The 56,318-nt window shown below is 70.0% G+C and carries 50 protein-coding genes, 1 tRNA gene, 1 pseudogene and 1 riboswitch (2 of these 53 only partly in view); of the genes and pseudogenes, 19 read left to right on the forward strand and 33 right to left on the reverse strand.

What is annotated here, in order from left to right; translation table 11 throughout:
• The 3 genes from J7357_RS04040 to fhuE all read left to right on the forward strand — a co-directional run.
• Window positions 1-599, forward strand: partial view of a catalase family peroxidase gene (locus J7357_RS04040; RefSeq protein ID WP_209244969.1) — the 3' portion only. Its footprint begins 499 nt before the window's first position; 599 of the gene's 1,098 nt are visible here — the last part of the coding sequence; its start codon lies beyond the left edge, outside the window; its stop codon occupies window positions 597-599.
• Window positions 596-1,165, forward strand: a complete 570-nt coding sequence (locus tag J7357_RS04045; RefSeq protein ID WP_209244970.1) for a cytochrome b — start codon at window positions 596-598, stop codon at window positions 1,163-1,165. Before J7357_RS04040 ends, J7357_RS04045 begins: the two co-directional genes overlap by 4 nt.
• Window positions 1,166-1,529: 364 nt before the next feature.
• Entirely contained in the window at window positions 1,530-3,695 is a 2,166-nt protein-coding gene (gene fhuE, locus J7357_RS04050; protein WP_209244971.1) for a ferric-rhodotorulic acid/ferric-coprogen receptor FhuE, read from the forward strand.
• Window positions 3,696-3,756: 61 nt separating this feature from the next.
• Here fhuE and J7357_RS04055 read toward each other — a convergent pair whose 3' ends face one another.
• From J7357_RS04055 to J7357_RS04075, 5 genes are all read right to left on the reverse strand, one after another.
• Window positions 3,757-5,451, reverse strand: a complete 1,695-nt coding sequence (locus J7357_RS04055) for a diguanylate cyclase (protein WP_209244972.1) — start codon at window positions 5,449-5,451, stop codon at window positions 3,757-3,759.
• A 103-nt stretch (window positions 5,452-5,554) separates the two neighbouring features.
• Window positions 5,555-6,157: a response regulator transcription factor gene (locus J7357_RS04060; protein WP_209244973.1), complete on the reverse strand. Its 603-nt coding sequence runs from the start codon at window positions 6,155-6,157 to the stop codon at window positions 5,555-5,557.
• A gap of 52 nt (window positions 6,158-6,209) precedes the next feature.
• Window positions 6,210-7,412 carry a sensor histidine kinase gene (locus J7357_RS04065; RefSeq protein WP_209244974.1) on the reverse strand — a complete coding sequence of 401 codons (1,203 nt, stop codon included), beginning with the start codon at window positions 7,410-7,412 and terminating at the stop codon, window positions 6,210-6,212.
• 100 nt (window positions 7,413-7,512) lie between these two features.
• Window positions 7,513-8,298 (reverse strand): ABC transporter permease, encoded by a 786-nt coding sequence (locus J7357_RS04070; protein ID WP_209244975.1) that lies wholly within the window; start codon window positions 8,296-8,298, stop codon window positions 7,513-7,515.
• Complete coding sequence (locus tag J7357_RS04075; RefSeq protein WP_209244976.1) at window positions 8,295-9,197, reverse strand: ABC transporter ATP-binding protein; 903 nt, start codon at window positions 9,195-9,197, stop codon at window positions 8,295-8,297. Before J7357_RS04075 ends, J7357_RS04070 begins: the two co-directional genes overlap by 4 nt.
• 252 nt (window positions 9,198-9,449) lie before the next feature.
• Between J7357_RS04075 and J7357_RS04080 the strand changes: the two genes are divergently transcribed.
• Window positions 9,450-10,697: an efflux RND transporter periplasmic adaptor subunit gene (locus tag J7357_RS04080; protein WP_209244977.1), complete on the forward strand. Its 1,248-nt coding sequence runs from the start codon at window positions 9,450-9,452 to the stop codon at window positions 10,695-10,697.
• 702 nt (window positions 10,698-11,399) lie between these two features.
• On the opposite strand, the gene J7357_RS04085 is transcribed toward J7357_RS04080, so the two are convergent.
• Window positions 11,400-11,702, reverse strand: coding sequence for a hypothetical protein (locus J7357_RS04085; RefSeq protein ID WP_244667257.1), 303 nt, complete (start codon window positions 11,700-11,702; stop codon window positions 11,400-11,402).
• Here J7357_RS04085 and J7357_RS04090 point away from each other — a divergent pair.
• The 4 genes from J7357_RS04090 (at window position 11,701) to J7357_RS04105 (ending at window position 16,247) form a co-directional block, all read left to right on the forward strand.
• On the forward strand, window positions 11,701-12,390 hold the full coding sequence (locus J7357_RS04090) for an ABC transporter ATP-binding protein (RefSeq protein ID WP_017908954.1): 690 nt from the start codon (window positions 11,701-11,703) through the stop codon (window positions 12,388-12,390). The two genes, J7357_RS04085 and J7357_RS04090, sit on opposite strands and share 2 nt — an antisense overlap.
• 13 nt (window positions 12,391-12,403) lie before the next feature.
• Window positions 12,404-13,561 (forward strand): ABC transporter permease, encoded by a 1,158-nt coding sequence (locus tag J7357_RS04095; protein ID WP_209244978.1) that lies wholly within the window; start codon window positions 12,404-12,406, stop codon window positions 13,559-13,561.
• 64 nt (window positions 13,562-13,625) lie between these two features.
• Window positions 13,626-14,936, forward strand: a complete 1,311-nt coding sequence (locus J7357_RS04100; RefSeq protein ID WP_209244979.1) for an ABC transporter permease — start codon at window positions 13,626-13,628, stop codon at window positions 14,934-14,936.
• A gap of 150 nt (window positions 14,937-15,086) precedes the next feature.
• On the forward strand, window positions 15,087-16,247 hold the full coding sequence (locus J7357_RS04105; RefSeq protein WP_209244980.1) for an alpha/beta fold hydrolase: 1,161 nt from the start codon (window positions 15,087-15,089) through the stop codon (window positions 16,245-16,247).
• Between the two features lie 41 nt (window positions 16,248-16,288).
• Here the strand turns inward: J7357_RS04105 and rarD are convergent, their stop codons facing one another.
• Complete coding sequence (gene rarD / locus J7357_RS04110) at window positions 16,289-17,191, reverse strand: EamA family transporter RarD (protein ID WP_010340089.1); 903 nt, start codon at window positions 17,189-17,191, stop codon at window positions 16,289-16,291.
• The gene (gene yedA / locus J7357_RS04115) at window positions 17,188-18,084 is read right to left on the reverse strand and encodes a drug/metabolite exporter YedA (protein WP_209244981.1); all 897 of its coding nucleotides are present in this window, start codon (window positions 18,082-18,084) and stop codon (window positions 17,188-17,190) included. The genes rarD and yedA overlap by 4 nt, the downstream gene beginning before the upstream one ends.
• A 121-nt stretch (window positions 18,085-18,205) precedes the next feature.
• On the opposite strand from yedA, the gene J7357_RS04120 reads away from it, so the two are divergent.
• Complete coding sequence (locus J7357_RS04120) at window positions 18,206-18,616, forward strand: Rap1a/Tai family immunity protein (RefSeq protein WP_209244982.1); 411 nt, start codon at window positions 18,206-18,208, stop codon at window positions 18,614-18,616.
• A 430-nt stretch (window positions 18,617-19,046) separates the two neighbouring features.
• Complete coding sequence (locus J7357_RS04125) at window positions 19,047-19,667, forward strand: hypothetical protein (RefSeq protein WP_209244983.1); 621 nt, start codon at window positions 19,047-19,049, stop codon at window positions 19,665-19,667.
• A gap of 386 nt (window positions 19,668-20,053) precedes the next feature.
• Here the strand turns inward: J7357_RS04125 and J7357_RS04130 are convergent.
• The 3 genes and pseudogenes from J7357_RS04130 to J7357_RS04140 form a co-directional block, all read right to left on the reverse strand.
• Window positions 20,054-20,164 (reverse strand): annotated as a pseudogene (locus J7357_RS04130) (peptidase); the annotation flags it as partial.
• 107 nt (window positions 20,165-20,271) lie between these two features.
• Window positions 20,272-21,204, reverse strand: a complete 933-nt coding sequence (locus J7357_RS04135; protein WP_209244984.1) for an MBL fold metallo-hydrolase — start codon at window positions 21,202-21,204, stop codon at window positions 20,272-20,274.
• A 290-nt stretch (window positions 21,205-21,494) separates the two neighbouring features.
• Window positions 21,495-22,787, reverse strand: coding sequence for a tryptophan--tRNA ligase (locus J7357_RS04140; RefSeq protein WP_209244985.1), 1,293 nt, complete (start codon window positions 22,785-22,787; stop codon window positions 21,495-21,497).
• Between the two features lie 109 nt (window positions 22,788-22,896).
• Between J7357_RS04140 and J7357_RS04145 the strand changes: the two genes are divergently transcribed.
• Entirely contained in the window at window positions 22,897-23,817 is a 921-nt protein-coding gene (locus J7357_RS04145) for a hypothetical protein (RefSeq protein WP_209244986.1), read from the forward strand.
• 69 nt (window positions 23,818-23,886) lie between these two features.
• Here the strand turns inward: J7357_RS04145 and J7357_RS04150 are convergent, their stop codons facing one another.
• Window positions 23,887-24,102, reverse strand: coding sequence for a CsbD family protein (locus tag J7357_RS04150; RefSeq protein WP_010341025.1), 216 nt, complete (start codon window positions 24,100-24,102; stop codon window positions 23,887-23,889).
• A gap of 31 nt (window positions 24,103-24,133) precedes the next feature.
• Here J7357_RS04150 and J7357_RS04155 point away from each other — a divergent pair, with 31 nt between their 5' ends.
• Window positions 24,134-24,277 carry a hypothetical protein gene (locus tag J7357_RS04155; RefSeq protein ID WP_209244987.1) on the forward strand — a complete coding sequence of 48 codons (144 nt, stop codon included), beginning with the start codon at window positions 24,134-24,136 and terminating at the stop codon, window positions 24,275-24,277.
• An 8-nt stretch (window positions 24,278-24,285) separates the two neighbouring features.
• Here J7357_RS04155 and J7357_RS04160 read toward each other — a convergent pair whose 3' ends face one another.
• The 3 genes from J7357_RS04160 to rocF all read right to left on the reverse strand — a co-directional run bounded on the left by J7357_RS04160 (window position 24,286) and on the right by rocF (window position 25,692).
• Window positions 24,286-24,420 (reverse strand): entericidin A/B family lipoprotein, encoded by a 135-nt coding sequence (locus tag J7357_RS04160; protein ID WP_010341024.1) that lies wholly within the window; start codon window positions 24,418-24,420, stop codon window positions 24,286-24,288.
• A gap of 53 nt (window positions 24,421-24,473) precedes the next feature.
• Entirely contained in the window at window positions 24,474-24,626 is a 153-nt protein-coding gene (locus J7357_RS04165; protein ID WP_010341023.1) for an entericidin A/B family lipoprotein, read from the reverse strand.
• A 142-nt stretch (window positions 24,627-24,768) separates the two neighbouring features.
• A complete protein-coding gene (gene rocF / locus J7357_RS04170) occupies window positions 24,769-25,692 on the reverse strand; it encodes an arginase (RefSeq protein WP_209244988.1) in 924 nt (307 codons plus the stop codon).
• 48 nt (window positions 25,693-25,740) lie between these two features.
• On the opposite strand from rocF, the gene J7357_RS04175 reads away from it, so the two are divergent.
• Window positions 25,741-26,205 carry a hypothetical protein gene (locus J7357_RS04175; protein ID WP_244667258.1) on the forward strand — a complete coding sequence of 155 codons (465 nt, stop codon included), beginning with the start codon at window positions 25,741-25,743 and terminating at the stop codon, window positions 26,203-26,205.
• Between the two features lie 128 nt (window positions 26,206-26,333).
• Here J7357_RS04175 and J7357_RS04180 read toward each other — a convergent pair.
• The 4 genes from J7357_RS04180 to birA form a co-directional block, all read right to left on the reverse strand.
• A tRNA-Thr gene (locus J7357_RS04180) sits at window positions 26,334-26,409 on the reverse strand.
• Between the two features lie 102 nt (window positions 26,410-26,511).
• Entirely contained in the window at window positions 26,512-27,369 is an 858-nt protein-coding gene (locus J7357_RS04185) for an SPOR domain-containing protein (RefSeq protein WP_209244989.1), read from the reverse strand.
• Window positions 27,370-27,491: 122 nt separating this feature from the next.
• Window positions 27,492-28,229 (reverse strand): type III pantothenate kinase, encoded by a 738-nt coding sequence (locus tag J7357_RS04190; protein WP_209244990.1) that lies wholly within the window; start codon window positions 28,227-28,229, stop codon window positions 27,492-27,494.
• Window positions 28,226-29,191 (reverse strand): bifunctional biotin--[acetyl-CoA-carboxylase] ligase/biotin operon repressor BirA, encoded by a 966-nt coding sequence (gene birA / locus J7357_RS04195; RefSeq protein WP_209245026.1) that lies wholly within the window; start codon window positions 29,189-29,191, stop codon window positions 28,226-28,228. Before birA ends, J7357_RS04190 begins: the two co-directional genes overlap by 4 nt.
• Before the next feature lie 155 nt (window positions 29,192-29,346).
• On the opposite strand from birA, the gene J7357_RS04200 reads away from it, so the two are divergent.
• Entirely contained in the window at window positions 29,347-29,628 is a 282-nt protein-coding gene (locus tag J7357_RS04200; RefSeq protein WP_209244991.1) for a hypothetical protein, read from the forward strand.
• Window positions 29,595-30,383, forward strand: coding sequence for a M90 family metallopeptidase (locus J7357_RS04205; RefSeq protein WP_209244992.1), 789 nt, complete (start codon window positions 29,595-29,597; stop codon window positions 30,381-30,383). The genes J7357_RS04200 and J7357_RS04205 overlap by 34 nt, the downstream gene beginning before the upstream one ends.
• A 180-nt stretch (window positions 30,384-30,563) precedes the next feature.
• Here J7357_RS04205 and J7357_RS04210 read toward each other — a convergent pair whose 3' ends face one another.
• The 6 genes from J7357_RS04210 to dusA form a co-directional block, all read right to left on the reverse strand.
• On the reverse strand, window positions 30,564-31,754 hold the full coding sequence (locus J7357_RS04210) for a DUF1501 domain-containing protein (protein WP_209244993.1): 1,191 nt from the start codon (window positions 31,752-31,754) through the stop codon (window positions 30,564-30,566).
• 29 nt (window positions 31,755-31,783) lie between these two features.
• Entirely contained in the window at window positions 31,784-33,367 is a 1,584-nt protein-coding gene (locus J7357_RS04215) for a DUF1800 domain-containing protein (protein ID WP_244667259.1), read from the reverse strand.
• Between the two features lie 215 nt (window positions 33,368-33,582).
• Window positions 33,583-34,998 carry a sensor histidine kinase gene (locus J7357_RS04220; RefSeq protein WP_209244994.1) on the reverse strand — a complete coding sequence of 472 codons (1,416 nt, stop codon included), beginning with the start codon at window positions 34,996-34,998 and terminating at the stop codon, window positions 33,583-33,585.
• Window positions 34,999-35,035: 37 nt separating this feature from the next.
• Window positions 35,036-35,719: a response regulator transcription factor gene (locus tag J7357_RS04225; protein WP_003469280.1), complete on the reverse strand. Its 684-nt coding sequence runs from the start codon at window positions 35,717-35,719 to the stop codon at window positions 35,036-35,038.
• Between the two features lie 72 nt (window positions 35,720-35,791).
• The gene (locus tag J7357_RS04230; protein ID WP_039726258.1) at window positions 35,792-36,175 is read right to left on the reverse strand and encodes a hypothetical protein; all 384 of its coding nucleotides are present in this window, start codon (window positions 36,173-36,175) and stop codon (window positions 35,792-35,794) included.
• A gap of 412 nt (window positions 36,176-36,587) precedes the next feature.
• Entirely contained in the window at window positions 36,588-37,607 is a 1,020-nt protein-coding gene (gene dusA, locus J7357_RS04235; protein WP_209244995.1) for a tRNA dihydrouridine(20/20a) synthase DusA, read from the reverse strand.
• A 144-nt stretch (window positions 37,608-37,751) separates the two neighbouring features.
• Window positions 37,752-38,005: riboswitch (cobalamin riboswitch) on the forward strand.
• Window positions 38,006-38,215: 210 nt separating this feature from the next.
• Here dusA and metE point away from each other — a divergent pair.
• Together metE and J7357_RS04245 are read left to right on the forward strand one after the other, a co-directional pair.
• Window positions 38,216-40,507: a 5-methyltetrahydropteroyltriglutamate--homocysteine S-methyltransferase gene (metE, locus tag J7357_RS04240; RefSeq protein WP_209244996.1), complete on the forward strand. Its 2,292-nt coding sequence runs from the start codon at window positions 38,216-38,218 to the stop codon at window positions 40,505-40,507.
• Window positions 40,508-40,746: 239 nt separating this feature from the next.
• Window positions 40,747-42,744 carry a choice-of-anchor X domain-containing protein gene (locus J7357_RS04245; RefSeq protein ID WP_209244997.1) on the forward strand — a complete coding sequence of 666 codons (1,998 nt, stop codon included), beginning with the start codon at window positions 40,747-40,749 and terminating at the stop codon, window positions 42,742-42,744.
• Window positions 42,745-42,958: 214 nt separating this feature from the next.
• On the opposite strand, the gene J7357_RS04250 is transcribed toward J7357_RS04245, so the two are convergent.
• From J7357_RS04250 to J7357_RS04260, 3 genes are read right to left on the reverse strand one after another with little or no spacing between them, the layout of a single operon-like run.
• Complete coding sequence (locus J7357_RS04250) at window positions 42,959-44,398, reverse strand: efflux transporter outer membrane subunit (protein ID WP_209245028.1); 1,440 nt, start codon at window positions 44,396-44,398, stop codon at window positions 42,959-42,961.
• An 11-nt stretch (window positions 44,399-44,409) separates the two neighbouring features.
• Window positions 44,410-47,556 (reverse strand): efflux RND transporter permease subunit, encoded by a 3,147-nt coding sequence (locus tag J7357_RS04255; RefSeq protein ID WP_209244998.1) that lies wholly within the window; start codon window positions 47,554-47,556, stop codon window positions 44,410-44,412.
• Window positions 47,557-47,565: 9 nt separating this feature from the next.
• Window positions 47,566-48,774 (reverse strand): efflux RND transporter periplasmic adaptor subunit, encoded by a 1,209-nt coding sequence (locus J7357_RS04260; RefSeq protein ID WP_209244999.1) that lies wholly within the window; start codon window positions 48,772-48,774, stop codon window positions 47,566-47,568.
• 161 nt (window positions 48,775-48,935) lie between these two features.
• Between J7357_RS04260 and baeS the strand changes: the two genes are divergently transcribed.
• Entirely contained in the window at window positions 48,936-50,315 is a 1,380-nt protein-coding gene (gene baeS, locus J7357_RS04265) for a sensor histidine kinase efflux regulator BaeS (protein WP_209245000.1), read from the forward strand.
• Window positions 50,312-50,995, forward strand: a complete 684-nt coding sequence (locus tag J7357_RS04270; protein ID WP_209245001.1) for a response regulator — start codon at window positions 50,312-50,314, stop codon at window positions 50,993-50,995. The genes baeS and J7357_RS04270 overlap by 4 nt, the downstream gene beginning before the upstream one ends.
• Before the next feature lie 185 nt (window positions 50,996-51,180).
• Here the strand turns inward: J7357_RS04270 and purU are convergent, their stop codons facing one another.
• The 5 genes from purU to J7357_RS04295 all read right to left on the reverse strand — a co-directional run.
• Window positions 51,181-52,032: a formyltetrahydrofolate deformylase gene (purU, locus tag J7357_RS04275; RefSeq protein WP_209245002.1), complete on the reverse strand. Its 852-nt coding sequence runs from the start codon at window positions 52,030-52,032 to the stop codon at window positions 51,181-51,183.
• A gap of 766 nt (window positions 52,033-52,798) precedes the next feature.
• Window positions 52,799-53,239 (reverse strand): XVIPCD domain-containing protein, encoded by a 441-nt coding sequence (locus tag J7357_RS04280; protein WP_010340996.1) that lies wholly within the window; start codon window positions 53,237-53,239, stop codon window positions 52,799-52,801.
• Between the two features lie 123 nt (window positions 53,240-53,362).
• Window positions 53,363-54,241, reverse strand: a complete 879-nt coding sequence (locus J7357_RS04285) for an NAD(P)-dependent oxidoreductase (RefSeq protein ID WP_209245003.1) — start codon at window positions 54,239-54,241, stop codon at window positions 53,363-53,365.
• A gap of 58 nt (window positions 54,242-54,299) precedes the next feature.
• On the reverse strand, window positions 54,300-55,397 hold the full coding sequence (locus J7357_RS04290) for an NADH:flavin oxidoreductase/NADH oxidase (protein ID WP_209245004.1): 1,098 nt from the start codon (window positions 55,395-55,397) through the stop codon (window positions 54,300-54,302).
• A gap of 87 nt (window positions 55,398-55,484) precedes the next feature.
• A protein-coding gene (locus J7357_RS04295; protein ID WP_209245005.1) for an NAD-dependent protein deacetylase crosses the window boundary here: on the reverse strand, window positions 55,485-56,318 show its 3' portion. Its footprint extends 48 nt past the window's final position; the window shows 834 of its 882 coding nt (coding positions 49-882); its start codon lies off the right edge, out of view — the gene reads right to left on this strand; the stop codon is at window positions 55,485-55,487.

The raw sequence follows: 56,318 nt of genomic DNA on the forward strand, positions 1-56,318 counted from the left end.
AGCCGGACCCGGCGAAGATGGCGGCGTTCCTGCAGCGCTACCCGGAGGCGAAGAAGTTCCAGGCGTGGGCCAAGACCGCCCCGTGGTCGGACAGCTGGGCCAACACCCAGTACAACGGCGTCAACGCGTTCCGCTTCATCGCCGCCGACGGCAGCACGCACGCGGTGCGCTGGTCGATGCGCCCGCAGGCCCCGTTCGCGCCGCTGTCGGCCGAGCAGCGCGCCAAGGCCGATGCCGACTTCCTCAGCGAGGACCTGCAGGCGCGGCTGGCGCGCGGCCCGTTGCGCTGGGACCTGGTGCTGACCGTGGCCGCGCCCGGCGACCCGGTCGACGACCCCTCGCAGCCGTGGCCGCAGGATCGCCAGCAGGTGGTCGCCGGCACCCTGGTGCTGGACCATGCCGAGCCGCAGGCCACCGGGCCGTGCCGCGACCTCAACTACGATCCGCTGATCCTGCCGCACGGCATCGCCGGCTCCGACGATCCGATCCTGGCCGCGCGCTCGGCGGTGTATGCGCAGTCCTTCAACCGCCGCGAGCGCGAGATCGCCCACGGCCAGGCGCCCGACGCCACCGGCCGCCCGCACGGAGGTGCGCAATGAACCGCGACGACCGCTCCACGCACTTCAACCTGCTCGCGCGCGTGCTGCACTGGCTGATGGCGGCGATGATCCTGACCATGCTGTTCGTCGGCGTGGGCATGGTCGCCTCGGTGTCGCAGCGGCCCTGGCTGCTGAACCTGCACCGCCCGCTCGGCATCGCCATCCTACTGCTGGTGCTGGTGCGCCTGGGCAACCGCCTGCTGCACCGGCCGCCGCCGCTGCCGGCCGACCTGCCGCGCTGGCAAAAGGCCGCCGCGCATGCCTCGCACTGGCTGCTGTACGCGCTGATGCTGGCGATGCCGCTGCTGGGCTGGTCGATGCTCTCGGCCGGCGCCTACCCGATCGTGCTGTGGCCGGGCGTGCAGTTGCCGCCGATCGCCCCGCACAGCCCGGCGCTTTACGCCTGGCTGCGCAGCGCGCACGGCTGGCTGGCCTACCTGCTGTTCGCCACGGTGCTGATGCATCTGTGCGCAGCGCTGTTCCATGCCTGGGTGCGCCGCGATGGCGTGTTCTCGAGCATGGCGCGCGGCACGGCGACGCCTGCAGCGCCGCGCGACAAGACGTAATCCACCCGCCGGCACGCACGCGCGGTGCAGCGTTCGCACGCACCGCGCCCCACGCACCTCGATCGGCGCGGTGACCTCCTGCAGCCGGACGCGCGCCAAGAGTTCGTGTCGCCCCCGACATGGCCCCAGCCCCGGCCCGCCGTTACACTTGTCGGCGGACGGGCGCGCTCGTCCGCCCCTGTTCTTCCCGCGCGCCGTTCGTTCCCCTGGGAATCCGGCGCCGCGGCCGCGCCAGCCAGTGCCGTTGTTCCGCAGCCCGCCACGCCGGCCTGCGAGTCCGCGCGCCAAGCCAGCTCACCCTCGATCGTCGTCCGGCGCCGCATCCGCGCCGGCGATGGCCCTGCCTGCTGCCTTGGAGTCCGCGATGTCCCGTGTTGCCCCCACCCGCCGTTTTCCGCGCCGTTCGGCCCTGGCCGCGGCCTGCCTGCTGGCCGCCGCGCCGGCGTTCGCCGCGACACCGAGCGCGTCCGCCGACGACGGCGCGGACGATGCCGAGCGCGACGTCACCACCCTCGACAAGATCAGCGTCAAGGGCGAGCGCGCCGAGGGCTACAGCGTGCGCAAGACCAGCGCCGGCACCCGCTTCGAGCTGGCGCCGCGGGAGATCCCGCAGTCGGTGAGCATCATCAGCCACCAGCGCATCGAGGATCAGGGCCTGGACGACATCATCGACGTGCTGGAGAACACCACCGGCGTGTCCAGCACGCGCTCGGACAGCGAGCGCTTCGAGTTCTACGCGCGTGGCTTCTACATCGACAACTACCAGTTCGACGGCATCCCCACCACGATGGTGCAGAACTGGAGCTACGGCGATTCGGCGCTGGACCTGGCCCTGTACGACCGCGTCGAAGTGGTGCGCGGCGCCACCGGCCTGCTCACCGGCGCCGGCAATCCCTCGGCCTCGGTCAACCTGATCCGCAAGCACGCCGACAGCGCCGAACTGACCGGCAGCGTCACCGTCAGCGCCGGCAGTTGGGGCCGCACCCGCTCCACGGTCGACGTCACCACCCCGCTCAATGCCAGCGGCACGGTGCGCGCCCGGGTGATCGGCAGCTACCTGGACACCGATTCGTACGTGCAGCGCTACAGCCAGCGCAAGTCGCTGGGCTATGCGGTGATCGATGCCGACCTGACCCCGGACACGCAGCTGAGCGTGGGCTACGACTACCAGAACAAGCAGTCCGACGGCGTCACCTGGGGCGGTTTCCCGCTGTGGTACGCCGACGGCAGCCGCACCGACTACCCGCGCTGGTTCAACCCGGCGGCGGACTGGACGTTCTGGGACACCACCAGCAAGCGCGCCTTCGCGACCCTGCAGCATGCCTTCGGCAACGGCTGGCAGCTCAGGCTCAACGCCACCCACGACCAGACCGACGTCACCGACAAGCTGTTCTACCCGTACTACACCATCTATGGCTTCGACCGGCAGACCGGCGCCGGCGTGGTGCCGTACTCGGGTTACTACATCACCGGGCGCAAGGTCGACGGCCTGGACGCCTACGCCGAAGGCCCGTTCCAACTGGGCGGGCGCGAACACGACCTGATGGCCGGCGTCAGTTACAACCGCCGCCGCTACGTGAACACCGGCGCCTTCGACTTCCCCGGGCCGCTGCCGAGCTATCTCGGCTGGACCGGCGCCTATCCGGAACCGGCGTGGTCGCCGCTCAGCGAGTTCAGCCGCGGCACCGTCACCCAGAAGGCCGGCTATGCGGCGGTACGGCTGTCGCTGGCCGATCCGCTGAAGCTGATCCTGGGCGCGCGCTACACCGACTGGAAGGTGGACGGCAGCGAGAGCGGGGTGGGCTACGTGCTGCACCAGGAGAAGACCACGCCCTATGCCGGCCTGGTGTACACGCTCGACGACGTCTGGTCGGTCTACGCCAGCTACACCGACATCTTCCAGCCGCAGACCGCGCGCACCGCCAGCGGCGCCTACCTGGACCCGGTGATCGGCAAGAGCTACGAGGTTGGGGTCAAGGGCGCCTGGTTCGACGACCGCCTCAACGCCGCGCTGTCGGTGTTCCGCATCGACCAGGACAACGTCGCCCAGGCCACCGCCGGATTCGTGCAGGGCACCACCGAAACCGCCTACGTCGCCGCGCAGGGCACGGTCAGCCGTGGCGTGGAGTTCGAATTGAACGGCGAACTGGCACCGGGCTGGAACGCCACCTTCGGCGCCTCCCGCTACGTCGCCAAGGACGCCGCCGGCGCGGACATCAACAGCCAGCTGCCGCAGACCACGCTCAAGCTCTACAGCAGCTACACCCCGCGCCGCCTGAGCGAGTTGACCGTCGGCGGCGGCGTCAACTGGCAGAACCGCATCTACTACGTCGATGCCACCTACGGCCGCTTCGAGCAAAGTGGCTACGCGCTGGTCAGCGCCTTCGCGCGCTACCGCCTGTCGCCGGCATTCTCGGTGCAGCTCAACCTCAACAACCTGCTGGACAAGCGCTACTACGCGCAGATCTACGGCTACGGCGCCTGGGGCGAACCGCGCAACGGCACGCTGAGCTTCAGCTGGTCGTTCTGAACCGGCAGTCCACGCCGCACGCATGCCGCGACGCGGCATGCGTGGGAGGGAGACAGGCGCCTCAGGCCTCGACGATGCGCAGCGGCACGTCGCCAGCGGCGGCGACGCGGTTACGGCCGCCGCGCTTGCCGCGGTACAGCGCCGCATCGGCGCAGCGCAGCAGTTCTTCGGTGCTGCGGCCGTGGTCCGGATAGGCGGCCACGCCGATCGACACGGTCACCGGCGGCAGCGCCTGGCCCTGGTGCTGCACCTGCAACGACGCCACCGCGGCGCGGATCTGCTCGGCGCGGCGCTGCGCCACGTCGGCGGCGGCGCCGGGCAGGATCACCGTGAACTCCTCGCCACCGTAGCGGCAGGCGATGTCCTCCGGCCGCACCAGCCCGGCCAGCAACTGGCCGAACGCCGCCAGCAAGGCATCGCCGCCGGCGTGGCCGAGGCGGTCGTTGAGCGCCTTGAAGTGGTCCAGGTCCAGCATCATCAGCGCCAGCGGCTGCTCGCGCCGCTCGCAGCGCGCCAGTTCGCGCACCAGCGATTCTTCCAGGTAGCGGCGGTTGTACAGCCCGGTCAACGGATCGCGGATCGACTGCGTGCGCAGGCGCTGGCGCAACTGCAGGTTGTGCAGCGCCATCGCCAGCTGTTCGGCCACCACCTCGACCAGGGGCAGGCGCTCGAGCAGGGTCGGATCGCGGCTGGACAGATGGATCAGCCCCAGCGGCTCGCCCTGCACCACCATCGGCACGCAGGTGCCATGCCGCGCCGCGCCGGCGGCGTGGGCGCAGGCCGGCGCCGCGCCGGGCCGCTGGATCTGGGTGGCGCGGCTGCGCAGACCTTCGCAGCTGCTCAGCGACAGCGCCGGCATGCACAGCGCCTCTTCGCCCCAATGCGCCACGCAGACGGCCTGCTCGCCTGCCGCATCGGTGCAGTACACGCTGCAGCCGGCATCGCCGAGCAGGCGTTCCAGCGCCTGCCGCGCGACCTCCACCGCCTCGTCCTGCTGCACGCAACTCTGCAGCCCGCGGCTGCAGCGGTTGAGCGTGCGCAGATCCTGTTCGGTGCGCTGCATCTGCTGCACGGTGCCCACCAGCAGCGCATTGGCATGGTGGCCACGCAACTCGGCCTGGCTGCGCCGGCCGATCTCGCGGCGCAGCAGCAGGTACAGGCACAGCGTCATCGCACAGACGGCGGGAATGCCGACCACCGCCAGCCGGCGCAGCAGGTCGGCGTTGGCGGCGGTGGAGCGGGCGCTGCTCGCCAGCGCCGCGCGCTCGCTGCGCACCATGCTGTCGGTGTTGCGCCGGATCGCCTGCGACAGCACGCGGCCCTGGCGTGCGCGCTCCGGGTCAGGCCTGAGCATGCCCGGGCCGCCGCCGCGCTCGAAACGGGCCACGGCCCGCGCGCTGTCGCGCATGCGCGTCTGCACCTGCGCCTGCACCAGGCGCAAGCGCTGCTGCTGGGCGGGGTCGTGCCGTACCAGCGCGGCCAGTTGCTCCAGCCGCGCCGGCAGCGTCTGCTGGCAGCCGCGGAAGTCGGCCAGATGCTCGCGGCTGCCCAGCAGCAGGAAGCCGCGCAGGGAGGCATCGCAGTCGGCGAGGTTGAGCTGCAGGCCGTTGATGCCGGCAATCACCTGGTGGCTGCGTTGCACCTCGGCGGCATCGTCGAGGAAGCGCTCGCTGCCCACCAGCACGCCGCCGCTGATGCCCAACAGCAGCAGCAGGGCCAGCGGCACGCCATAGCGGTTGATCGTGGTGGAGGGCATGGCGTCGACGAGTGGAAGGGAGGTAGGCCGCGCGCGCCACCAACTGCGCTGCGCAGTCAAGCGCAGGGAGCCATGCAAATTCCAGGCCACACGGCGCGGCGCGTCATAGCCAGCCCTTCTGCCGGGCCAGCCGCGCCGCCTCGATGCGGTTGCCGACCCCAAGCTTGCCGATCGCCTCGGACAGGTAATTGCGCACCGTGCCCGACGACAGCCCCAGTTGCGTGGCGATGTCGCCGGCCGAGGCGCCCTCGCCGGCCAGGCGCAGCACCTGGCGCTCGCGGTCGTTGAGCGGGTCGGCTTCGGACCACGCTTCCAGCGCAAGTTCCGGATCGATCGCGCGGCCGCCGCGGTGCACCTGGCGGATCGCCTCGATCAGCCGCTGCGGCGGTGCGTCCTTGAGCAGGTAGCCGCCGACCCCGGCATCCAGCGCGCGCCGCAGGAAGCCGGGACGGGCGAAGGTGGTGACGATGATGACGCGCACCGGCAGTTGCTGCCGCTGGATGCGCTGGGCCAGCTCCAGCCCGCTGAGGCCGGGCATCTCGATATCGGTGACCAACAGGTCGGGGGAATGCGCCTGCAGCGCGCGCCACGCGGCCTCGCCGTCGGCCGCGCTGGCGACCAAATCCAGGTCCGCCTCCAGGCCCAGCAGTGCGCCCAGCGCACCGCGCACCATCGCCTGGTCCTCCGCCAGCACTAAACGAATCACGGCACCCCCCGGTCCTTGTCGGCCCATTGTAGTGCCCGGGCCGGGCCGGCGCTCAGCCCAGCGCGGCGTCCTGGTCCGCCGGCGCGGGCACCCGCGGTGCCGCTGCGGGTTCCGGCACCACGGTCGCCTCGATCCGCGGCAACGGCGCGGCGGCGACCAGGCAGGTGCCCAGGCCGCGCTCGGAGGCGATGCGCAGGCTGCCGCCCACCGCCTCCAGCCGCTCGCGCATGCTGCTCAGCCCGGTGCCCGGCTGCAGCGCGCCGCCGCGGCCGTCGTCGCGCAGTTCCAGCAGGGCCTGGCCGCGCTCGCACCACAGCCGCAACTGCGCGTGGCTGGCGCGGGCATGGCGCTGGATGTTGGTGGCGGCCTCGCGCAGCACCAGCGCGAACACCGTCTCCAGCTGCGGGCACGGCGGCAAGGCCTCGACCTGGTAGCGGAAGCTCACCCCCGACGATTCCAGCAGCAGCTTGGCGGCGGCGATCTCCGCGGCCAGCTGCGCGGCGCGGATGCCACTGACCGCGCGCCGGACCTGGCCCAGCGCCTCGCGTGCGACCTGGCCCACTTCCTCCATCTCGCGCTGCGCTGCGGCGGCGTCGTGGGCGAGCAGGCGCGTGGCCAGGTCCGACTTCAGCGCCACCAGCGACAGGGTGTGGCCGAGCAGGTCGTGCAGGTCGCGGCCGATGCGCTCGCGCTCGGCCACCGCCGCCAGGCGCCGCACTTCCTCGTGGCTCAGGCGCAGTTGCGCCTCGCCGCGCGCACGGCGCTCGAAGCTGATGTTCATCAGCCCCACCGACAGACCCACCACCACCGCGCTGACCATGTACAGCGGCGACCAGCCGCGCAGCGTCCAGGCCAGCGCGAACAGGGCCAGCACCAGCAGCATCGCCGCCACCGCCCGCGCCGGCGACAGGCAGAACGCCAGGAAGGCGCAGGCATAGATGATGTAGCACTGCGCGCCCGGGTTGTACGGCAGCAACACGAACGCCAGCGCGGCCATGCCCGCCACGCACCACGGCAGGTAGCGCCGGTGGAGGTAATAGGCCACGTAGTACAGGGCCAGAAATACCAGGTAGCTGGCCAGCGTCGGCGGGAACCAGTTGCGGAAGTAGTACGGCTCGTACAGCGGAGTGACGAACAGCCAGATCGACCACACCAGCGACAGCCACACGAACCAGTGGGTGCTGGACTTGGCCGAGCTCCAGCCGATGCGGCGGGCGATCAGCGAGTCGGGCGAGGCGTGCAGCAAGGCGATCACGTCGGGCTCCCAGGGCGGCACGGCCGCCGCGGCGCATAGCTTAGCGAAGGCGCCGGCGCGCGGAACCGCGCGGCGACGTCGGGATCGGCACGGCGCGCCATCAGCCGCGGCGCAGGCGCCGCTGCGCCAGTGCGTAGAACGCCACCGTCACCGCCAGCAACGCGGCGACATGGCCGATGCTGCCGTGGCCGTCGGCCTGGCCGACCACGCGCAGCGCCAACTGGCCCAGGTGATAGGACGGCCACAGCGGCGCCAGCGTGGTCAGCCATGCCGGCAGCAACTGCAGCGGGATCCATAGCCCGGACAGGAACGCCATCGGCAGGTAGATCAGGTTGACCAGCGCCGGCGCACCGCTGCCGCCGGCATAGGCGCCCAGCGCCAGCCCGATCGCGCAGAACGGCAGCGTGCCCAGCACGTCGACCAGCAGCAACCCGATCCGCTGCGCCGGCGTCAGCATCACCCCACCGAGCACGGCGGCCAGCGCCTGCAGCAGCACCCCGATCGCCAGCGCGAACGCCATCGCCAGCGCAGTGCGCGCCAGCAGTAGCGCCAGCGGCGGCACCGGCATCGCCCGCTTCAGTGCCAGCAGGCCGCGTTCGCGGTCCAGCGCCAGGCCGACGCCGAAGCCGAACAGCGCCGGCGCCATCACCCCGAACACGCTGTAGCTGGCCATCAGGTACACCGCCGCGTCGTGGCGCCCATGATTGAGCAGCACCCCGAACAGCAGGTAGAACAGCGGTGGGAACAGCAGCGTGGGCAAGGCGAACGACGGCGTACGCAGCCAGCGCAGCACCTCGTAGCGGATCTCGCGCAGCAGCAGCGCGCCCTGGTCGCGCAACGACCAGGCGGCCGCCGGCGGCGCAACGGAAAGATCGATCGGGTTCATGCGGCCTCCGCACGGGTGATGGCGAGAAAGGCGTCGGCCAGGCCGGCGCGGCGGACTTCCAGCGCCGTCAGCGCCAGATCGCTGGCGAGCAGGCGCGCCACCACCGGCTCGGCCGGCTCGGCGACCACCTCCAGCACGCCGTCGCGGCTCTCGGCGTGGCGCACCTGCGGCCACTGCGCCACCTGCGCCGCCGGCAGCGCGCTGCGGCAGCGGATGGTGCATTGTTCGAAGCGCGCACGCAGCTCGGCGACGCTGCCCTCGGCGATCAGCGTGCCGCGCTGCAGCACCGCCACCCGATCGGCCAGCGCCTCGGCCTCTTCCAGATAGTGCGTGGTCAGCAGCACCGCGCAGCCGTCGGCGACCAGCTCGCGGATCGCCCGCCACAGGCCCTGCCGCGCCTCGATGTCCAGGCCGGTGCTGGGCTCGTCCAGGAACAGCACCCGCGGCCGCCCGCAGATCGCCATCGCGAACTGCACACGCCGCTGCTGGCCGCCGGACAACTGGCCGTAGCGGCGCGCCATCAACCCGTCCAGCCCGGCCAGCGCCACGCAGTCGGCGACGCTGCGCGGCTGCGGATAGTAGCCGCGCGCCTGCAGCAGCAGCTCGCCCACACGCAGCGTCTCCGGCAGACCGGCGGTCTGCAGCATCGCCCCGGCCTGGCGGCGTGCGGCCAGCGCCCGCGGATCCTGCCCGCACAGGCGCACGCTGCCGGCGTCGGGCGTCTGCAGCCCGAGCAGCAGGCTCACCGCGGTGCTCTTGCCGGCACCGTTGGCGCCCAGCAGCGCCAGCAACTGGCCACGGCGCAACTGCAGATCGACGCCGTCGAGCGCGACCAGCGCCCCGTAGCGCTTGTGGACGCCGCTGAGCTGCGCCAGCGGCAACGCATCATGGTCAGGCATGGACAACTCCAGTGGTGGCGGGGAGTGCCTAGGCTGCGCCGCGGCCGGGGCGCCGCCCAGTGCGGCGCGTCAACTGCATCGAATGACATCTGTCACTGGCAGCCCCGGCACGATTGCCGCATGCTGCGATCCACGCCGAGGGGCGGCGTTTCTTCCCGTTGCAGCGCACCGCAGAAAGTGACTTCCGGCCATGCCCACGGCGGCCGGTGGCTCGCACACTGCAGCGCGCCGACCGTTTCGTTCAAGGACACGATGAGTACTTCCTCCGACCTGCTCAAGGAACTCCGTATCGACCGCAAGGCGCCGCCGAGCGAGCCGCCGTCGCGGCGCGGGCTGTGGATCGCGTTGGTGCTGCTGGTGGTGCTGCTCGCCCTGGGCGCCGGCGGCTGGTGGCTGTTCGGCCGCAGCAAGCCGCTGGAGGTGCGTACCGCGGCGGTGGTGGCGATCGCCCCCGGCAGCAGCAGCGCCTCGGTGCTGGACGCCAGCGGCTACGTGGTGGCGCGGCGCATGGCCACGGTGTCGGCCAAGATCACCGGCAAGGTCCGCGAGGTGCGCATCGAGGAAGGCATGCGCGTGGAGGCAGGCCAGGTGATGGCGACGCTGGACCCGATCGACGCCAACGCGCAGCGGGTGCTGTCGGCCTCGCAACTGGACGCGGCACGCAGCCTGGTCGCCAACATGCAGGCACAGGTGCGCCAGGCCGATGCCGATGCGCAGCGGCTGCAGACCCTGGCCGGCCAGCAACTGGTCTCGCGCTCGCAGTACGAGCAGGCGGTGGCGCAGCGCGACGCCTTGCGCGCGCAGTTGCAGAACGCGCAGCGCAACGTGGCGGTGGCCGGCAACCAGCTGTCGATCTCCGATCTCAACGTCGACAACACCATCGTGCGTGCGCCGTTCTCCGGCGTGGTCACCGCCAAGGCGGCGCAGCCGGGCGAGATCGTCTCGCCGCTGTCGGCCGGCGGCGGCTTCACCCGTACCGGCATCGGCACCATCGTCGACATGGATTCGCTGGAGATCGAGGTCGAGGTGGGCGAGTCCTACATCGGCCGGGTCAAGCCGGGCATGCCGGTGGAGGCCACGCTCAACGCGTATCCGGACTGGAAGATCCCCGCCGAGGTGATCGCGATCATCCCCTCCGCCGACCGCGGCAAGGCGACGGTGAAGGTGCGGGTGGCGCTGAAGCAGAAGGACGCGCGGATCGTGCCGGAGATGGGCGTACGGGTCAGCTTCCTGGAGGCGCCGCAGCCGCAGGCGCAGCACACGCCGCAGGGCGTGCGGGTGCCGGGCGCGGCGATCGTCAAGCGCGCCGGCCAGGACGTGGCGTTCGCGGTCAAGGACGACAACACGGTCGAACAGCGCGCGCTGAAGACCGGCATCGCCCTGGGCGACGACCGCCAGGTGCTGTCCGGCCTGTCCGCGGGCGACACGGTGGTGCTGGATCCGCCGGAGGCCTTGCATGCGGGTATACAGGTGAAGACGGCGGAGGCCGGGGCGCAGTAGCGCACGACGGTGTGCTGCGTACTGCGCCAGCGCCTCGACGTCGCAGCTGTCTGATGTAGTCAGTTTCAGCGGCGCCTGCCGCAGCCGAACCTATCAAGCTCCAGTTTTTACAGTTGTTGCAGTGCTTGCTTCTGCTTTTCCGATCCCTCGGTGCAGTTGCATGGGGGAACAAGTGCCAAAGTGACGCTGTTGCTTCTGCTGTTGCTTCTGCCGTTGCTTCACCGCCGTTGCTGTTGTTTTTGCTTTTGACTTACCGGGTTCCCTTCCGCAGCGGCGGATGGACCGGGGAAAAACCCGAAGGGCGGCGCACATGGATGTGCGCCGTTCGCGGCAGGGGCAGGATGCCCCTTCCGCGAATCCCCGGTGCATCCGCGGACCCGGAGCGCGCAGCGCGGAGGGCGCAAGGCAGGGCGCGCTTTCTTTTGGTTACCTTTTCTTTGCGCGAGCAAAGAAAAGTAACTCGCCCGAAAGGGCGAAAGCCTTTGCTGTTGCTTCAATCTTGAGTGTCAAACGAGAAGATCTGTAGGAGCGGCGTTAGCCGCGACAAACGTAATTGGTCATGGCTGTCGCGGCTGAAGCCGCTCCTACAATCCAGCGGCCGCCGCAGTAGCAGCAAATGCAAGAGCAAAAGCTTTCGCCTTGCGGCGAGTTACTTTTCTTTGCTTGTGCAAAGAAAAGTAACCAAAAGAAAGCACACCCTGCCTACGCGCCCTCCGCGCTAACGCGCTCCGGGTCCGCGTCCATCACGGGGATCCGCGGAAGGGGCATCCTGCCCCTGCCGCGGACGGCGTACATCCATGTACGCCGCCCTTCGGGTGTTTCCCCGCGATGGCCGCCGCTTCGGAAGGGAACCCGGCAAGTCAAAAACAAGAACAACGGCAACAGCCGAAGCAACAGCAACAGCAATAGCAACCGCAACCGCAACCGCAACCGCAACCGTAATCCCATCGCCGCCACCGGCGACCGCATCGCCTCCACCTCGTCCACCGCCAGGAACACCACCATGTCCACCCTCGTCACCCTGCGCAACGTCACCAAGACCTACCAGCGCGGCCCCGAGAAAGTCCAGGTCCTGCACGGCATCGACCTGGATATCGCCCGCGGCGACTTCGTCGCCCTGATGGGCCCGTCCGGCTCCGGCAAGACCACACTGCTCAACCTGATCGGCGGGCTGGATTCGCCCAGCGGCGGCGAGATCGAGATCGAAGGCCAGCGCATCGACCGCATGAGCGGCGGCCAGCTCGCCACCTGGCGCAGCCACCACGTCGGCTTCGTGTTCCAGTTCTACAACCTGATGCCGATGCTCACCGCGCAGAAGAACGTCGAACTGCCGCTGCTGCTGACCTCGCTCAGCGCCGCCCAGCGCAAGCGCAATGCCGAGATCGCGCTGACCCTGGTCGGCCTGGCCGAACGCCGCAACCACAAGCCCAGCGAACTGTCCGGCGGCCAGCAACAGCGCGTGGCCATCGCACGCGCCATTGTCTCCGATCCCACCTTCCTGATCTGCGACGAACCCACCGGCGATCTCGACCGGCGCTCGGCCGAGGACGTGCTGGGCCTGCTGCAGGAACTCAACCGCAGCCACGGCAAGACCATCGTCATGGTCACCCACGATCCCAAGGCCGCCGAGTACGCCACCCATACCGTGCACCTGGACAAGGGCGAGCTGGCCGACGCGCCGGCCGCGCACTGAGCGAGGCGATGCCATGAAGTATTTCTCGTTGATCTGGGCGCAACTGTTCCGCAGCAAGACGCGGACGCTGCTGACCCTGTTCTCGGTGATCGTCGCCTTCCTGCTGTTCGGCCTGCTCGACTCGGTGCGCGTGGCGTTCACCGCCGGCGGCTCGGTGGAAGGGGTCAACCGCCTGGTGGTGGCCTCGCGGCTGTCGATCACCCAGTCGCTGCCGGTGCGCCTGGAGTCGCAGATCCGCAGCGTGCCGGGCGTGCGCGACGTGACCTATGCGATGTGGTTCGGTGGCATCTACAAGGATCCCAAGGACTTCTTCCCCAACTTCTCGGTCGCGCCGAACTTCTTCGACGTGTACAGCGAATACGTGGTGCCGCCGGAGCAGCTCAAGGCCTTCCGCGACACCCGCACCGGTGCGGCGGTGGGCGAGGCGCTGGCGAAGAAGAACGGCTGGAAGGTCGGCGACGTGATCCCGCTGCAGGCCACCATCTTCCCGCGCGGCGGCAGCAACGACTGGCCGCTGGAGCTGAAGGCGATCTTCAAGGCCAAGGACCGCGCCAACGTGCAGGCCGAGAACCAGCTGATGATGAACTGGAAGTACTTCGACGAGAGCAACGACTACATCAAGGGCAAGGTCAGCTGGTACACGGTGCGGCTGGACAACCCCGAGCACGCTTCGCGCGTGGCGCAGGCGATCGATGCGCTGTCGGCCAACTCCGACCACGAGACCAAGTCGCAGACCGAGTCGGCGTTCCAGCAGGCCTTCGTCAAGCAGTTCGCCGACATCGGCCTGATCGTCACCTCGATCATGGGCGCGGTGTTCTTCACCCTGGTGCTGCTGACCGGCAACACCATGGCGCAGGCGGTGCGTGAGCGCATCCCGGAACTGGCCACACTCAAGACCCTGGGCTTCCAGGACCGCACGGTGCTGACCCTGGTGATCGTGGAGTCGGTATTGCTGATCGTGCTCGGCGGCCTGCTCGGCATGGCGCTGGCGGCGGCGGCGATCCCGGTGCTGGCCAGCGCCAGCCGCGGCGCGCTGCCGGTGCACGCGGTGCCGGCGCAGACCTGGCTGATCGGCGCGGCGCTGATGCTGGTCATCGGCGTGGTGGTCGGCCTGCTGCCGGCGCTGCGCGCGCAGCGGCTGAAGATCGTCGACGCCCTGGCCGGGCGCTGAGCCCGCCCCCTCTCTCCAGCACAGCGATGCCACGGACGGCGACGCAGACCCGAGGAACAACGCAATGAAGATGCAATGGTTATGGAATGTCCTGGCGATCGCGGCGCTGGCGCTCGGCCTGGGAATCTGGATCGCCCTGCCCTGGTTCCTGGTGCTGGCGCTGGTGGCGGTGCTCGCCGTGCTGCTGCTGGTCACCCGCAGCGGCCGGCTGTCGCTCGCCGCCGCGCGCATCGGCATCGCCAGCCTGCCGCAGCGCTGGGGCGCCAGTTCGGTGATCGTGGTCGGCATCGCCGGCGTGGTCGGCGTGCTGGTGGCGATGCTGGCGATGGGCCAGGGCTTCCAGGCGACCCTGGACAGCACCGGCGACGACACCACCGCCATCGTCCTGCGCGGCGGCTCGCAGGCCGAGACCAACTCGGTCATCACCCGCGACCAGGTGCCGCTGATCGCCAGCCTGGCCGGCGTGGCGCGCGGCGCCGACAACCGCCCGCTGGTCTCGCCGGAACTGTCGCAGGTGGTGAACCTGCAGTCCAAGTCCGACGGCAGCGACGTCAACGCGCAGTTCCGCGGCGTCGGCGAGCAGGGCTGGGCGGTACACGACAAGGTCAAGCTCCTGCAGGGGCGTCGCTTCAAGCCGGGCCTGCGCGAGATCGTGGTCGGCAAGGGCGCGCAGTCGCAGTTCCGCGGCCTGCAGCTCGGCCAGACCCTGACCCTGGGCAACCAGGCCTGGACCGTGGTCGGCGTGTTCGCCAGCGGCGACGCGCACGACTCGGAACTGTGGACCGACACCCAGACCCTGGCCACCACCTACAACCGCAGCGCCTACCAGTCGATCAGCGTGCGCACCCAGGGCCAGGACGGCTTCCGCCAGTTCAAGGCGGCGATGGATGCCGACCCGCGGCTGAAGCTGGACGTGTTCACCACCCGCGAGTACTACCGCAAGCAGGGCGGCAACCTCAGCAAGGTGCTGGAGATCCTGGGCACCTTCATCGGCACCATCATGGCGATCGGTGCGGTGTTCGGCGCGCTCAATACCATGTACGCCGCAGTCGCCACCCGTGCCCGCGAGATCGCCACCATGCGTGCGCTGGGCTTCCGCGGGCTGCCGGTGGTGGTGGCGGTGATGCTGGAGACCATGCTGCTGGCGCTGCTCGGCGGGGTGCTGGGCGGGCTGATCGCCTGGGCGATCTTCAACGGCTACAGCGTCTCCACCCTGGGCAGCAACTTCAGCCAGGTGGTGTTCCAGTTCAAGGTGTCCCCGCCGCTGCTGTGGACCGGGTTGAAGTGGGCGCTGGGCATCGGCCTGGTCGGCGGCCTGTTCCCGGCGCTGCGCGCCGCGCGTCTGCCGATCACCACCGCCCTGCGCGCGCTGTAGCGCCAGGGCTGAACGTGCCAGGCCGGGACCCCTGTCCCGGCCTGGCCCAATGGCCGCTGACGCGTCATCGTTTCGTCATCGAAACGCGGTAGAACGGCGGCCGCCGAGGCGCTAGCCTGCGCGGCCATTTGGTTCCACGCCGCCACGTCCATGTCCTCGCGCCTGCGCCTGCTGCTCGTCCTCTGCGCCAGCCTGTGGCTGAGCGCCTGCTCCTCCACCTCGCTGAGCGACCGCCTGGTCGCGCCGGGCGGCGTGTCGCCGCTGATGGACGAGGAGCGCATCCAGAGCCTGCTGGCGACGCTGCCCAATCGCAGCGGCCACGTGGTGGTGCCCGGCGGCATCCCGATCTTCTGGCGCGCCATCGACCCGGGCGACTACCACATGCGCTACCGCTACGAGCATGCCGGCCGCGATGCCAGCGGCCACGAGCACGCCGACTTCGCCATGGACGTGGGCACCCCGGCGCCGGCTACGCACGTGGCCCCGCGCGGCACCGTGGTACTGCTGCACGGCTGGATGATGGACGGCGACTCGCTGCTGCCGTGGTCGCTGGACCTGGCCCAGGCCGGCTACCGCAGCATCAGCATCGACCTGCGCAACCACGGCCGCTCCGGCGGCGGCCCGGCCGGCTACGGCACCCGCGAGTCCGACGACGTGGTCGCGGTAATCCGCGCCCTGCGCGCCAGCGGCGAGGTGCAGGGCCCGGTGTACCTGTTCGGCGTGTCCTACGGCGCGGCCACCGCGCTGTTCGCCGCGCAGAAGCTCGGCGATCAGGTCGACGGCGTGGTTGCCATGGAATCCTTCGCCAACGCCGGCCGCGGCATCCGCGACATGATCCCGCACATGCTCGCCAGCCGCCCGCGCGGCTGGATGGCCAGCGCGGCGATGGACCTGGCGCGCTGGCGCTACGGCGGGCAGAACCTGGACGCGGTCATCGCCAACGCCAACCAGCGCCTGGCGCTGAACCTGGACCAGGTCGACGTCACCGCCGCCGCGCGCGCCGCACCAGCCTGCGTGCTGCTGCTGCACGGCAGCGCCGACCAGCACATCCCAGTGGCGCACGGCCGCCTGCTGGCGCTGGACGCCCCGCGCGCGCACTACCTGGAGATGCCCGGCGAGAACCACCTGAGCCTGCCGATGCGGCTGGACCTGCTGGCGCCGACCGTGGAGGACTGGTTCGCCGACCTGCAGTCGCCGAGCCACGGCGGCCGCTGCCCGCAGCCGCTGCCGCCGCGCGCGGATCCCGAGTTGCAGCTGACGGGTGCGCCGGGCGTGAAACGGGATTCGGGAGTCGGGATTGGGGATTCGTAACAGCGGGCTGCGCTGTTTCTGCTCTTGCCAATCCCCAATCCCTAATCCCGAATCCCCGCTCGCCGCCACAGACTCTCGCCGGCGAACAGCAACAACCCGATCCAGATGGCGGCAAAGCCGATCGCCTTGCCCGCGTCGAACGGCTCGCGGAAGAACCACACGCCCAGCAGCAGTTGCAGGCTTGGCGCGATGTATTGCAGCAGCCCGACCAGCGACAGCGGGATGCGCCGCACACCGTAGGCGAAGCCGATCAGCGGCACCGCGGTCACCACGCCGCCGAATGCCAGCAGCAGGTCGTTGCGCCAGCCCCAGCCGCCGACGAAGCCGCCGCCGTGGCCGGCCTCGCCCCACAGCACGAAGCCCAGCGCCGGCAGGAACAGGTACAGGCTTTCCACGCCCAGCCCTGCCACCGCATCCACCTGCACCAGCTTGCGCAACAGGCCATACAGGCCGAACGAGCCGGCCAGGCCCAGCGCGATCCACGGCAGCGTGCCGGCGTCGACCGTCAGCCAGGCCACGCCGAGCGCGGCGCAGGCCACCGCCAGCCATTGCAGCGGACGCAGCCGCTCGCGCAGCACCAGCACGCCGAGCAGCACGTTGACCAGCGGATTGATGAAGTAGCCCAGGCTGGTCTCGATCACGTGACCGGCATTGACCGCCCAGATGTACAGGCCCCAGTTGAAGGCGATCGCCACACTGCTCAGCGCCAGCGTGGCCAGCGCGCGCGGCTGCGCGGCGATGCGCCGCCACCACTGCAGGCGTGCGCTGTACACCAGCCAGGCCACCACCAGCAGCGTGCTCCAGACGATGCGGTGGGCGATGATGTGCGGCGACGGCACCGCCTGCAGCAGGTGCCAGTACACCGGCACCACGCCCCACAGCGCGAAGGTCGCCGCGGTGATCCACAGGCCGCGCCGGGCCTCCTGCTCGGCGGCCGCGGTCATCGCCGGGTCCTCGCCACGGTGATCACCACCACGCCGGCCAGGATCACCGCCATCGCGCCGAAATCGCTGGCGCTGAAGCGTTCGCTGCCGAGCCAACTGCCGAGCGCCACCGCGATCACCGGATTGACGTAGGCATAGCTGCCGGCCAGCGCCGGGCGCACGTTCTGCAGCAGCCACACGTAGGCGGTGAAGGCGACGATCGAGCCGAACACGCACAGGTAGGCCACCGCCAGCATGCCCTGCGCACTCGGCAGCGTGTGCAGGCGTTCGCCGCTGAGCAGGCCGACCGCCACCAGCATCACCCCGCCGCACAGCATCTGCCCGGCGGCGGCCATGAACGGCATCGGCAGGTCGCGCCCGCGCGACCACACCGAACCGAACGCCCAGCCGACCGGCGCGATCAACAGCAGCACCAGGCCCAGCGGGCTGGCATTGAGACTGCTGCCGGCATTGAGCCACACCACCCCGGCGAAGCCGACCACGATGCCCAGCCATTCGCCGCGGCTGGCGTGGTGGCCGCGCAGCGTGCCGAACAGCGCCATCCACAGCGGCACCGAGGCCACCGCCACTGCCGCCAGCCCCGAGGACACCTGACGCTCGGCCAGCACCACCAGGCCATTGCCGCAAACCAGCATCAGCGCACCGAGCATGGCCAGCGGCCGCCACTGCGCGCGCGTGGGCGCGGCCACGCCGCGCCAGCGCAGCACCGCGTACAGCACGCTGCCGGCGATCACGAAGCGGGTGCCGGAGACCACGCTCAGCGGCGGCGCGCCGCCCTCGAGGGCGAAACGGATCGCCAGATAGGTCGAGCCCCAGACGACGTAGACCAGGAACAGGGCGAGAACGACGAAGCCGCCGCGCGCGGGCGCGGCAGCGACAGGAGCGGACGGCATCGGAGAGCGCCAGAGACAGCGGGGGCGCTATTCTAGAGCACCTGGTCTGCGCGCAAGCCGCTTCACCCGCGCATGTCGCGCGCTGCGGCGTGCGGGCCACTCGTCGAGAAAGGAGTCGTGGATGACATCACACCGCACCTGGCTCGCGCTGCCCTTGCTGGCCGCGCTCAGCAGCAACAGCGCGGCACGCCCGCCTGCCGGACCCTGGGACTTGAACGGACATCAGTTGCTGGAAGCCCCGCTGGACGGCTCACTGGCCGCCGACCTGGGCCCACAGCAACCGCAGGAACTGCGGGTCATGGTGTCCTCGCGCACGGCGGCGGCGTACATGCTCGGCATCGCGGCCGGCAGCGAGGGCGCGCGATGGTGCCGACCGGCCGGCCAGTCCGGCCCACCGGATATCCAGGCCCTGGTCGCCGATCTCGGCGCGCTGCCCGACGCCCGCCTGGACGAACGCGCCAGCGACCTGGTCGTGCAGGCTCTGGCCAAACGGTACCCCTGCAAATCCGCGCCGCGCCGCGCCTCGCGCTGAGAGCGCCCGGCTGCCGCAGGTCGCGGCGGCGCAGCGAGGCAGCGATGCGCCGCGGCTGGCGCGGTGTCCGCGCCGGGTGCCGAACGCGCATCCAATTGGCATCGGCGCCACCAGGAGCGGCATTTGGCGCTCTACCAGCACAACCAAGCTGGTGTTGCAGGCCAGCATGGGCACGCCGAAGTGCGTCGGCGGCTGCTCCTGTGCGCGACCGTCCGTGCCGCGTCCCAGTCGATGAAACGGGATCGGCCTCGCGCAGCGAGTGTGCTGCTCACAGCAGTTCTGGCCCTGACATCTTCACCGATGCACGGACGTCCATGACAGCGCGGTCGGCACCTGCTGCCGCGCTCCACCGCGCCGCGAAATACCTAAGAGACGGTTCAGCCGCACGGGCGTATCTGTACGCGTACATACCCGCTCGCCAAGCACCGCCATGGCCATCGCTACCGCACTGTCGCCGCTCGGCACCGTCAATCCGTATGGCGCCTCGCCCTATGGCTTCTCTACAACGGGCACCTCGGGCGATTCGGCCCAGGCCGGCAACCCCATCGTATCCAGCAACGATCCGGCGGCGGTGCAACAGGCCGTGGAGTTGTCCGGCGACGCCTCGGTGATCCTCAGCCTCGGCGGACTTGCCGGGAGTACCGCAGCGGACACGGGCCTGACCTACAACGCCGCCGGGCTGTTCAACAGCATCGTCAGCGCCGGCCCCACCGATGCGGCCTCGACCACCGGCACCTCCGGTTCCAGCACCGATCCTTCGACGTCGACCACTGGTACTGGTAGCAGCACCGGCACGTCGACCTCGACGGCCACCTCGCCGTATCCCACCCTCGACCAGGCCACGCAGACCTACGACCAGGGCCTGCTCGGCACCATCACCGCGCCGCCGTCGACCCCCGGCCTGTACAACGCCTCTGGCGTCTTCAGCAGCCAGGGCCTGACGCCGCAGCTGTCGTCGCTGCTGCAGTCCAATCCCGACCTCAGCGGCACGGTGACCGGCGATCTGCTCAATCAGGGCATCGTCGGCGGATTGATCGATACCACCGCCTGAGCGGCGTTGCGTGGTCGCCGCGCGGTGCCCGCATATGCGGGCCGTAGAAGCGGTTTAAGTGCATTTCTACCAGCGCTTTATCGCAGCCTCGCAAGGCACCCCGTCGTCCCGTTTTTCCCGTGTAGGAGCGGCTTCAGCCGCGACGGCCATGCGCGGCAACGCCCCGTCGCGGCTGAAGCCGCTCCTACGAGAAGCTTTTGATCGCTAACGAAGATTCCCTTCTGCCGGGATACCCAGCGCGACCGCATGCATCGCCGCCATCGCGCGCAGGCGCTGGTAACGCGCAGCCAACATGCTGCACAACCTCGCACCCTTTCCGCCAATCGCGCTCAGCCCGGCAGCGCCGGACCGCAGCCCTCCGAAGAATCGCACGCCGCCGGCAACGCATGCCGCTCCAGCGCATCGGCGTCGCTTCCGGCATCGCCGGCCAGCGCATCGTTGGCCGCCTGTGCCGCACCTCCCATGAACAGGGAAGCGGACAGCAGCAACATGCGCATCGGGTTCACGGTCACGACCTGGCAACAAGCGGGCCGCACAGTGTAGAGAATGGCGTCGCGCCGAGACAGCGCTGCGTGGCGTTCGCGTGCGCGACGCGAGGCGTCGTTCAGCGCGCGGGACGCTCCAGCCAGCAGGCCAGCCCCTGCGCATTGAGCTCGATGTCCATGTGCAGCACGCGCTCCACGCCGGCATCGTCCAACGGGCAGCCATGCAGCCGCGCCCGCTCCAGATACAGCGCGGTCAGTGCGGCGACCAGGCAACGATGACGATCGGAGCGGCCATCGCAGCCACGCGCGATCGCCACCATCGCCTCCAACTGTTCCAGCAGTTCCGCCGCCAGCGCCTCGGCCCCCTCCACCGGACCGTAATGGGTGAGATACAGCGTCTGCGGCGCGTAGCCGAGCATGCGCTGGATCGAGGCCTGCATCGCTTCCGGCTCGAACTGCACCGGCGACGAGGTCGGGATCGCGAACGCGCCACGCGCGCTGTCCAGTTCGCGGTAGGACAGGCCGAAGGTGTCGCCACTGAACCAGCTGCGGCTGCGCGCGTCCCACACGCACAGGTGATGGCGCGCGTGTCCCGGGGTGTCGATGCACAGCAGCTCGCGCCCGGCCAGCGCCAGGCGATGGCCATCCTCGGCCACGACCACGCGCTCCGCCGGCACCGGCACAATGGCGCCGTAGCTGCGCGCCATCTCCGTCTCGCCATAGACCGCGGTGGCGCCGGCGATCAGCCGCGCCGGATCGATCATGTGCGGCGCGCCGCGTGGATGCACCAGCAGGCGCGCGTTCGGCAAGTGCTGCAGCAGCGCACCGGCGCCACCGGCATGGTCCAGATGCACGTGGGTGAGGATCAGCCAGTCCACCTCGCCCGGCGCCAGGCCCGCGTGCGCCAGCGCCTCCAGCAGCACCGGCACCGCATGGCTGGTGCCGCAGTCGACGAAGGCGCCGCGCCCGTTCTCCACGATCAGGTAGGCGGCATCGAACTGCGCGCGCTGGAAGCCGGTATCGACGAGATGGATGCTGGGATCGCGTGGCATGGCGCAAAGGCGTGGCGGGCGAGGCTCCATTCTAGGCGGTATGGAGAGCACTGCCAGTGCTGCCGACAAGGGCCGGACGGAGGACGAATGACAGAACCGCCCTGACGACCGCGAGCGCCCAGTGTGGGAGGGACTTCAGTCCCGACTGCAGGCGACCGGCAAACACACGCGCTTCGGATGTCGCAATGGAACGCGTCATTTTTCTGTAGAAGCGGCTTCAGCCGCGACAGGCCTTCCTGGGAATGCTTGTCGCGGCTGAAGCCGCTCCTACGACGAACCGCCGCTTGTGCTCAGCCCGCCTCGCGCAACCGCGCCAGCGCCGCCAGCACCGTCTCGGCCGGCGCGGCCAGCGTCACCGGCGCGGCCTGCAGCGCATCCGCCTGCGCGGCCTGCTTGAGCGCGGCGATGGTCTGCCCGGCATCGCGCGGCGAGGCGAAACCGCCGCTCTGCAACAGCAGCACGCCCTCGCCATCGAGCAGCTTGAAGTAGAACTGGCCATCGGCCTCGCGGTACTGCTTGAAGCTCGGCAGCGCCTGCTTGGCCGTCGCCGTTGCGGCGCCATTGCCGGCCTGCGCCGACAGGTCGCGCAGGCCCACCGCGTGCCGCAGCTCGGCCAGGAACGGGATCGCATAGCGCTCGCGCAGGCGCTGCGCGTTGTCGCGCAGGATCGCCTCGATGTCCTGCGGGCGCGCCATCAGCGCCTCGTAGCGCACGCGCATCGGTGCGATCTCGGCATCGATGCGCTCGAACAGCTGCTGCTTGGCCTCGCCCCAGCCGATGCCGGCGGCGAACGCCTGCGCGAACGCGGCGGTCTCCTCGGCGCTGGCGAAGGCCTGGTACAACTGGAACAGCGCCGAGCCCTCGGTCTCCTTCGGCTCGCCGGGCGCGCGCGAATCGGTGACGATGGCGAACACCCGCTTCTTCAGCTCCTCGCGCGGGGCGAACAGCGGAATGGTGTTGTCGTAGCTCTTGCTCATCTTGCGCCCGTCCAGCCCGGGCAGCGTCGCCACCTGCTCGTCGATCAGCGCGTCGGGCAGCACGAAGTGCTCGCGGCCGTAGACGTGGTTGAAGCGCTGCGCGAAGTCGCGCGCCATCTCGATGTGCTGGATCTGGTCGCGGCCCACCGGCACCTGTTGCGCCTTGAACAGCAGGATGTCGGCGGCCATCAGCACCGGATACATGAACAAGCCGGCGGTGACGCCGGCATCGTCGTCCTCGCCGTCGGCGCGGTTCTTGTCCACTGCGGCCTTGTAGGCGTGCGCGCGATTGAGGATGCCCTTGCCGGCGACGCAGGTCAGGAACCAGGTCAGCTCGTTGGTCTCCGGCACGTCCGACTGGCGGTAGAACCACACCAGCGCCGGATCCAGGCCCGCGGCCAGCCAGGTCGCCGCGATCTCCAGGGTCGAGCGCTGGGTCCGCGCCGGGTCCTGCGCCTTGATCAGGCTGTGCAGGTCGGCCAGGAAGAAGAAACTCTCGATGCCGGGACGCCGGCTGGCCTGCAGCGCGGGACGGATGGCGCCGACGTAGTTGCCCAGATGCGGCGTGCCGGAGGTGGTGATGCCGGTGAGAACGCGGGTGGTCATGCGAAATGGACGGTCAGGGGGGAAACCCAGCGAGTTTAACCGCTGTGCGGCAACCCCGTTCCGGCAGGTGGGGCGTTCAATCCGGCGTCCCCGTCCTGGAGTCGCCGCGATGCATGCTCTTGCTCCGTCCCTGCCCCGCCGTTTCCTCGCCGTCCTCGCCTTCGCCGTGCTGTGCATCGGCGGGCTGTGCGGCTTCCGTCCGTTGCCTTCGCCACCGGCCTCGGCGCCGGCGGTGCAGTTGCAGGTGATCGATCGCGATACCGGCGACGCTCCGCTGCCCACGCATGCTTGGCGTGGCGAGCGCTGGATCGCCGCCACGCCCGGCCACCGCTACACGCTGCGGCTGACCAACCTGACCAGCGCGCGGGTGCTGGTGGTGCTGTCGGTGGACGGGGTCAACGCGGTCAGTGGCCAGACCGCGGCCAGCGACCAGCGCGGCTATGTGCTGGCGCCGTGGCAACAGACCGAGATCGCCGGTTGGCGCAAATCGTCCGAGGACGTGGCGCAGTTCGTGTTCACCGACCTGGAGGACAGCTATGCGGCGCGCACCGGACGCCCGCGCAACGTCGGCGTGATTGGCATGGCGGTGTTCGACGAAGCGCGCGCATGGCCCGATGGCGCCGTGCGCGACGCGGACATCGACGCAAAGCGTGCAGCCGAGACGCCGGCGCGCGCAAGCGCAACGCCAGCACCGGCAGCGGTTGCGGACATCCCGCGACGCAGTGCCGCCGCACCGCTCGCGGCGGCGCCGTCGGCCGATGCACGGGCATATGCACACGAGCGCAACGCCGCCGAACGCGTGCAACAACGCCTGGGCACCGGCCACGGCGCACGCGAATGGTCGCCCTCGCGCGTCACCGACTTCCAGCGCGCCAGCGACGTGCCCATGCAACGGACCGCGTTGCGCTACGACAGCCGCGCGCGGCTGATCGCACGCGGCGTGCTGCCGCGCGCCCTGCCACCGCCGCGCGTGGCGATCGCGCCGGATGCGTTTCCCGGCGACTACGTGCCGGATCCGCCGACGCGCTGATCGGCAGGGACACAAAAAGACACGGGCCGCGATGCGGCCCGTGTCGACGACGCTGGGGCGGCGCACGCCTCAGTCGTGGTATTCCTTGCCCAGGCTGTCGCGGAAGGCATGCACTTCCTTTTCGGCGCGATCGCGCGCCCAGCCGTAGCGCTCCTGCAGCTTGCCGGCCAGGTACTGGGTATTGCCTTCGGCGACGTCGAAATCGTCGTCGGTCAAGTCGCCCCACTGCGCCTTGATCTTGCCCTTGAGCTGGGTCCACTTGCCGGCAATGATGTCTTTGTTCATGGCATCTCTCGTGATGTGTAGGCGGCGCTGCATGCCGCCTGCACAGCATCGCGCCGCCTGCGTCGCGGGCCGATCAATGCAGCGTCAGCGCGGCATGAGCATCGTGAACCGTTACGCATGGCCGGCAGCCGCGCAAAAAAAACGGGCCGGCAAGCCGACCCGTTTTCGCAACTGAGACGAGGCTCAGTTCTTGGCGGCGTCTTCGACCTTCTCGCCCGCCTTCTGCACGTCCTTGCCGGCACCGGCAACGGTGTTGCAGCCGGACAGCAGGCCCACCGAGAACATCGCCAGCAACATCCACGCAAACGTACGCTTCATAGGTTTCACTCCTTTACTTGGTCATGGGACGCGGCACGCAGGCCGCGCGAAACTCAGCACTTGCCAGCGCTGCAATCCTGCGCCTTGTCTTCCACCTTCTCGCCCGCCTTCTGCATGTCCTTGCCGGCGCCGGCGACGGTGTTGCAGCCGGTCAGCACACCAGCGCAGAACAGGGTCAGCATCAACAGAGTGGTCAGTCGCTTCATCGTGTCGTCCTCGGCAATCGCAGGTGGTCGGGGTGGGCGGCGATAGGCGTCGCCGCGCTACCGTCTGGCGGTGAATCTGCCGTCACGACTGTGGATTTCACGTGAATGAACCGGCGACCCATTCAGGCTGAGGCCGCACCGATCAGTCGCGCATCAGCGTCGATTTGCCGAACAAGCTCTCCACCAGGTCCACCGCCAGTTCCGCGGTCAGGTTGCGATGGTCCAGCACCGGATTCAGCTCCACGATGTCCAGCGAGGCCATGCGCCCGCTGTCGGCGATCATCTCCATCACCAGCTGCGCCTCGCGATAGTTGGGTCCGCCCGGCACGGTGGTGCCGACGCCCGGAGCGATGCTGGGGTCGAGGAAATCCACGTCGAAACTGACGTGCAGGTGGGTGTCGGCGTCGAGCCCGTCCAGCGCCGCCTCCATGGTCCGTTTCATGCCCATCTCGTCGATGTAGCGCATGTCGTACACGTCGACGCGGTGCTGCTTGATCAGCCGCTTCTCCTCGGGATCGACCGAGCGGATGCCGATCTGCCGCACCTGCTCCGGGCGCAGCGCCGGCGCACTGCCGCCGAGTTCGGTGAGCGCCTGCGGACCAAGCCCGCACAGGCAGGCCACCGGCATGCCGTGCACATTGCCCGACGGGGTGACCTCGCTGGTGTTGAAGTCCGAATGCGCGTCCAGCCACAGCACGCGCAGCTTGCGGCCCTGCTCGCGGCAGTGCCGCGCCACCGCGGTGATCGAGCCGATGCCCAGGCAATGGTCGCCGCCAAGCACGATCGGCATGCGGCCATCGCGCAGTTCCGCATAGCTGGCCTCCATCAGCGCGCGGTTCCAGGCCACCACCTCATCCAGATGACGATAACCGTCGACCGGCGCCTGCCAGGGATTGCGCGGGCCGTCGATGTTGCCGACGTCGCGCACCTCCACGCCGCGATTGGCCAGCGCCTCGTGCAGCCCGGCGATGCGCAGCGCCTCCGGCCCCATGCGCGCACCGCGATGGCCGGCGCCGATATCGGTGGGAACGCCGATCAGGGACACCGGCAGAAAAGACGACTTCATGCGCATACGCTCCAGCCAAAAAAAGTGGCCCAGTCTAGCGGGACCGGCATGGCACGACCCGCCGCGGCGCAGCAGGCGGAGGCGTGCGGTTGGACGTCGATCGCAGTGCCTGACCAAGCTGCTCCGCCGTTTCTGGAGATCGCCTTGGAAAAGCCCTTGATCGTGACCCTGGAAGCCGCATTCGCCGGGTTGACGTTCCTTCCCTGGTTCGCGTCGGCGCACAACAGCCTCAACCCCAAGCGGATCCTGCATGCGGACCGCGTGGCATATCGGGTTCTGCGCACGCGCACCTACCCGTATCGCGCGATCGCCAACGTGGACTATCGAGCAGCGTGGGGAACCGAGAACATCGTGCTGGCATTCCACGGCGCGAAGACGACCTTCATCGCCAATACCGGCCTGCTGCGGCGGACACGGGAGGCCATCGCGATGCTGAAGCAACAGGGTTGTCCGCTTTCCACGCGCGCGCAGTCCATGCTGATGTCGCAAAGCGTAGCGGTTTCGCAGCAATAGTACGCAGCGCGAGTTCGCTCGCTGCTCGGAGGGATGTTCGGGAGGACACGCGACGGAAAGCAGAAAGCCGCTGTTCCAGCGGATCGACGATGCGCCGCGGATCTGCGCGATGCAGAAGAGAGGAGGGATGGTGCCGCTTATCCGAATCGAACGGATGACCTACTGTTTACAAGACAGTTGCTCTACCGACTGAGCTAAAGCGGCAAGACGAACGACGCCCGCAGGCGGGGCCGGGGCAGTCTACCTGCTGGCGCGGGCCTCGGCACGCCCGACGGCGCGGTGCCGAACACCGGCAGGCGCGGCATTCTAGCGCAGCGTGGCGCAGTCCACGCTGCGCTGGCGCGCGGCGCCGAGTTGGCGGCGCAGCGCCGCGGCCTGCGCCGTGGAGTCGGCGCGCAGGTCCAGCCACCAGCGCGACTGGCCGCTGCCGCCACTGGGGATCAGGTCGGCGTTGAAGCCGGCACGGGCCAGTTCCGCGCGGCGGCGCTCGGCGCCTTCGCGGCTGCGGTACTGGCCCAGGGCGATGGCATTGCCGGTCTCGCCCTGGCGCAACGGGTAATAGTCGCGGATGCCGGCGGCAACGATGCGTTCGGTGGCCTGCTTGAGGCCGTCCTCGCCGCCGATGGTCGGCAGGATCACGCGGAAGCTGGTGGCATCGCTGTCGGCCGCCTCGCGCAGGCGCGGACGCTGCGCGCCCTGGGCCAGCGCAGCGACGGCCGCCTGGGCGGCATCGCGATCCGGGTACGGCCCCACGCTCAGGCACACCGCCGCGTCGGCGGCGGGCTTCGCCGCAGGCTCGACCTGGGTCTGGGTTGGAGCGGGCGCAGGCGCAGCAGCGGGCGGCGCGGGCGCGGTGGCCTGTGCCGCGGTCGCGGGAGCCACCGGTGCGTCAGCCTGCGCCGGCACCGCTCCGACCGCATCGGCGGTGACGGCGGCAGCGGCGGTGTCGGCCGGCGCATCGGCTGGCGCGGCGACAGGCGCGGCCGCCGGCGGAGTGGGCGCAGCGGCCGGTGCCGGCGTCTCGTTGACCAGTTGCAGCGTCGCCACCCCGGCCGGCACGGCCGGCATCGGCACCGGGGGCGGCGTCGGCGGCTGCATCGCCCACCACACCGCGACGCCGAGGTTGAGGATGGTCAGGACGACGAGCAGGGCGCGAACGAGCATGGCCGGATTCTAGAGCGTGCGATGCAGCTTGGGAGAGACAGTGAGGTCCGGGTGGGAGATGGCTGCATCGGCACAACCTCCGCCTCCGCCACACCGCAGTGCGGCCGCCAGCGCTGGCCCGCTCAGGCGGCACCGGCCGCTGCATGCGCCTGCGCCCACAGCGCCAGCCCGTCCAGGACCAGCGCCGGGCGCTGCTCGGCTGGCGGCAACGCATGCAACAGCGGCGGCACGCCGCCGCCATGCAACAACAGCCGCGGCCGTCGCCCCAGCACGGCCTCGCCCTTCTGCAGGCTGCGTTCGATCAGCGCCACCGCGGCGCCGTCGCAGCCGGAGGCCAGGGCGTCGGCGGTGTCGGCCGCGAACTCGTGGTACTCGCCGCCCTCGGCCGGCAGCTGCGCCGCCTTCTGCTGCAGGGCCTGGCGCATCACCGTGGGCGACGGCGCGATGCGGCCGCCGTGGTGCAGACCGTCGCGATCGAGCAGGTCCACCGTCAGCGCCGTTCCCACCCCCACCACCAGCACGTCGCCGCCGCCATGCGCGGCGAGCAGGGCCAGGAACCGGTCCACGCCGAACGCCTGCGGCCGCGCATAGGCGATGCGGACCCCGGCGCAGACGGCCTCGGTCCGCGCCACCTGCACCTGCGCGAAGCGACTGCGCAGTGTCTCCAGCACGGTCGCGGTCAGGGCCGGCGCGGCGACGCTGGCGACATAGGCGATGTCGCCCTGCGGCAGGGCCGCCACCGCCGCCGCGTCCATGGCTTCGGCCCCATGCGGCCAGGCCTGCACCGTGCCCGCCTGGCCGTTCTGCAGCGCGGCGAACTTGAAGCGCGAGTTGCCCAGGTCGAACAGCCAGTCGCTCATGCCGCCCTCACGCTGACATCGCCCGCATGCACCGGCAGCTCGCCGTCGGCGAAGGCCACGCGCAGCGCGCCATCCTCGGCCAGCCCCAGCGCCATGCCTTCGCGCACCTGGCCGCCATCGTCGATGCGCACGGTGCGCCCGGCCAGCAGATCCAGCGCGGCGTAGCGCGGCAGGAACGGCGCCAGGCCTTCGGCGTCGAACAACGCCAGCGCCGGCAGCAACTGCGACAGCACCGTCGCGGCGATCGCGTTGCGCGACACGGTGCCATCCGCGAGCCGGGTCAGGTCGGTCCAGGGCTGGTCGATGTCCGCGGCAGTGGCCGCCGGCATCGCGACGTTCAAGCCCAGGCCGATCACCGCCCGCGCCGGCCCGGCGAACTCGCCGCCGCCTTCCACCAGCAGGCCGCCCAGCTTGCGCTCGTCGGCCAACAGGTCGTTCGGCCACTTCAGCCCGACCGTGGCGAATCCGGCCGAACGCAGGGCTTCGGCCACGGCCACGCCGGCCGCCAGGCTCAGGCCGCCCAGCCGGCCCAGCCCGCCCTGGAAGCTGCGCGCCACCGACAGGTACAAATGCGCGGCCAGCGGGGAGGCCCAGACCCGGCCACGGCGGCCGCGCCCGCCGGTCTGGCGCTCGGCCAGCAGCACCTCGCTGCCCTGCGCCGGCGCCGGCCGCTGCAGCAGCGTCGTGTTGCTGGAGACCAGGCTCCAGGCGATCTCCAGGCCGGCCAGTTCGGCGCGCGCCGGCACAGTCAGTCCGGCCTGGATCGCCGCGGCGTCGAGCAGTTCCAGCGGCCGCGCCAGCCCATAGCCCTCGCCGGCCCGGCCCTCGATCTCCACCCCGGCCGCGCGCAGCGCCTGAATGCGCTTCCACACCGCCGCCCGGGTCAGCCCGCAGGCGCGCGCCAGGGCATCGCCGGACAGGGGGCCCTTGCTGAGCCTGGCCAACAGTTCGCGCTCGTCCAACGCCGGTTCCATCGCCTCGTTTCGCCCCCGGGCGCGCCGTTGCGCGACCTCGTAAACCGAAAAGTATGCGGCAACGCCCCCCGGGCGCCCAGGGCCGGCGCCCTGCAGCGGGTGAAAACCGCGTTAGAATCGGGATTCACCGCCGCTCGCCCTGGATGCCGACGATGCGCCGTTCCCTGCCCTGCCTGCTCCTGTTGCTGCTGCCCCTCGCTGCCGCCCACGCGTCGAATGTGCTGGCGGAGAAGCCGCACACCGACTGCACCTACGGCGACGCGGCCGATGCGGACAACACCCAGACGCGCCCACCCGCGACGCTGCATGCGCCTTCCTCCACCAAGCCGGCCTCGACCACCACGGGCGGCGGCAGCGACAGCGACCTGGTGCCGCGCATGCGCATGCCGAAGTGGCACAGCTTCCTGCCGGGGATGTTCCGCTGATCCCACGCTGGCTGCGCGGGCTGTGGTCCAAGCCTGCTGCCATCGATGACGCCACCTGGCAGGCCGTGCGCCGCGACTGCGCCTGGATCGCCGCCCTGGATGCGCCGCGCGAACAGCGCCTGCGGGCGCTGGCCAGCGCGTTCCTGCACCGCAAGACCATCTCGCCGCTGGGCGGCCTGCAACTGGGCGCCCGCCAGTGCGGCCTGCTTGCCGCACTGTGCTGCCTGCCGCTGCTGGAGTACGGCGTCGACGGCATGCGCGGCTGGTCGCAGTTGCTGGTCTACCCGGACGCGTTCCGCGTGCAGCGCAGCCATGTCGATGCGGCGGGCGTGCTGCACGAGTGGGAGGACGAACTGATCGGCGAGTCCTGGGACAGCGGCCCGTTGATCCTGTCGTGGGCCGACGTGCAGGCCGACCTGGACGATCCGCGTGCCGGCTACTGCGTGGCGGTGCACGAGATGGCGCACAAGCTCGACGTGCTCGACGGCGTCCTGGACGGCACGCCGCTGCTGCCGCGCGCCTGGCAGCGGCAATGGGCCGCCGATTTCCAGCGCAGCTACGATGCCTTCTGCACGCGCGTGGACCGCGGCCGCGCCAGCGAGATCGACGCCTACGCCGCCGAAGCGCCGGAAGAGTTCTTCGCGGTGGTCAGCGAATATCACTTTTCCGCCCCAAAGCGGCTGCAACGCGAGATGCCGGAAGTGGCGGCGCATCTGGCGCGGTTCTATGGACCGTCGCCGTTCGCTGTGGACTGAGCGGCCATCGCGTCTTGAGGCATTGCTTCAAGACGTCGCTGTGCTGAACGTGACAAAGCATGCGTTACGGGGAGTCGAGCGCATAACGCGTCGGGACTGAAGTCCCTCCCACAGTGCACCCGTCGCGGCTGAAGCCGCTCCTACAGGACATTTTCGAATCCCTTCATCGCGAAGAATGCATCACACCAACTTCAGATCCCGCGCATGCGCCTGCGGAAACACCTTCTGCAGCTGCGTCGGCGACAGGCCCCACATGCGGCCGAGCAGGCCGGCGAACATGTCGCGGTAGTTGGTCAGCACCGGGTAGTCGCGGTCCTGGAACAGCTTGTCCTTGCTCACCGCCACCTGCTCGCCGGCGATGCGGCCGCCATTGACCCCGCCGCCAAGCACCCAGTACGTGGTGCCGTGGCCGTGGTCGGTGCCCTTGTCGCCGTTCTCGCGGAAGGTGCGGCCGAACTCGGACAGCACCACCACCACCGTATTGCGCCACTCCGGCCCCAGCGCCTCGGCATAGGCCGACAGCCCCTCGGACAGGTTGGCCAGGTTGTTGGCCAGCGCGCCGTCGGTGCTGCCCTGGTTGACGTGCGTGTCCCAGCCGCCGACATCGACGAAGCCGAGCCGGTAGCGCTCGCGCATCAGCGTGGCGATGCGCCTTGTCTCGTCGGCGAAGGTGCGCGCGCTGGCGGCGCCGCGGTTGGCCTGCTGCATTTCGTCGCGCAGGGCCTGCGAGACCTGCTGGCGTAGCGCCAGGCCGTCGTGCGCGGCGCTGGCCAACTGCGTGCCGTGGTACATGCCGGCGAGGATGTCGGCCTGGCGCTGGTCGAAGGCCGGGGTCGGATTGCGCTTGAGCGAGAGATTGGGAATGTCGCCGCCGCCCTGGAAACTCAGCGGCAGCGAATCGGTGAAGGCGATCGACGGCGTGCCGGTGGCCACCTGCGACAGCCGCGCCAGGAAGCCGGTGCGGTAGTCACTGCGCTGCCCGGCCGGTTGCCCGGCCTCGATGCTGTCCTGGGTCTCGAAGTGGCTGCGCGACAGGTCGTCGGTGCCGGCGAAGGGCACGAACGCCAACTGCTTGTCGGTCCACAGCGGCATCAGGGTGTCGCGCAGCCGCGGATTCAGGCCCCACTGGCTGTCCAGCGCAATGGCGCTGTTGGGATTGGCCGGATCCGGCCTGGCGATCGCCAGGCTCGGCCGCGAGGAGTAGTAGAAATCGCTCGCGTACGGCACCAGCAGGTTGTTGCAGTCGTAGCCGCCGCGCAGGAACACCACCAACAGGCGCGGCGACGGCGCCGGTGCGGCGAACAGGCGCCCGGCGAACGGCAGGCTGGCCGCAGCGGCGGCGGACGCGAGCAGGAAGCGGCGACGGTGCATGACGGAACTCCGGGCGGCGAAGGCCGCAGTCAGCGGTAATTGAAGTCGGGGGACGCCAGCAGGTAGCCGTTCCACTCCTGCTGCGAGCGTGCCTGCGCCAACGCCTGACGCGTGGCATCGCTCAATTGCGGCTCGATCGCGTGGTAGTACAGCGGCGTGCTCAGTTGCGGGAAGCCGCCGCGCTGCTGCCCGTCGACGGTGAACAGCTGGGTGTTGCCGTTGCCGATCGCCCGCGCGATCTCGAAGCGTTGCGCCATCTGCCCGGAGCTGTTCCAGGCGCTGGACTGCAGCGACCAGCCATCGGGCGTGATCCGTCCGAAGCTCGGCTCGCCCATCTGGTTCAACCAACCCAACAGCGGCTGCGGATTGACGATGGTCTGGCCGTCGTAGGCCAGCCGCAGCGCCGAGACCAGGAACCGATAGGGGTCCTTGAACTTGTGCGGCGCGCCGGCGGCCATCTCCGGCGCGGTGAACATCACCTGCAGCACCGCGGCGATATCGCCATCGCTGCGCTGGAAGGTGCGCGCCATCTTCTCCACCAGCGCCGGCGGCGGATCGTCGGCGACGAAGTACTCGGCCAACTGCCGCGAGATGAAGTGCGCACATGCCGGCTGGCGCGCGATCAGCTGCACCGCGCGCTCGACCTCGTCGAAGCCGCCGCCGGCGATGCGCTGGCCGAGCAAGGTCTTGTCGCCGGGTTCGTGCCGCGCCGGATTGAATTCGAACGCGCCGCGGCGCAGGTACTGCGCCTGCAGCGCCGGCGGCAGCTTCGGCGGACCGTCGCGGTCGACCGGCGCGATGCCAACGCCGGTCAGGATCAGCGCCAGTTGCTGCACGTCCTTCTGCGTGTAGCCGGCATCCACGCCGAGGGTATGCAGTTCCATCAACTCGCGCGCGTAGTTCTCGTTGACCTTGCCCTTGGCGTTCTGCGCGTTGTCTAGGTACTCCAGCATCGCCGGACTTTCCAGCGTCGCCATCACCAGGTCGGAGAACTTGCCCAGGGCATGCGGACGGATCGCGTTGTCGGCGTAGTCGGCCACGGTCCAGTGCAGCCGGCCCTTGTCGGCGAACACGCTGAAATGGTTGAGCCAGAACCACACCATCTGCTCGCGTAGCTGGTCGGGCGCGTAGATCGCGCGCAACAGCTGCGCTTGGCGTGCCTGGTTCAACAGCAGATCGCCGCGCTGTTGCGCGGCCTTCTTCGCCGCGACCTTGGCATCGCCGTCGGGCATCGCCTTGATCGCCTGCTGCGCGGCGGCCTGCTGCTTGAGCAGTTCCTGCACCGGCGTGTGCAATGCCGCGTAGCCGTCCAGTTGCGCGCGCACCGGCGCCGGCAGCGCGCCATCGCCGGCGTCGGCCTGCAGTTGCTCGCGCAGGAAGCGCTTGCGGCCGTCGTGTTCGAACTGCGCCACGCTGGCGCTGTCCAGACCGATGGTCATCGACTGCAACCAGCGCGCGTCGTCGCGCTTGATCACCTTGTCGGTGGCGGCGATGGCGCCGACAGTGAACAGCACCAGCAGCGCCGACAACAGCAGGCGCTGGGTGTGGCGCAACACCCGCCGGCCGCGCACGCGCAGACGCGTGGCTGCAGGACGATGCCGGGGTTCGGACATGCGGAGCTCCTGGACGAAAAGCGGCGTGAAGACCGGCGCAGTATCGCCAGCTGGGCGCCGGTCGCGTTAAGCCACTGTCGGAAACCTCCCGGTCATTTGCACGGGATTCACCTGCTGCTGCGGTGCAGCGGCGCCGGCGGCGGCTCGGTTGGCGCGGGTCGTCGCCGCGCGGCGGGATGCCGGTCTCAGACCAGCACAGGAGCGTGCTGTTGAACCTACAGCCCCGGCGGCAGGGTGACGAGGAAACGCGCCCCGCCCAGCTCCTCGGAGCGACTCACCTGCAGTTCGCCGCGGTAGCCCTTGACCAGGTCCTGCACGATCGCCAGGCCGATGCCGTGGCCGTGCACGCGCTCGTCGCCGCGCACGCCGCGCTGCAGGATGTGCGCCACTTCCTCCAGCGCGATGCCGGGGCCGTCGTCCTCCACGGCGATGATCAGGCCGGCGCGGCGGCTGCCGGCGGCCGGCTCCGGGCGCACGCTCAACAGCACCCGCCTGCGCGCCCACTTGAACGCGTTCTCCAGCAGGTTGCCGAGCAGTTCCTGCAGGTCGCCGGGCTCGCCGTGGAAACGCGCGCTCGGCTCGATGTCGAACTCGCACAGCACGCCCTTGGCGGCATACACCTTCTCCAGGCCACGCACGATCTCCTCGGCGTTGGGCTCGATCGGCAACGGTGCGGCGAACAGCTTGTGGCCGCTGGAAGCGGCACGCGCGAGTTGGTAGGACACCAGGTTGTTCATGCGCCGCAACTGCACGTCCAGTTCCTCGCGCAGCTCCGGCCCCTGCGCACCGCTGTCGAGCTGGGTGCGCAGCACCGCCAGCGGCGTCTTCAGGCTGTGCGCGAGGTCGGCCAGGGTGTTGCGCTGGCGGTCCAGGTTCTCGCGCTCGCTCTCGATGAAGGCGTTGATGCTGTCGGTCAGCGGCTCCAGTTCGCGCGGGTGGCGATCGCCCATGCGCATCGCTTCGCCGCGCTGCACCTTGGTCAGTTCGTTGATCACCCGGCGCAGCGGGCGCAGGCTCCATTGCAGGATGAAGGCCTGCAACACCAGCAGGATCAGGCCGGCGCCGCCGAGGTTGAACCACACCCGGCCGCGGAACACGCGCAGCTGCGCGCCCAGCGCGCGGGTGTCCTCCATGATGTAGATGGTGACCGGGGTTTCCTTGTCGCGGCGCACGTAGGCCAGGCCGATGCCGTAGCGGTAGACCTCGCCCTGGCTGCCATCGATCTGGGTGATCGGCCAGGGGCCGTCGAAAGTCTCCTGGCGCGGTTCGAGCATGCCGCCCGTGGGCGGCAGCGGACCCTCGCTGGACATCGAGACCCAGCGCTCGTTGGGCAGCACGATCTGCGCGTACAGACCGCTGCCCGGCCGGTCGAAGTGCGGGTCCGGCGGCGGCTTGTCGTAGTTGATGTACAGCGACCCGTCGCGGGCCACGTCGACGTTGTTGGCGTAGGCGGTGGCGTAGCTCTTCAGGCGCTCGCGCAGGTTGCTCAGCGCGGTGTCGGCGAACGCCTGGTCCAGCGCATAACCGGCCGCGGCCAGGAATGCCACCAGGCTCAGGCTGGCGGCAAGCAGTTGCCGCGCCTGTAGCGAACGGGGGCGCCAGCGCTTGTACCACCTGGGTCGTGCCGCCACGCGGTCGCTTCCTCGGTGTGCTCGCCGGCGCCTGCGATCAGCCTTCGGTGCGCGGAATCGCGAACCGGTAGCCGCGACCGCGCACGGTCTCGATCGGCTTCAACTCGCCGTCCGGGTCCAGCTTCTTGCGCAGGCGGCCGATGAAGACTTCCAGCACGTTGGAGTCGCGGTCGAAATCCTGCTGGTAGATGTGCTCGGTCAGGTCGGCCTTGGAGACCAGCTCGCCGGCATGCATCATCAGGTACTCGAGCACCTTGTACTCGTAGCTGGTCAGGTCGACGTTGCTGCCGCTGACGCTGACGGTCTGCGCCGCCAGGTCCAACGCGACCGGACCGCATTCCAGCGTGGGCTTGCTCCAGCCGGCGGCGCGGCGCAGCAGCGCATTGACGCGCGCCAGCAGCTCTTCGACGTGGAACGGCTTGACCAGGTAGTCGTCGGCGCCCTGCTTGAGGCCTTCGACCTTGTCCTGCCAGCTGGAACGCGCGGTCAGGATCAGCACCGGAAACTTCTTGCCTTCGTCGCGCAGCGCCTTGATCAGCTCCATGCCCGACATCTTCGGCAGGCCGAGATCAATGATGCCCACGTCGAAGGGCACTTCGCGGCCCATGTACAGGCCTTCCTCGCCGTCCTGCGCCGCATCCACCGCAAAACCTTCGCGCTTCAGGCGAGCGGCCAGGGTCTCTCGCAGCGGAGCTTCGTCTTCGACCAGAAGGATACGCATAACTCTCCCTAGTAACTTACAGGTGGCCGGTGGCCGGGGCGGTGTGTGGAACCTGAACCGAACTATCCGGACTCACGGGTGATCGTCGCGTGGTGGCTCGGGAGGCTCGCCCGACCGCGGCGCCCGCGGCGGTGCCGCACGGCCAGGCTGCGGATCGTCCATGTAGCGTACCCGCCCACGGCCATCCATGTACTTGACGCGGTTGATGTCGCGGCCATCGAACGGCACGCGCTCGGCGCCGAGGATCTGCCCGCCGGTGGAGCGCTGCACCCGACGCACCGCGTCGGACAGCGAGCTGCCGCCATAGTCCCGGTTGCGCCCCGCATCGCGCTCCGGCGGCGCCATCACACCCGGCATGGGCGGCTGCTGCGCACGGCCATGGCCAGCCGCGACCGACGCCAGCGCGAGCGCGAACACAGCGGCGAAGCGGTAGTGGCGGGAAGCGGAAGAAGTCACGACGGGCATCCTAACGGACTGATCGGAAACGTTCAAAACTTGTGAAGCGCGACACCTCGCGGGAACGATGGCGACCTCGAGAAATCGAGGCAAATTCTTGATTTTTCGGGGTGAATCCGGTCTGAACTTTTCCGGGCGCCACGGGCGACATTCAGTCAAATGAACCTGCCGAAGATCGATGCAAGGGCCGCGCCAGCGCTCTGGAGAGGCCCTCGCCAGGTACTTCAGGGCGTCTCCCGGCAGGCAGAGACTAGTCGGCGGACCCTGAACAGACTCCCTGAACGAGCAGAGGGAAAGTGGGATCCGGGTCCGCCACCGAGCAGGCCACCATGTCGTCGGACGCCTCTGCGCGGTGGCGATGACGGCCCGCCGCCACGCAGCGGCTTCGGTCCGAAGACGCTCCCTGGACGGGTCAGGCCGCGGCGCGCGCCGCCCCGTCGGTGACCGCCAGTGCCCGCTCCAGCAGCGCCCAATCGGCCCCGGGGCGGTGCGCCCCTTCGCTGAGCACCTGGCGGAAGGCACGGCCGCCGGGCTGGCCGTGGAACAGCCCGAGCAGGTGCCGGGTGATGTGCTTGAGCGCCAGGCCCTCGGCCAGGCGCGCCTCGACGTAGGGGCGCAGCGCGCGCAGCAACTCGGCGCGCGGGCGCAGTGCGGCGCCGGTCAGGGCCGCGTCCAGCCGGTGCAGGACGTAGGGATCGTGGTAAGCGGCGCGGCCCAGCATCACCCCGTCCACCGCCTGCAACTGCGCCTGCGCCGTCTCCACCGCGGCCAGGCCGCCGTTGAGCACCACCTGCAGTTGCGGCCGCTCGCGCTTGAGCCGGTGCGCCCAGTCGTAGCGCAGCGGCGGCACTTCGCGGTTCTCCTTCGGCGACAGGCCCTGCAGCCAGGCGTTGCGCGCATGCACCACGAACAGCCCGCAGCCGGCCGCGGCGACCTGGTCAACGAAGGCCAGGAACACCGCGTAGTCGTCGTCCTGGTCCACGCCCAGCCGGCACTTCACCGTCACCGGGATGTCGACGGCCTCGACCATCGCCGCCACGCATTCGGCGACCAGCGCCGGCTCGCGCATCAGGCAGGCACCGAAGCGCCCGGCCTGGACCCGGTCGGACGGACAGCCGCAATTGAGGTTGATCTCGTCGTAGCCCCAGTCCTGGCCGATCCGCGCCGCCTGCGCCAGCAGCGTCGGCTCGCTGCCGCCGAGCTGCAGCGCCACGGGATGCTCGGACGCATCGAAATCCAGAAGCCGCGCGCGATCGCCCAGCACCACCGCATTGGCGTGCACCATCTCGGTGTACAGCCGCGCCGACGGCGCCAGCAGCCGGTGGAACACCCGGCAATGGCGGTCGGTCCAGTCCATCATCGGCGCCACGGACAGGCGCAGCGAGGCGGCATAGCGCGCGGGGAGATCGGCGGCGGGGAGCGGAAGCGTCATCGGCACGGCGGACGGGCGCCGCCGGCATTCGCCGCAGCGCCAGGTCATTGGCTTAGGGATCAATAGCTTACACGTTCGCCATGAACGCTGCCGGGCCCAGCCGGCAAAACGTACCTAGCCCTTGACCGCCCGCCGCATCCGGCCTATCGTGCGCTCGCCGAAGGTATTCATCGCTTCATTCGGATGAAGGGATGAATTTAAACGGGAATCCGGTGACGGCTGGCGCCGCAAGCGCCTGCCCATTCCGGAGCTGCCCCGCAGCGGTGAATGGAAACGACCTCCGTCAATGGCACTGGGCCGGCGCATGCCGGCCTGGGAAGCGACGGACAGTAGGTGCGCAGCCAACGTGGTGCGCGCGTCCATCAGCCCGAATACCGGCCCCGGCCGGAGGACCGTGCGTCCTCCGATTCGACCTGGCGCCTCCGCGGGGAGGCGGCCGGACCGCGACCCGGCCTTGCGCCGCGCCGCGCCGTCCGCCTGCCCGCGCGGTACCGGTTCGCCCGCGGGGGCGAAGGTCGCTGGCGTGGCGGGCGGTCCGTGCGAACGGGGCGCGCGGCGCGCGGTTCCTTCGTTCCTCAATGCCCTTGAACGCAATGAGGAAACGCAACATGACGATCGTGACCAACCTGGGCTTCCCGCGCATCGGTGCGCGGCGCGAGCTCAAGCAGGCGCTGGAACGCTACTGGCGCCGCGACATCGACGGCGCGCAACTGCAGGACACCGCACGCGAGCTGCGCCTGCGCCACTGGCAACTGCAACGCGAGGCCGGGGTGGACGTGCCGCCCAGCAACGACTTCAGCCTATACGACGCGATGCTCGACACCGCGTTCCTGTTCGATGCGATCCCGCAGCGCTACCGCGCCCTGGCCGATGCCGATCCGCTGGCCGGCTACTTCGCGATGGCGCGCGGCACGCAGGAACACGGCCTGGACCTGCATGCGCTGGAAATGACCAAGTGGTTCGACACCAACTACCACTATCTGGTACCGGAGCTGGCGCGGCGCCAGCACTTCCGCCTGCGCGGCGACAAGCCGGTGGTGGAGTTCCTGGAAGCCAAGGCGCAGGGCATCCAGACCCGGCCGGTGCTGATCGGGCCGGTGACCTTCCTGGCGCTGTCCAAGACCGTGGACGGCAGCGACCGCTGGGCGCTGCTGGACAGCCTGCTGCCGGTGTACGCCGAACTGCTGCAACGCCTGCATGCGGCCGGCGCCGGCTGGGTGCAACTCGACGAACCAGCGCTGGTGCTGGACCTGGACGAGGCCGCGCGCGCCGCCTATCGCCGCGCCTATGATTTCCTTTCGCAGGCGCCGCGGCCGAAGCTGCTGCTGACCAGCTATTTCGGCGAGTTGGGCGACAACCTCGACCTGGCGATGGCGCTGCCGGTGGACGGCATCCACGTGGATCTGGTGCGTGGTGTGGCGCAACTGGATGCGGTGCTGCAGGCGTTGCCGGCCGGGCGCGTGCTCTCGGCAGGCCTGGTCAACGGCCGCAACGTGTGGCGCACGCCGCTGGACAACGCGCTGACCCTGGCCCGCTACGCCGCCGGCCATGTCGGCCGCGAGCGGCTGTGGCTGGCGCCCTCGTGCTCGCTGCTGCACGTGCCGGTGGATCTGCAGCAGGAGACCAGGCTGGACCGCGAACTGGTCGGCTGGCTGGCCTTCGCCAGGCAGAAGCTGCAGGAACTGCGCACCCTGGCCGATGCGCTGGACGACCAGCCGCAGGCGCAGGCCGCGCTGGATGCGGCGCGCGATGCGCTGGCCAGCCGTCGCGCTTCGACCCGTGTGCACCGCGCCGAGGTGGCGCGGCGGGTAGACGCGCTGACCGACGACGCCGGCCGCCGGCAATCGCCGTACGCGCAGCGCCGCCAGGCGCAGCAGGCGGCGCTGCGGCTGCCGCTGTATCCGACCACCACCATCGGCTCGTTCCCGCAGACCGAGCAGGTGCGGCAGGCGCGTGCGCAGCACAAGGCCGGCAAGCTCGACGATGCCGCGTACGACGCGTTCCTGGCCGCCGAGACCGAACGCTGCGTGCGTGCGCAGGAGCAACTGGGCCTGGATGTGCTGGTGCACGGCGAGTTCGAGCGCAACGACATGGTCGAATACTTCGGCGAGCAGCTGGACGGCTTCGCCTTCACCCGCCACGGTTGGGTGCAGAGCTACGGCTCGCGCTGCGTGAAGCCGCCGATCATCTACGGCGACGTGCAGCGCCCGGCGCCGATGACGCTGCGCTGGACCACCTACGCGCAGTCGCTGACCGAGCGGCCGATGAAGGGCATGCTGACCGGGCCGGTGACGGTGCTGCAGTGGTCGTTCGTGCGCGACGACCAGGAGCGCGCGCAGACCTGCCGGCAGATCGCGCTGGCGCTGCGCGACGAGGTGCGCGACCTGGAGGCGGCCGGCATCGGCGTGATCCAGATCGACGAGCCGGCGATCCGCGAAGGCCTGCCGCTGCGCCGCGCCGACTGGCAGGCGTATCTGGACTGGGCGGTGCAGTGCTTCCGCATCGCCGCGGCCGGGGTGCGCGATGCCACGCAGATCCACACCCACATGTGCTACTCGGAGTTCAACGACATCATCGAGGCGGTGGCGGCGATGGACGCGGACGTGATCTCGATCGAAACCTCGCGCTCGCGCATGGAACTGCTCGATGCCTTCGTGCGCTTCCGCTACCCGAACGCGATCGGGCCGGGCGTGTACGACATCCACTCGCCGCGCGTGCCGAGCACGCAGGAGATGGTGGAGTTGCTGGAGAAGGCGCGTGCTGTGCTGGATCCGCAGCAGCTGTGGGTCAATCCGGATTGCGGGCTGAAGACCCGCGGCTGGCCGGAGACCCGCAACGCGCTGCAGGCGATGGTGGCGGCGGCGCAGCAGTTGCGCAGCCAGCACGCGCAGGCGGCGTGACCTGGCGATGCCCGGCGCCAGGTGCGCCGGGCATCGCGATGGTTGCAGCATGTCCGGCATCCCAGTTCGGCGTGCATTGCTGCATTGCGTCTTTGTCCGGCAATGTGCGCTGGCTATAACCACAGGCGAACGCGTGGCGAGGGGGCGCTGCGTCCTCGCCGACGTGCTGCCGGCGGCGCACTGCGCCGCGGTCTCTGGCATGTGCGTCTGCTTCTCAGCACCGCCAGGGAGAGCGCGTCATGCCGAAGCTGTCGAACCTGTCCGCCGTCTGCGTCCTGTGTCTTGTCGTCCCCGCCGCCGCACTGCATGCGGCCGAACTGATTCCCAAACAATTGGCCGGACCGCCCGAGGAGTTCGCGCAGATGCGCGCGCCCGCACCGGCGGAAGCGGCGATCCTGTCCAAGAGCGCGTTGCTGCCGGTGGAGTTCTCCGCCGCGCGCAGCGGCGGCCCGGCGCAATGGCAGACCACCCTGCCGGTAGAGAACGGCAAGCTGCGCTTCGTGGTGTTGTCCGGCGAACACGATTGGCAGCCGCGCCTGAGCGCACCGGCCACGGCCAGCGCACGCATGGGCACCGCCGCCGCCACGCCGATGCTCGCGCCCAGCGCCAAGGCGACCCAACTGGGCGCCGGCGGCGCCGCGCTGCCGGCCCGCGAGTACCACGTGGACAGCGCCGCCAACGGCGACTGGACCCTGACCCTGCAGGCCGATGGCAGCAACACGGCGCAGCGCGGCTATGTGCTGATGGAGGGCGATGCGCGCACGCAACTGGCGTCCTATCCCAGCGACCGCGCGCAACTGCAGCGCGGCCAGCGCATCGGCCTGACCGCGCTGCTCGGCGGCATCGATGCGCAGGGCGGCGTGTCGCTGGCGCGCAGCGCCGGCAGCGGCCGCATCGACACCGCGCAGCTGCGCGTGATCGCGCCGGACGGCTCCGTCAGCCAATGGCCGATGGCCGACGACGGCCGCCACGGCGACGGCGCCGCGGGCGATGGCGTGTATGCCGGCGACTTCCCGGCGACGGCCACCGGCACCTACATCGCGCAGGTGGTGGTGCATGGTCACGACGCCGGCGGTCAGGCCTTCGTGCGCACCAGCGAGCACGTGCTGCCGGTGCTGGACACCACCTTGCGCATCACCGCCGATGCGGTCGCTGCCAGCACACAGCCCGGCACCCGGCTGACCCTGCCGATCCCGGTGCGCATCGGCGGCGGCCAGGCACCGGCGCATTACCGCGTGCTCGGCGAGCTGTGGGGCACCGGCCGCGACGGCAGCGCGGTGCCGGTGGCCTGGCTCGGCGGCATGCTCGCGCCGCAGGACGGACGCCTGCCGCTGAGCGTGGACGAACGCTGGATCGTCCGCGCCGGCGCGCGCGCACCGTTCACCCTGCGCAACCTGCGCGTGGAGGATCCGGACAACTTCGTGCCGCTGGCCACGCGCACGACGCTGCCGCTGACCCTGCCGGCACTGCGCCGCAGCAGCGTGGCACGCAGCAGCGACGCGATCGACGAGAGCATGCGCATGGGCGAGCGCCCGGCGCAGCTGAGCACCGCCGCCACCGACATGCAGGCGCAGGCCACCGGCAAGCGCCTGGTGCTGGTGCACGGCTATTGCTCGGGCGGGGTGTGGCCGGTGGCGCAGTTCACCAATGCCTCCGCGTTCCTGGACGTCAACCAGAACCGCAGCAACGACCAGTTCGCGCAGCGTCTGGCGCAGTTCGGCAGCCAGTGGAACTCGTTCGGCACCGTGGCGCACAGCCAGGGCGGCATGGCCGCGCTGCACCTGTACGTGTACTACTGGAGTGGCCTGGACAACGCCAGCGGCGGACGGGTGATGCAGTCGGTGGGCACGCCCTACCAGGGCACCAACCTGGCCGGCATCCTGGCCACGGTGGGTTCGTGGTTCGGCGTGGGCTGCGGTACCAACAACGACCTGACCTACGACGGCGCCAAGGCCTGGCTGGCCGGCATCCCCAACTCGGCGCGGGCGTTGGTGAACTACTACACCACCTCCTTCGCCAAGACCAACTGGTACACCAACGACTACTGCAATGCGGCCTCGGACCTGGTGCTGAGCGACCCGGAGGACGGCACGGTGGAGCAGGTCAACGGCCAGCTGCCCGGCGGCGTCAACCGCGGCCACACCACCGGCGAATGCCACACCACCGGCATGCGCGACCCGGCGCAGTACCTGGACGCCAGCCGCAACGCGACGATGAACGCCAACGCGGCGCGTTGAGGGGCCTGAGAGCAGGGAGTCGGGATTGGGGGTTGGTGAAGCGCTGCCCGGGCATGTCAGCCTGTGCAGCGCCGATCTCTCCCCAGTGCCGAAGCCGCGGCTGGTGCAATTCGCTCGGCATGCGGTTGTTGTAGGAGCGGCTTCAGCCGCGACGGGCGTTGTCGGTGACGACTGTCGCGGCTGAAGCCGCTCCTACGATCGTGCGGGGAATACGCTAACGCGCCGCATCCGCCACAGACTCGCCGCTCTGCGCATCGGCGCCGCCGCCGAGCACCTTGTACAAGGTGACGCGGTTGCTGGCTTCGGTCAGGCGCAACGTGATCAGGTCCTGCTGCGCGGCGTAGAGCGAGCGCTGTGAGTCCAGCGCATCCAGATAGCTGTCCACGCCATTGCGATAGCGCGCCTCGGCCAGGTCATCGCTGCGCTGGGTGACCGCGACCAGGGCGCGCTGCGCGTCCATGCGTTCGTCCAGCTGCGCGCGCGTGGCCAGTGCGTCGGCCACTTCGCTGAAGGCGCTCTGGATCGCCTTCTCGTAGGTGGCGACGTTGACGTCGCGGGTGATGCGGGCCACGTCCAGTTCGGCCTTGAGCGCGCCGGCACGGAAGATCGGCACGCTGATGCTGGGCACGAACGACCAGGTGCGACTGCCAGCGTCGAACAGGCTGGACAGCGCGCTGCTGCTGCGCCCGCTCGAGGCGGTCAGCGAGATGGTCGGGAAGAACGCCGCGCGTGCCGCGCCGATGTCGGCGTTGGCCGACTTCAGCGCGTGCTCGGCGTACAGCACGTCCGGGCGCTGCAGCAGCACGCGCGATTCCAATGGCGCCGGCAGTGGTGCCAGCGCCACGCCATCCTCCAACGCGCCGGCCTGCGGCAGGGCATCGACCGACACCGACGCGCCGACCACCAGATCCAGGGCGTTGCGCGCGGTAGCCAGTTGCGTGGTGTAGCTGGCCACGTCGGCACGTGCGCTCTCCACGCTGGTCTGCACCTGCGCCAGGTCCAGCCCGGAGGCGATGCCTTCGCGATGCCGCGCCTCGGTCAGCGCCAACGTCCGCCGCTGGCTGTCCAGGGTCTGCTGCGCCAGCGCCAGGCGCTGCTGGTCGGCGGCCACGGCCAGCCAATCCGCGGCGACCTCGGCGACCAGGCTCAGGCGGGTACTGCGCTGGGTCTGCGCGGTGGCCAGGTAGGTTTCCAGGGCTTCGTCCTTGAGGCTGCGGATGCGTCCGAACAGGTCCAGCTCCCAACTGCTGACGGCGACGTCGGCCGTGTAGGTACGCGCCACCTCGGCGCGTCCGCTGGCGCTGGTGGACGCGCTGCTGCGCGCAGCGCTCTGGCTGCCGCTCACGCTCACCGACGGGAACAGGTCGGCACCCTGGATGCGGTATTGCGCGCGTGCCTTGTCGATGTTGAGCACGGCCACGCGCAGGTCGCGGTTGTTGTCCAGCGCCTGCGCGATCACCTGCTGCAGGCGCGGATCCAGGAACACCTGGCGCCAGTCCAGGGTCGCCACGTTGGCGCAGTCGCCAATGGCGCCGCTGCCGCTGTCGGCGAAGGTGGCCGGCACCGGTGCGTCGGGACGGGCGTAGCTCGGCGCCAGGCTCGCGCAGCCGGCGAGGACACCGGCGCAGGCCACAGCCAGCGCGCCACGGCGCAGGAACGAACGGATCACGGCGTTGCCTCCTCGGTGCGCAGCGGTTCCGGTTCGGCGCGCTTGCCGGGAAACAGGCTGCGCACGATCACGTAGAACAGCGGCACGAAGAAGATGCCGAGCGCGGTCGACACCAGCGTTCCGCCGAGCACGCCCGTACCCAGCGCGTGGCGGCCGCCGGAGCCGGCGCCGCTGCTGACCACCATCGGCAGCACGCCGAGCAGGAACGCCAGCGAGGTCATCAGGATCGGACGCAGGCGCAGGCGCGCGGCGTGCAGGGTGGCGTCGATCAGCGGCTGGCCCTTCTCTTCCAGTTCCTTGGCGAACTCCACGATCAGGATGCCGTTCTTGGCGGCCAGGCCCATCGTCGCCAGCAGTCCGACCTGGAAGTAGATGTCGTTGGACAGCCCGCGCAGCCACGTCGCCAGCAGCGCGCCGACGATACCCACCGGCACCGCCAGCATCACCGAGATCGGGATCGACCAACTCTCGTACAGCGCGGCCAGGCACAGGAACACGAACACCAGCGAGACCGCGTAGAGCATCCAGGTCTGCGCACCGGCCGCCTGCTCCTGATAGGACATGCCCGACCAGGCGTAGCCCACGTCCTTGCCGATCTTGCCGACCAGTGCGGCAGCGCCGTTCATCGCCTCGCCGGAACTGATGCCGCTGGCGGCGCTGCCGGTGATCTCCATCGACTCGACGCCGTTGAAGCGGCTCAGCACCTGCGGCGCATACGCCCACTGGCTGCTGGAGAAGGCCGAGAACGGCACCATCTCCGCGCTGCTGTTGCGCACGTACCAGCGGCCGATGTCGGCGGGCAGCATGCGGGCGGACGGCTCGCCCTGCACGTAGACGCGCTTGACCCGGTTGTTGTTGAGGAAATCGTTGACGTAGCTGCCGCCCATCACCGTGGCCAGCGTGGCGTTGATGTCCGCAGCGCTCAGACCCAGCGCGCCGGCCTTGGCGTCGTCGATCTGCACGCGGTAGGTGGGCGCGTCGTCCAGACCGTTGAAGCGCACCGCGCTCAGCTTCTTGTCGGCGTTGGCCAGCTGCAGCAGTTGCTGGCGCGCGGCGACCAGCGCGTCGTGGCCCTTGCCGGCCACGTCCTGCAGTTCCAGGGTGAAACCGGAGGTGGTACCCAGGCCGTTGATCGCCGGCGGCGACAGCGCGAACACCTGCGCATCCGGCAGCGCGCCCATCATCGCGCCGGTGATGCGGTTGGCGATCTCCTGCGCCGAGGCATCGCGCTCGGCCCAATCCTTGAGCTTGATGAAGCCCATGCCCGAATTCTGGCTGCTGCCGGCGAAGCTGAAACCGGTGATGGTCATCATCCCCGCCACTTCCGGCTGCTTGAGGATGAAGCCGGTGGCCTGATCGATCGACTGCTGGGTGCGTTGCTGGGTCGCGCCGGCCGGCGTGGTGAACATCACCATCAACATGCCCTGGTCCTCGTCGGGCAGGAACGAACTGGGCAGGCGCCAGAACAGCAACGCCATCGCCCCCAGCAGCACCAGATAGGCCAAACCGCCGAGCTTGCGGTGGCCGATCAGCTTGCCCACGCCGCGGCCGTAGCCATCGGCGCCGCGGTCGAAGCGGGCGTTGAACCAGCCGAAGAAGCGCCCCAGCACGCCCTTGCGCGACACCTGCCCGCCGCGCTCGATCGGCTTGAGCAGGCTGGCGCACAGCGCCGGACTCAGGGTCAGCGCCACCAACAGCGACAGCAGCATCGCCGCGGCGATGGTCACCGAGAACTGGCGGTAGATCTCGCCGGTGGCGCCGCCGAAGAACGCCATCGGCAGGAACACCGCGGTCAGCACCAGGGCAATGCCGACCAGCGCACCGGAGATCTGCCCCATCGAGGTGTAGGTCGCCTGCCGCGGCGACATGCCGTCCTCGCTCATCAGGCGCTCGACGTTCTCCACCACCACGATGGCGTCGTCGACCAGCAAGCCGATCGCCAGCACCATCGCGAACATGGTCAGCGTGTTGATCGAATAGCCGAGCAAGGCCAGCACGCCGAACGTGCCCAGCAGCACCACCGGCACCGCGATCACCGGCACCAGCGTGGCGCGCCAGTTCTGCAGGAACAGGTACATCACCAGGACCACCAGCACGATCGCCTCGAGCAGGGTCTTGACCACCTCTTCGATGGAGATGCGCACGAACGGCGTGGTGTCGTAGGCGATCTCGTACTTCAGTCCGGCGGGGAAGTACGGCTTGAGCTGTTCGAGCTTGGCTTGCACTGCCTTGGCCGCATCCAGCGCGTTGGCGCCGGTCGCCAGTTCCAGGCCCATGCCGGAGGCGGCCTTGCCGTTGTACTTGGAACTGGACGCGTAGGACTTGGACCCCAGCTCGACCCGCGCCACGTCGCGCAGGTACACGGTGGCGCCGCCGGTCTGCGACTTCAGCACGATCGCCTCGAACTGCGCCGGGGTCTTGAGCTTGCTGCGCGAGGTGACCGTGGCGTTGAGCTGCTGGCCCTGCACCGCCGGCAACGCGCCCAGCGCGCCGGAGGAGACGTCGGCGTTCTGCGCCGAGATCGCGCTGCTCACGTCCGAGGGCATCAGCGCATAGGTGCGCAGCTTTTCCGGATCCAGCCAGATCCGCATCGAATACTCGGAGCCGAACACGTTGACCCCGCCGACGCCATCGAGGCGGCTGATCGGGTCCTGCAGCGTGGACACCATGTAGTCGCCGATATCGGTGCTGTCCATGCTGCCGTCTTCGGAGGTGAAGGCCAGCACCATGAACATGCTGCTGCCCATGGACTTGGTGACGGTCACACCATTGCTCTGTACCGCCTCCGGCAGCATCGCCTCGCCTTGCGAGACCTTGTTCTGCACCTGCACCTGGGCGGTATCCGGGTCGGTGCCGGACTCGAAGGTCAGGGTGATCGAGGCGCTGCCGGCGGAGCTGCTGCTGGAGGTCATGTACAGCAGGTGGTCCAGTCCGGTCATCTGCTGCTCGAGGATCTGCGTCACCGAGTTCTGCACGGTTTCCGCCGACGCGCCGGTATAGGTGGCGCTGACGTTGATCGACGGTGGCGCGATGTTCGGATACTGCTCCAGCGGCAGCGACAGGATCGAGAGTGCGCCGGCCAGGGTGATCACGATCGCGATGACCCAGGCGAAGATGGGACGGTCGATGAAGAAGCGGGCCATGGCGGTTCCTCAGTCGGCCTTGGGCGCCGCGGCGGCAACCTGTGTGGCCGTTGCGGCGGTGCCGGCCATCGCGGCCGCGCTCACCTCCACCGCCTTGACCTCGGCGCCCACCGACACCTTCTGCAGGCCCTGCACGACGACCTTGTCGCCGGCCTTCAGGCCGTCGCGCACCACCCACTGGTCGCCGATCGCATCGCCGGTGCGCAGCACGCGCTGGGCGACCTTGTGGTCGTTGCCGACCACCATCGCCACCGCCTCGCCCTTGCTGTTGCGGCTGACCGCCTGCTGCGGCACCAGGATGGCCTGCTCGTCCACCGCCATCGGCAGCACCGCCTTGACGTACATGCCGGGCAGCAGCAGATGGTCGGGATTGGGCACCACCGCGCGCAACTTGACCGTGCCGGTGGCGGTATCGACCGCGGCATCCACCACCTCCAGCGTGCCACTGTGCGCATAGGTGCTGCCGTCCTCCAGTTGCAGCTTCACCTCGGCCTTGCCGTCCACCGCCTTGAGCTGGCCGGCGTCGAGTTGGCGGCGCAACTGCAGCAGTTGCGCGCTGGACTGGGTCACGTCCACGTACATCGGGTCGAGCTGGTTGATGGTGGCCAGCACCTCGCTCTGGCCGGCACTGACCAGCGCGCCCGGCGTGTAGCTGGAGGTGCCGATGCGTCCGGAGATGGGCGCGGTGATGCGGGTGTAGTCGAGATTGATGCGCGCGGTCTGCAAGGCGGCCTTGGCCGCGACCACCGCCGCTTCGTTCGAGCGCAACGTGGCCAGCGCATCGTCGCCGTCCTGCTTGCTGACCGCATCCAGCCCGACCAGGGTCTGGTAGCGCTGCGCCTTGGGCCTGGCCGACAGGACCGCCGCCTCGGCCTGTGCCAGGTCGCCCTTGGCGGTGTCGTATGCGGCCTGGTAGCTGGCCGGATCGATCTCGTACAGCACCTGCCCGGCGTGCACGTCCTGGCCTTCGGCGAACAGGCGCTTGCGCAGGATGCCGCCGACCTGCGGGCGCACGTCCGAGGCCATGTAGGCCACGGTGCGGCCGGACAGGGTCTGATCCACAGCGAGGCGTTGCACCGTCACTGTCTGCACGCCGACCTGCGTCTGCGGCATCTGCGGCGGCGGCTTGGAGGAACACGCGGCCATGACCGTGGCGATGGCGACGGGCAACAGCCAGCGCGAGGGCACGATGGGAAGACGACAGGCGACGGACGGCATGCGGCGAGCTCACGGGATTTCCGAAGGTGGCCACGCTAGTGCGCAAATGTGCAGCAAATTTGGAGATTGCCGGCGACGGCGCGGATTCGCTTGATTTCCCCTGCCATGGCGCGGCTAATACGCAGCAATTGCCGTTTTTCGCGCCGTGCGTCGCCTCTCCGATGAAACTGGGCCTCACCGCCAAGCTGTTCCTCGCCATCCTCGCCGCCTGCGTGACGGTGCTGTTGATCAACGGCCTGGCCGTGCAGGCCTTCGTCAAGCGCCAGTTCCTGGATTACCTCAACGAACAGGGCGTGGAGCGCATGCAGGAGGCCTTGCCGCGGGTCAGGGCCGAATACGCGCGGCACGGCAACTGGGAGTTCGTGCGCGACAATCCCGATGTCTGGTTCGTGTTGATGCGCCCGGAGCGTGGCCCCGGCCCGCCGCGCAGGGCACCGCCGATTTCCGACCAGACCGGCGCGGTGTTTCGCTTCGCGCTGCTCGACCAGGACTTCAAGTCGCTGATCGGCAATCCGGATGTCGGGCGCGACGACATCCTGCGCCCGGTGGTGGTCGACGGCCGAACCGTCGGCTGGATGGCGATGCTGCCGTTCCAGAAAGCGCTGGCGGCGGCAGACGCGCGGTTCTACACGGCGCAGCAGCGCGCATGGTGGACGATCGGCAGCGCCTCGCTGGTGGTCGCCGCGCTGCTCGGCTGGCTGCTGTCGCGCGCCTTGTTGCGGCGCATGCGCGGCCTCACCGGCGCCACCCACCGTCTGGCCGCCGGCGACTACGCCACCCGCATCGACGCCGACGCGCGCGACGAACTCGGCCAGTTGGCGCGCGACTTCAATCTGCTGGCGCAGGCGCTGGAGCACAACGAGCGCGCGCGGCGCGACTTCATGGCCGACATCTCGCACGAGCTGCGCACGCCGCTGGCGGTGCTGCGTGCGGAACTGGAAGCGCTGCAGGACGGCATCCGGCCGATGACGCAGCATTCGCTGGGCTCGCTGCACCAGCAGGTCGGCCAGCTCGGCAAGCTGATCGAAGACCTGTACGACGTGTCGCTGACCGACGTCGGCGCGCTCGCCTACCGACGCGCGCCGGTCGACCTGGCGGTGATCCTGACCACCGTGCTTGGCGGCATGCGCGCGCGCTTCGCCGCCGCGCAGCTCCATGTGCAGGAGCAGATCCAGGCCGGCCCACTGCCGGTGGACGGCGACGAACGCCGCCTGCAGCAACTGCTCGGCAACCTGCTGGAGAACACCCTGCGCTACACCGATGCCGGCGGCACGGTGCAGGTGCGCTGCACGCGCCGCGACGCGATGCTGGAGCTGGTGGTGGAGGACAGCGCACCAGGCTTGGAAGCGGACAAGCGCGCGCGCCTGTTCGAACGCTTCTATCGCGCCGAGGCCTCGCGCAACCGCGCCAGCGGCGGCAGCGGCCTGGGCCTGGCGATCTGCCGCAACATCGCCGAGGCCCATGGCGGTGCGATCGACGCCGAGGCTTCTACACTCGGCGGATTGCGCGTGGTGGTGCGTCTACCGGCGCTCGCGGCATGAGCAGCCTGGATCCGATCGGACACGTGCTGATCGTCGAGGACGAACCGCGTCTGGCCGCAGTGCTGCGCGAATACCTGCACGCGGCCGGCTATTCGCACGACTGGATCGCCGATGGCGCGCAGGTACTGGGCGCCTTCCGCGCGCAGCAGCCGGACCTGGTGCTGCTGGACCTGATGCTGCCCAACCGCGACGGGCTGGAGATCTGCCGCGACCTGCGCAGGGAAAGCACGGTGCCGGTGATCATGGTCACCGCGCGGGTGGAGGAGATCGACCGCCTGCTGGGCCTGGAGATCGGCGCCGACGACTACATCTGCAAGCCGTTCAGCCCGCGCGAGGTGGTGGCGCGGGTGCAGGCGGTGCTGCGCCGCCATCGCCACGATCCCAACGGCGCGCCGGCGCCGGGCCTGCGGATCGACGAGGACGCGTGCCGCGCCAGCGTGCACGGCCGCGACCTGGACCTGACCCAGGTCGAGTTCCGCCTGCTGCGCACCCTCGCCGCCGCGCCGGGACGCGTGTACTCGCGCGAGCAACTGATGGACCGGCTCTACCTCGACCACCGCATCGTCACCGACCGCACCGTCGACAGCCACGTCAAGAACCTGCGCCGCAAGCTCGCCGACGCCGGCGTCGAGGACTGGGTGCGCTCGGTGTATGGGGCTGGTTATCGGTTTGAGCCGTAAATGGGGAAACGGGAATCGGGAATAGTGAGAGCGAGCGGGCCTGCGCGCCGACGTCTCCCGCGCCTAGGCGGCGTTCCATACCTCTGATCCCAACTTCGATTGCGTACCACGGCCCGGAAACATGGAGAGCCAGCGTCTGGCTGTTGACTGTTCCATTCCCGATTCCCGTTTCCCCACTCCCAGCCTCACCGAAACACGACCGTGCGATGCCCGTTGAGCAGGATGCGATGTTCGACGTGGCGGCGCACGGCGCGGGCCAGCACTTGCGACTCGGTGTCGCTGCCCAGGCGCACCAGTTCGCGCGGGGTCATGGCGTGGTCCACGCGGGCCACGTCCTGCTCGATGATCGGGCCTTCGTCCAGGTCGCCGGTGACGTAGTGCGCGGTGGCGCCGATGATCTTGACCCCGCGCGCGTGCGCCTGGTGATACGGCTGCGCGCCCTTGAAGCTGGGCAGGAAGCTGTGGTGGATGTTGATCGCGCGCCCGGCCAGGGCCGCGCACAGGGTCGGCGACAGGATCTGCATGTAGCGGGCCAGCACCACCAGGTCGATGCGTTCGCGTTCGACCAGCGCCAGCAACTGCGCTTCCTGTTCGTCGCGATTGGCGGCGCTCACCGGCAGGTGATGGAACGGCACGCCGTAGGAGCCGGCGAGCGCGGCGAAATCGGGGTGGTTGGAGGCCACCGCGGCGATATCCACCCGCAACTGCCGGCTGTGCGCGCGGAACAGCAGGTCGTTGAGGCAGTGGCCCTGTTTGCTGACCAGCACCAGCAGGCGCGCACGGCGACGCGCGTCGTGCAGTTGCCAGTCCATCGCATAGTCGGCGGCCAGCGGCTCCAACTGCAGCTTCACCGCGGCGACGACGCCGTCGGCCGGCACGTCGAAGTGCACGCGCAGGAAGAAGCGGCCGCTTTCCTCGTCGCCGAACTGCTGCGCGTCGAGGATGTTGCAGCCGTGCTCGAACAGCAGGCCGCTGACGCGGTAGACGATGCCGGTACGGTCCGGGCAGGACAGGGTCAGGATGTAGTCGTGGCGCATTTGCGGATGATAGGGGACCCGTACCCTCACCCCAACCCCTCTCCCGGGGGGAGAGGGGCTTAGCGATCCAGCCGAAGCCGGCCGTTCCTTCTCCCCTCGGGAGAAGGTGCCCCGAAGGGGCGGATGAGGGTCCGGGCGAAGCCTCGTGCAGTCGAAACACCGCGTGCGCTGCGCGCCCGGACCCTCACCCCAACCCCTCTCCCGGGGGGAGAGGGGCTGAGAGCCATCCAGCCGACGCCGGCTTTTCCTTCTCCCTCCGGGAGAAGGTGCCCCGAAGGGGCGGATGAGGGTTCGGGCGAAGCCTCGTGCAGTCGAAACACCGCATGCGCTGCGCGCCCGGACCCTCACCCCAACCCCTCTCCCGGGGGAGAGGGGCTAAGAGCGATCCAGCCGACGCCGGCCGTTCCTTCTCCCCTCGGGAGAAGGTGCCCCGAAGGGGCGGATGAGGGTCCGGGCGAAGCCTCGTGCAGTCGAAACATCGCGTGCGCTGCGCGTCCGGACCCTCACCCCAACCCCTCTCCCGAAGGGAGAGGGGCTAAGAGCCGTCCAGCCGACGCCGGCTTTTCCTTCTCCCTCTGGGAGAAGGTGCCCCGAAGGGGCGGATGAGGGTTCGGGCGAAGCCTCGTGCAGTCGAAACATCGCGTGCGCTGCGCGCCCGGACCCTCACCCCAACCCATCTCCCGGAGGGAGAGGGGCTCGGCCATCCTTGGACTAAAGGCGCGTCGCGGCTGACGCCGCATCCAGGACATTGCTCACTCGCCTGCACTCACTCCGGACGCAGGCGCAGCGCCAAACGGCGATTGACCTTCTCCAGCCGCGCCAGCGAATCCTCCACCGACATGCCGACCGCTTCGTGGGTCGTGATGTGCGCGCGCAGGTGCGCCGGATCGTCCAGGTCGCCGCGCACCAGGAACACGTTCTCGCCATCCTCCACCTCGCCGATCTCGCGGCTGAGCACCACGTGGTCGACCTGGTCGAAGCCGTATTCCTTGGCCAGCGGCAGCAGCCGCGCCACCATGCGCTCGCTGATCGCATCCGGCGCGCGGCCGCAGGCCGCGTCCAGCGCGTGCACGCCCTCGCGGATCTGCGCGTACAGCAGGTGGTCGGGATGGTCCGGATGATCGGGCCCGGGTACGGCCTCGCGCACGACCGCGCGCGGCGGCTGGATCGGCGCTCTGTCGCCGGGATCGGACGAATTCGGGCTCATGGCATCCTCCTGTGATGCGCCAGCAAATCGCCGCACCTTAGCGGCAAGCGCACGCCAGGCTCAAGCGGGCACGCAGTGTGCCGCATACGCCGCCAAGGTCCGCTGAAGATCGTCCCGCGTCGCTCAGGCCTGGCCGGCGCGGCGCGCGGCGACCTTGGCCAGCGCCGCCCAGTCCAGCTCGCCGTCGCCGTGCGCGATAGCCTCGATGAAGGCATCGCGGAGCACCGCCGCCAGCGGCATCGGCACGTGCCGGGTCTCGCCGGCGTTCAGCGCCAGGCGCACATCCTTCAGGCCCAGCGAGGCCTTGAAGCCGGCCGGGCTGTAGCGCTGTTCGGCGATCATGCCGCCGTAGGTCTGGTAGGCCGGCGCGGCGAACACGGTGCTGGTGAGCATGTCGAGGAAATCGGCCGCCTCCACGCCGTGCCCGCGCACCAGCGCCGACGCCTCGGCCATGGTGCCGATGGCGCTGGCCAGGCACAGGTTGGCGGCGAGCTTGACCGCGTTGGCCTGTTCCGGCGCGGCACCGAAATGCCAGGTCTTGCGTCCGATGACATCGAGCAAGGGCTGCACCCGCGCCAGCGCCGCAGCGTCGCCGGCGGCCAGCAGGTTGAGCTGACCGGCCGCGGCCACCTCCACCCGCCCCAGCACCGGCATCGCCAGGTAGGCGACGCCGCGCTCGGCATGCAGCGCGTGCAGTTCGCGCGCCAATGCCACCGAGATGGTGGCCATGTTGACGTGCACGCTGCCGGCGGTGAGCGCGTCCAGCGCGCCGCGATCGAGCAGGGTCTCGCGCACCGCGGTGTCGTCGGCCAGCATCGAGAACAGCACCGGTCCGCGCACCGCGTCGGCCGGTTGCGCGGCCAGCTGCGCGCCGGCCTCGAGCAGGGGCTGCGCCGCGGCGGGGCTGCGGTTCCAGACCGTCAACGCATGGCCGGCACGCAGCAGGTTGAGCGCGATCGGCTGGCCCATCGTGCCCAGGCCGAGAAATCCAATCGTCGTCATTGCATGCTCCCTGAAGGAATCGAAATGGAGGCCGCCAACCGCACGCGCGACGCGTCGGTCAGGCGTCGAACACGCCGCGCGCCGCGTGCGGCTCGCAGCGCAGGTATTGCGGCGACGGCCGCAGCCGCGCGCCCAGCGCGGCGGCAGCGTGCCAGGGCCAGCGCGGATCGTAGAGGATGCCGCGGGCCAGCGCGATGGCGTCGGCGCGATCCTCGACGAGGATGGCCTCGGCCTGCTGCGGCTCGGTGATCAGGCCCACCGCGATCACCGGCATGCGCAGCGCGCGGTGCAGCGCCTCGGCCAGCGGCACCTGGTAGCCGGGCGCCACCGGAATGCGCTGGCGCCGGTCCAGCCCGCCGCTGGACACGTGCAGGTAGTCGCAGCCCTGCGCCTGCAATGCCTGCGCCAGCGCCTCGCTCTGCGCCAGGTCCCAACCGCCGTCGACCCAGTCGGTGGCGGAGATGCGCACGCCCACTGCGATGCTCGGCGCCACCGCAGCGCGCACCGCCGCATGCACGCGCAGCAGCAGGCGCATGCGGTTCTCCAGGCTGCCGCCATAGGCATCGGCGCGCTGATTGCTCAGCGGCGACAGGAACTGGTGCAGCAGGTAGCCGTGCGCGGCATGCAGTTCGATCAGCTCGACGCCGAGGCGCTCGGCGCGCCGCGCCGACGCCACGAATGCCTCGACGATGGCGTCGATGCCGGCCAGGTCCAGCGCCTGCGGTGGCACGCCATCTTCGGCGAACGCCTGCGCCGACGGCGCCACGGTCTGCCAGCCGTTCGGCTGGTCGGGCGCGATCGCGCCGCCGCCATCCCAGGGCTTGCGCGTGGACGCCTTGCGCCCGGCATGCGCGAGCTGGATGCCCAACGGCATCGGCGACCAGCGCCGCACCGCGCGCAACACCGTGTCCAGCGCCGCTTCGGTGGCATCGTCCCACAGGCCCAGGTCGGCGTAGCTGATGCGCCCGCGCGGCTCCACCGCCGTCGCCTCCAGGATCAGCAAGCCGGCGCCGGACTGCGCCAGTTGGCCCAGATGCTGCACATGCCAGTCGCTGGCGCGGCCGTCCTCGGCCGAGTACTGGCACATCGGCGCGATCACGATGCGGTTGGACAACGACAACGGCCCCAGTGCCAGGGGCGAGAACAACTGGCTCACGATGCGGATCCATGGAAACGCCGCGCGCGGCGCGGGAAGCGGCCATTGCACTCCTGCCGCACAGCGCGATCAACCACTGCCGGTGGATCAGTTCGTGCCGGGATTCGGAACGCGCGCCGCTGCCGGCAACAGGAACGCCAGCGCCTGCGCGCACGATTGCTCCACTTTCAGGCTCAGCAGATCGTCGCCGCGGGTACGACCGAGGTTGACCACGGCGATCGGCAGGCCGGCCTTGGCCGCGGCCTGCACGAAGCGGAAGCCGGAATAGACCATCAGCGACGAGCCCACCACCAGCACCGCGTCGGCACGCTGCAGATGCGCGAAAGCGCTGGCCACGCGCTCGCGCGGCACGTTCTCGCCGAAGAACACCACGTCCGGCTTCAGCACGCCGCCGCAGTGCACGCAGGGGGGCACCACGAAGCTGGCGAAATCCTCGCCCTCCAGGTCGGCATCGCCGTCGGGCGCCGGCGCGGCCTGCAGCGTCGCCCACTGCGGGTTGTGCTGCAGCAGGTGCTGCTGGAACGCCTCGCGCGGCATGCGCCGCTCGCAGCCCATGCAGCGCACCACGTCCAGGCGCCCGTGCAGGTCGATGGTGGCGCGGCTGCCGGCGGCCTGGTGCAAGCCGTCCACGTTCTGGGTCAGCAGCAGTTCGACCTGGCCGCGCGCTTCCAGCTGCGCCAGCGCGGCATGGGTGGCATTGGGTCGCGCATGACCGAAGCGCGGCCAGCCGAGCAGGCTGCGCGCCCAGTAGCGCTGCCGCGTCGCCAGCTCGCCCATGAAGGCCTGGTAGGTCACCGGCTGCGCACGCTTCCAGTCGCCGGCGGCATCGCGGTAGTCGGGAATGCCCGAGTCGGTGCTGCAGCCGGCGCCGGTCAGCACGAACAGGCGCCGATGGCGCTCGACGAACGCTTCCAGTGCGGA

The sequence above is a fragment of the Xanthomonas sp. D-109 genome (assembly GCF_017746095.1).
Taxonomy (GTDB): Bacteria; Pseudomonadota; Gammaproteobacteria; order Xanthomonadales; family Xanthomonadaceae; genus Xanthomonas_A; species Xanthomonas_A sacchari.

Excerpts from the sequence above, each read along its gene's own strand:
- J7357_RS04045 (WP_209244970.1), top strand. The coding sequence starts at position 596 with ATGAACCGCGACGACCGCTCCACGCACTTCAACCTGCTCGCGCGCGTG.
- fhuE (WP_209244971.1), top strand. The coding sequence starts at position 1,530 with ATGTCCCGTGTTGCCCCCACCCGCCGTTTTCCGCGCCGTTCGGCCCTG.
- J7357_RS04055 (WP_209244972.1), bottom strand. The coding sequence starts at position 5,451 with ATGCCCTCCACCACGATCAACCGCTATGGCGTGCCGCTGGCCCTGCTG.
- J7357_RS04070 (WP_209244975.1), bottom strand. The coding sequence starts at position 8,298 with ATGAACCCGATCGATCTTTCCGTTGCGCCGCCGGCGGCCGCCTGGTCG.
- J7357_RS04075 (WP_209244976.1), bottom strand. The coding sequence starts at position 9,197 with ATGCCTGACCATGATGCGTTGCCGCTGGCGCAGCTCAGCGGCGTCCAC.
- J7357_RS04080 (WP_209244977.1), top strand. The coding sequence starts at position 9,450 with ATGAGTACTTCCTCCGACCTGCTCAAGGAACTCCGTATCGACCGCAAG.
- J7357_RS04090 (WP_017908954.1), top strand. The coding sequence starts at position 11,701 with ATGTCCACCCTCGTCACCCTGCGCAACGTCACCAAGACCTACCAGCGC.
- J7357_RS04085 (WP_244667257.1), bottom strand. The coding sequence starts at position 11,702 with ATGGTGGTGTTCCTGGCGGTGGACGAGGTGGAGGCGATGCGGTCGCCG.
- J7357_RS04095 (WP_209244978.1), top strand. The coding sequence starts at position 12,404 with ATGAAGTATTTCTCGTTGATCTGGGCGCAACTGTTCCGCAGCAAGACG.
- J7357_RS04100 (WP_209244979.1), top strand. The coding sequence starts at position 13,626 with ATGAAGATGCAATGGTTATGGAATGTCCTGGCGATCGCGGCGCTGGCG.
- J7357_RS04105 (WP_209244980.1), top strand. The coding sequence starts at position 15,087 with ATGTCCTCGCGCCTGCGCCTGCTGCTCGTCCTCTGCGCCAGCCTGTGG.
- rarD (WP_010340089.1), bottom strand. The coding sequence starts at position 17,191 with ATGACCGCGGCCGCCGAGCAGGAGGCCCGGCGCGGCCTGTGGATCACC.
- yedA (WP_209244981.1), bottom strand. The coding sequence starts at position 18,084 with ATGCCGTCCGCTCCTGTCGCTGCCGCGCCCGCGCGCGGCGGCTTCGTC.
- J7357_RS04120 (WP_209244982.1), top strand. The coding sequence starts at position 18,206 with ATGACATCACACCGCACCTGGCTCGCGCTGCCCTTGCTGGCCGCGCTC.
- J7357_RS04125 (WP_209244983.1), top strand. The coding sequence starts at position 19,047 with ATGGCCATCGCTACCGCACTGTCGCCGCTCGGCACCGTCAATCCGTAT.
- J7357_RS04135 (WP_209244984.1), bottom strand. The coding sequence starts at position 21,204 with ATGCCACGCGATCCCAGCATCCATCTCGTCGATACCGGCTTCCAGCGC.
- J7357_RS04140 (WP_209244985.1), bottom strand. The coding sequence starts at position 22,787 with ATGACCACCCGCGTTCTCACCGGCATCACCACCTCCGGCACGCCGCAT.
- J7357_RS04145 (WP_209244986.1), top strand. The coding sequence starts at position 22,897 with ATGCATGCTCTTGCTCCGTCCCTGCCCCGCCGTTTCCTCGCCGTCCTC.
- J7357_RS04150 (WP_010341025.1), bottom strand. The coding sequence starts at position 24,102 with ATGAACAAAGACATCATTGCCGGCAAGTGGACCCAGCTCAAGGGCAAG.
- J7357_RS04155 (WP_209244987.1), top strand. The coding sequence starts at position 24,134 with ATGCCGCCTGCACAGCATCGCGCCGCCTGCGTCGCGGGCCGATCAATG.
- J7357_RS04160 (WP_010341024.1), bottom strand. The coding sequence starts at position 24,420 with ATGAAGCGTACGTTTGCGTGGATGTTGCTGGCGATGTTCTCGGTGGGC.
- J7357_RS04165 (WP_010341023.1), bottom strand. The coding sequence starts at position 24,626 with ATGAAGCGACTGACCACTCTGTTGATGCTGACCCTGTTCTGCGCTGGT.
- rocF (WP_209244988.1), bottom strand. The coding sequence starts at position 25,692 with ATGAAGTCGTCTTTTCTGCCGGTGTCCCTGATCGGCGTTCCCACCGAT.
- J7357_RS04175 (WP_244667258.1), top strand. The coding sequence starts at position 25,741 with ATGGCACGACCCGCCGCGGCGCAGCAGGCGGAGGCGTGCGGTTGGACG.
- J7357_RS04185 (WP_209244989.1), bottom strand. The coding sequence starts at position 27,369 with ATGCTCGTTCGCGCCCTGCTCGTCGTCCTGACCATCCTCAACCTCGGC.
- J7357_RS04190 (WP_209244990.1), bottom strand. The coding sequence starts at position 28,229 with ATGAGCGACTGGCTGTTCGACCTGGGCAACTCGCGCTTCAAGTTCGCC.
- J7357_RS04200 (WP_209244991.1), top strand. The coding sequence starts at position 29,347 with ATGCCGACGATGCGCCGTTCCCTGCCCTGCCTGCTCCTGTTGCTGCTG.
- J7357_RS04210 (WP_209244993.1), bottom strand. The coding sequence starts at position 31,754 with ATGCACCGTCGCCGCTTCCTGCTCGCGTCCGCCGCCGCTGCGGCCAGC.
- J7357_RS04215 (WP_244667259.1), bottom strand. The coding sequence starts at position 33,367 with ATGTCCGAACCCCGGCATCGTCCTGCAGCCACGCGTCTGCGCGTGCGC.
- J7357_RS04225 (WP_003469280.1), bottom strand. The coding sequence starts at position 35,719 with ATGCGTATCCTTCTGGTCGAAGACGAAGCTCCGCTGCGAGAGACCCTG.
- dusA (WP_209244995.1), bottom strand. The coding sequence starts at position 37,607 with ATGACGCTTCCGCTCCCCGCCGCCGATCTCCCCGCGCGCTATGCCGCC.
- metE (WP_209244996.1), top strand. The coding sequence starts at position 38,216 with ATGACGATCGTGACCAACCTGGGCTTCCCGCGCATCGGTGCGCGGCGC.
- J7357_RS04245 (WP_209244997.1), top strand. The coding sequence starts at position 40,747 with ATGCCGAAGCTGTCGAACCTGTCCGCCGTCTGCGTCCTGTGTCTTGTC.
- J7357_RS04255 (WP_209244998.1), bottom strand. The coding sequence starts at position 47,556 with ATGGCCCGCTTCTTCATCGACCGTCCCATCTTCGCCTGGGTCATCGCG.
- J7357_RS04260 (WP_209244999.1), bottom strand. The coding sequence starts at position 48,774 with ATGCCGTCCGTCGCCTGTCGTCTTCCCATCGTGCCCTCGCGCTGGCTG.
- baeS (WP_209245000.1), top strand. The coding sequence starts at position 48,936 with ATGAAACTGGGCCTCACCGCCAAGCTGTTCCTCGCCATCCTCGCCGCC.
- J7357_RS04270 (WP_209245001.1), top strand. The coding sequence starts at position 50,312 with ATGAGCAGCCTGGATCCGATCGGACACGTGCTGATCGTCGAGGACGAA.
- purU (WP_209245002.1), bottom strand. The coding sequence starts at position 52,032 with ATGCGCCACGACTACATCCTGACCCTGTCCTGCCCGGACCGTACCGGC.
- J7357_RS04280 (WP_010340996.1), bottom strand. The coding sequence starts at position 53,239 with ATGAGCCCGAATTCGTCCGATCCCGGCGACAGAGCGCCGATCCAGCCG.
- J7357_RS04285 (WP_209245003.1), bottom strand. The coding sequence starts at position 54,241 with ATGACGACGATTGGATTTCTCGGCCTGGGCACGATGGGCCAGCCGATC.